Source organism: Streptomyces sp. NPDC055239 (assembly GCF_053606205.1).
Genome location: NZ_JBSGRD010000003.1, coordinates 688,660 through 745,051 on the forward strand (window position 1 = coordinate 688,660; position 56,392 = coordinate 745,051).

The following is a 56,392-nucleotide window of genomic DNA, read 5'->3' on the forward strand; positions in this document are numbered from 1 at the left end:
GCCTTCGCCGACCGCGAGGCCTGGTACGGCGATCCGGACCACGCGGATGTGCCGGTCGACGCCCTGCTGGACCCGGCGTACACCGCCGCGCGGCGGGCGCTGCTCGGCGCTCGGGCCTCGCGGGAACTGCGGCCGGGGCGGCCTGGCGGGCGCGAGCCGCTGCTGCCGCCGCTGCACGACGAGAGCGTCGCACCGGCGGACCCGGCCTGGCTGGGCGAGCTGGAACAGGGCATCCCGGCGATCATGAAACTGACCGCTGCGACCAGCGACACGTGCTGCGTCAGCGTCACCGACGCGGCGGGCAACATGGTGGTGGCGACGCCCAGCGGCGGCTGGCTGAAGAGCTCCCCGGTGGTGCCGGGTCTTGGCTTCCCACTGGGCACCCGCGGGCAGATGGCGACCCTCACCCCCGGCCACCCGAACACGCTGGCGCCGGGCAAGCGCCCGCGGACCACCCTCAGCCCGACCCTGGTCCTGCGGGACGGCCGGCCGTACCTGGCGTTCGGGACGCCCGGCGGCGACCAGCAGGACCAGTGGACGCTGAGCTTCTTCCTGCACCACACGGAGCACGGGATGGGCCCGCAGGCGGCGATCGAGGCGCGCACCTTCCACACCGACCACGTGCCCACGTCCTTCGCCCCTCGCCGGTTCCGCCCGGGGACCGTGGTCCTGGAGGGCGGCTGGCCGGCGGCGGAGGTCGAGGCGCTGCGGCGGCGGGGGCACCAGGTGGACCTGGTGGCCGACTACTCGCTCAGCAAGGTGTGCGCCACCGGGCTCACCGGCACCGGTCTTGTGCTGGGCGCGGCCAGTCCGCGCGGCGCGCAGGCGTACGCGGTCGCGGGGTAGCAGAGGAGGACATGGAATGGTTTCCCGAGGGAAATCACCCGTCCTATGCGGAAGGTGCTGACATGGCGGCTCGCCGGAAGAACCACGACGAGGACTTCATCGTGCTGGGCGAGGCCCGGCAGAACAATCTCAAGGGCGTCGACCTGCGCATCCCCAAAGGGAAGCTGACGGTCTTCACCGGGGTGTCCGGGTCGGGGAAGTCCTCGGTGGTCTTCGACACGCTGGCGATCGAGTCGCAGCGGCAGCTCAATGAGACCCTGCCGGCCTTCGTCCGCAACCGGATGCCGAAGTACGAACGGCCGAACGCGGGGGTGATGGAGAACCTCTCCACGGCGATCGTCGTCGACCAGCGGCAGGTCGGCGGCAACGCGCGTTCCACAGTCGGCACGATGACCGAGATCCTGCCCGCGCTGCGGGTGCTGTTCTCCCGCGCGGGCACGCCCAGCGCGGGCCCCTCGCACATGTACTCGCCCAACGACCCGCGCGGCATGTGCGAGGAGTGCCAGGGCCTCGGCACGACGGTCCGCCTGGAACTGGGCAAGCTGCTCGACGAGGACAAGAGCCTCAACGAAGGCGCCATCCGCTTCCCCTCGTTCGCGGTCGGCACCTTCCAGTGGCAGTTGTACGGCGAGTCCGGGCTCTTCGACCCCGACAGGCCGGTGCGCGGCTTCTCCGCGAAGGACCGCGAACTGCTGCTGCACGGGAAGGGGTTCACGGTCGACCGGGCGGGCCGCAACGGCGTTTACAAGAACGAGTACGAGGGCATCGTCGAGCGTTTCACCCGCCGGTACATCACCCCCGGCCTCGACAACGCGAAGAGCAAGGAGCGCGCGGAGATCGAGCGGGTGGTGACCCAGGGCCCCTGCGACGTCTGCCACGGCGGACGGCTGAACGAGGCCGCCCTCGCCTCACGCATCGACGGCGACAACATCGCGGACTTCTCGGCCATGGAGATCACCGACCTGATCGAGCGGCTCGCCCGGATCGACGCGCCCTCCGTCAAGCCGGCTGTGACGGGCGCGCGGGCCGCGCTGGAGCGCGTCCAGTCGGTCGGGCTCGGCTATCTGAGCCTCGGACGGCAGACCAGGACGCTGTCCGGCGGCGAGGCGCAACGGCTGAAGATGGTGCGCCACCTGGGCAGCAGCCTGACCGGGCTGACGTACATCTTCGACGAGCCCAGCGTCGGCCTGCACCCGCGGGACGTGCGGCGGCTGAACGACATCCTGCTCGCCCTGCGCGACAAGGGGAACACCGTGCTGGTCGTGGAGCACGACCGGGATGTCATCGCGATCGCCGACCACGTCGTCGACATGGGCCCGGGGGCCGGGCGCGACGGCGGCGAGGTGACGTTCGAGGGCACCCCGGCGGGGCTGCGCCGCTCCGGCACCGTCACCGGGAAACAGCTGCGGAGCGTGACCGGGCTCAAGGAGGCGGTCCGCTCCCCGACCGGCGAACTGACCGTCCGGGCGGCGAACCTGCACAATCTGCGAGACGTCACGGTCGGCTTCCCCACCGGGGTGCTCACCGCGGTGACCGGCGTGGCCGGTTCCGGCAAGAGCACTCTCGTATCGAAGGTGTTCCTCGCGCAGCACCCGGAAGCGGTGGTGATCGACCAGTCGTCGGTGGGCATCTCCACGCGGTCCAACCCGGCGACGTACACCGACATCATGGACAGCCTGCGCCAGCGGTTCGCGCGTGTCTCGGGCGAGAAGCCGGGGCTGTTCAGCTTCAACTCCGAGGGCGCCTGTCCGGAGTGCGGCGGCAAGGGAGTCATCGAAACCGACCTTGCCTTCATGGACCCGGTGACCACGGTGTGCGAACGCTGCGAGGGGCGCCGGTTCAATGACGAGGCCCTGCGCCACACCGTGCACGGCCGGACGGTCGTCGATGTCCTCGCCATGACCGCCGAGGAGGCGTCGGACTTCTTCGACGACGCGCCCGTACGGCGCAAGCTGGCTCTTCTCGCCGAGGTCGGACTCGGCTACCTCACCCTGGGCCAGCCGCTGTCCACGCTCTCCGGCGGCGAGCGGCAGCGGCTCAAGCTGGCGCACCGCCTGAAGGAGACCGGCACCGTCTACGTCTTCGACGAGCCGACCACGGGGCTGCACATGAGTGACACGCGCCGACTCCTGTGCCTGTTCGACCGGCTCGTGGACGGCGGCAACACGGTGCTGGTGATCGAGCACGACCTGGACGTCGTCAAGCACGCCGACTGGGTGGTGGATCTCGGCCCGGAGGCGGGCAGCCAGGGCGGCCGGGTGGTGTTCGAGGGCACGCCCGCCGAACTGGCCGGGTCGAAGGACTCGCACACGGGCCGCAGTCTCGCGGCCGACCTGCGGACCGCCCGCAGGCAACTCCCGTCCTGAGACGTCGTCCCGGGTGTCCCGGGACCGCGACGGAAAGTCGTTCGAGCACCGTGACAGAAATCGGATCGGAAGGAGTCGGGCATGCCCCTCATCCGGGTCACCCTGCTGGAGGGCCGGTCCCCGCAGGAGGTGGCCGCGCTCGGCGAGGCACTCACGGCCGCCGCGCACGAGGCGCTCGGCACACCGGCGGAGGCCGTCCGGGTGATCGTGGAGGAGGCGCCTGCGGACCACTGGTTCGTGGGGGGCCGGTCCATGGCCGAGCGGCGCGCCTCCCCCTCATGACGCTCCCCGCGGCCGCCGGGGCGGGCGGACCGCCGGTTCAGCGGACGGCGGTCCCGCGCGGGCTGCGGTCGGCGCGCGCAAAGCGCTCCCGGATCTGCTCGACGCGCTCCGGGGACCAGGAGGCCAGGTCGTCGCGGGTGAGGCGGCCGCTGCGGGTGATCAGGTGGGCGTTGAACGCCTCCGGTTCGAGGTCCGCGTACCGCTCCAGTTCCTCGAACCACTCCTGGCTCGTCCGCGCGGTGCGCTGCATGGCCTCGACCTCCGGCAGGCGCGCGGCCTGGTAGGCGGCGAGCGCCTCGGGAACCGACCCGTGGTCGTCCAGCGCCAGGGCGAGCGCCAGGCCGTCCTCCATGGCGAGCCGGGTGCCCGAGCCGACGGAGAAGTGGGTGGTGTGCGCACTGTCGCCGAGGAGAGCGACAGAGCCGTGGCTCCAGCGCCGGTTGTGGACGGAGACGAAGCGGCCCCAGCGCGACCGGTTGGTGCGCAGCCCGTGCCCGTCCAGGACGTCGGCGAAGAGGTCGGCGAGCCGGTCCGTGTCACTCCTCCCGGAGGTGTCCGGCACATCGGTGTCGCCTTCGGTGAACCCGGCGGCCTCCCACACCCGGTCGTCGACCTCGGCGATGAAGGTGCTGAGGCCGGGGGCGTAGGGGTAGGCGTGGGCGTGCAGCGTGCCGTGCTCCGTCTCGGCGACGGCGAAGGTCAGGGCGGTGAAGGGCCGTTCGGTGCCGAGCCACAGGTAGCGGGAGCCGCGTCGGGTGGTCTCGGTACCGAACTCCTCCCGACGGGCCTCGCGGGTCGCGGAGTTGACGCCGTCGGCCGCCACCACCAGGTCGTACGTCCGGGCCAGCACGTCCGCCTCGGGGGCGCGGGTGCCGTGGCGGACGGTGACGCCGAGGTCGGCGCAACGGTCGCGCAGCATGGCCAGCAGGGCGCGGCGGCCGATCGCCGAGAAGCGGTAGCCACCGTTGCGCGAGGTGCGGCCCCGGTGGTGGACGTCGATCCTCGACCAGTGGGCGCACTCGTCGCCGAGCGCGGCGAACAGCGCGGGGTCGGCCGCCTCGATACCGCCGAGCGCACCCTCCGAGAAGACGACGCCGAAGCCGAAGGTCTCGTCGGGGGCGTTCACCTCCCATACGTCGATCTCGCTTCGCGGCCGCAGCCGTTTGACGAGCGCAGCCGTGTAAAGGCCGCCGGGTCCGGCTCCGCTGATCGCGATTCGCATGACACCTCACGGGTACTCGGTCGGGTGGCGGGGGGTGTGCGCGAGGGACGGCAAGTGGCCCCTCCTACGGTCTACTTGTTGCCCGTAGGGCCGAAGTTATGAGCCGCACCGGAGAACCCAATGCCTCGGGCGGGCCGCCGCCGCGCGGCCGACCGGAAGGGAGTGCGGTCGATGAGGCCGACGACGGACGCGGACGTGCTGGAGCGGCTGTACGGGGCTGACGTGCCGCCCTTCGCGCTGCTCCACAGGCAGCGTCCCGGCCTGCGCGAACGGGCCCCGGTTGAGCTGCTGTTCGGGGACATGGAAACCGTCCGGTCGCTGGACGAAGCGGCCGCACCGAACGACGCGCCCGGTCCGGGGCTGCTGGCCCTGCTGCCCTTCCGGCACCTGGCTGAACACGGCCTGCCGTGCCACGACGACGGTACGCCGCTGCGGCTGCTGCGGGTACGCGAGCACCACCTCCTGCCCGAGGACGCGTTCACCGGCCGGCACCCCGCCGCGGCACCGCCGGTGGAGTGGCGGGACGCCGGGTTCACGACGAGCGAAGCTCAGTACGAGGACCTGGTGCGGGAGTTCGCCGACTCGGACGCGGCCCGCGGCGGGCTGAACGTCCTGCTGCGCCGGGACTGGTCCGCGCGACTGCCGGGATTCCGGCCCGCGGTGGCCGTGGAACTGTTCCGGCGGCTGCTGACCGCGGAGTCGGGCGCGTACTGGACCTTCGTCGTGCACACCGGGGGCCCCCGGCCGGTCACCCTGGTGGGCGCGACCCCGCAGGGGCATGTGGGCGTCGAGGGCTGCCGTGTGGTGATGAATCCGCTGTGCGGCACCTACCGGCGCCCGCCGGAAGGGCCGCGCGCCGAGGACCTGCTCGCCTTCCTCGCCGACCGCAAGGAGGCGGAGGAGCTGGCGACCACGGTGGACGCGGAGCTGGCGGTGCTGTGCCGGCTGGCCGGGCCCGGGGTGCGGGTGGAGGGGCCGTTCCTGCGCGGGATGGCGCATCTGCTGCACACACAGTGCCGGATCAGCGGACCCGCGGCGGCCGGGGCGCGGGAGACCCTCGCACGGGCCCTGTTCGCGTCGACGGTGGTGGGCAGCCCGTTCGCGGAGGCGTGCGAGACCATTCACGGCTACGAAACGACCGGACGCGGCTACTACGGCGGTCTCCTCGCGCTGATCGGCCGCGACGGGGCGGGGGCGGAGGAGCTGGACTCGGCGGCGGTGATCCGGACCCTGATCGTGGATCACCGGGGCGAGGCACGCCTGTCGGTGGGAGCGACCGTGGGCGGCCGGTCGTCGCCGGCGGCCGAGGCGGCCGAGACACGGACCAAGGCCCAGGCCGTGCTGACCGCCCTCAAGGCGCGACCGGCATCCGCCGAGCGGGCGCGCACACCGCCCTCCCCCGCCACACCGGGCCCTGATGACCTCCACAGCGCCGTACAGGAGGCGCTGGCCCGGCGGCACGCGGCGCTGTCGTCGTTCTGGACCAAGGGCACCGCCACACCGTCCACGGGCGGCCCGGCAGTGCTGGTACTCGACCCGGGCGGCGACGCCCGCGCCGAACTGGCCGCCCTGCTGCACCTGGTGACCGCCGTGCACGGCCCCGCCGAGGTGATCCGCCACGACGACCCCGGCGCGGCCGGCACCCTGGTCCGGCACCCGGGGCCCGTGCTGCTGGCGTCCGGTCCCGGCCGCCCCGACGACCCCGGCTGCGCGCGTATGGCGGCGCTGCGCCGGACAGCCGCACTCCTGGTCCGGGACCGGCCGCCCGGCGGGCCACCGGTGGCCGGGGTGGGCCTCGGCTTCCAGCTGCTGGCGCTGGCCACCCTGCCGGACGCCCGGGTCGTGGCCAGGTCCGGCGGCGCCGGACTGGCGCGGGAGATGGACTTATTCGGACGACCGGTCACCGCCGCCTTCCGCAACACCTGCACGATCGTCTCAGGACCGGACCGGCACGAGCTGATCTCGCTGCACGAACAGGCCGTACGGGGTGTGCAGTTCCGCCCGGAGTCGGTGCTGACCACCGATGGGGCCGGGGTGCTGCGCCGACTGCTCGGCTGACTCCCCCGGCCCCGCCGGCGCGGGCTCAGGACACGTCGGCCGCCGCGCCGAGTTCCACCAGAGTGCGGGCCGCGGACTCCAACGCGAAGGTCATCGAGCCGCCGTTGGGCTCGAACCCGGCGTGGTCACCGGCGAAGTGGACCCGTCCCTCGGGCCTGCGGATCACCGGCATCAGGGCGCTGTGCCCGCGCTCGGGCAGGAAGTACGCGCCCTCGGCGTAGGGGCGCTGGTCCCAGCAGACGGACGTGCCGGTCTCGAAGTGGTCGCGAGCGCCCGGCAGCATCCGCTCGACCTCGGTGAGGACGAAGCCGAGGCGCTCCTCCTCGGTCATGACCGACACCGCCCGGGCCCGCCATCCTGTCATCAGGCACTCCAGAATCTTGCGGGGTCCAGGGAGTTGGGGGGTGGCGTCGCGTATCCAGCGTATGGGCAGGTCGGTGGAGAAGCTGGCGTTGTGCTGCGGCCAGAACTGGCGGCGCATCTGGAGGTAGACGCGGACGATCGAGGCGTACTTCACCCGGCGCATCACGTCGTGCTTGGCGTCGGAGAGGCCCGCGTCGGTGAAATCGATGTGCCGGATCGTGCTGAACGGGACGGTGACGACGACGCGTTCGGCCTCCAGGGTCTCCAGGCGGCCGTTGGCGAGGACGGTGACCCGGGCCCGCTCCGCGTCCTGTTCGACGCGAACCACCGGACGGCGGTAGTGAATACGGCTCTTGAGCCGCTCGGCGAAGGCCTGCGGGAAGCGGTCGGTGCCGTCCTTCACCTTGGCCCAGCGGGGGTCGGCGTTGCCCAGCGAATGCGGGCTCGCCTCGTGGCGCAGCCAGGACAGCGCGGACGCCGCCTTCAGGTCGCCGCCGCGCATTTCCAGGAAGAGCGGCTCCATGAGGTCGATGGCCGCCTGGGAGGCGCCCCGGTCGGTGAGAACCTCGTGCACGGAGAGCTGGTCGTAGGGGCCGAGGCGCTGAGTGACCGCCCAGTCGGGGGCGCTCAGATCGGGCTGGAGGCTGTCGGCGACGGCGGAGACGTAGCGCTCGATCATGCCGTTGACGCCGAGGTCCTTCTCGTGCGGGTGCAGGTCGAGGCCGGCTCCGGCGACCGCGTCCGGGTCGGGGGTGAAGAAGCGGCCCCGGGCGAAGTAGGAGAACGTGGTGCCGAAGAGGTCGGCGGTGTCCGTCTCGACGCCGAGTTCGCGCAGGTAGTGCATGGCGTAGTGGCAGTGCGGGGTGAGCGTCATCGCGCCGGCCTCGGCGTGCAGGCCGTCGGCGAACGGCGCCCTCAGTGTGTACGCGCGCCCGCCGGGCCGGTCGGACGCCTCCAGGACCGTCACCTCGCAGTCCCGGGCGGCGAGTTCGTGGGCGACGGCCAGTCCGGCGAGCCCGGCGCCGACGACGATGACGGACCGCGGGGGCCGAAGCCCCGGTAGCCCGCTGTCGAAGGCACGGCGTACTTCGGTCTGGGTGGCTTCCCGCATGGAGTGCTCCGTTTCCGTGGTTCGGTGACTCGACGGCTCCGCGGCCGGGTTCTTCAACGGCTCCATGGCCGAACACCCGTACCCGTGGCGCTCTCCGCTCGTCTACCACCTGCCGCCGAAGCCATGTGCCGACCGCCCCGGTGGAGCTGTCGCTGTCCGCCGAGCGGCGCGCTGCACGGCCCGCTCGACCACGGCCGCCTGGACGTGAACCGGATACGCGACCTGCTGGTTTCAGTGCCGGTACGACGATCTGCCGCCGGCCCGTCACATCCCGACCAGTGGTCTCCCGCAGGGGCTTGCTGAACCTGGTCGACGTGGACGTCTCGATCAGCGGACACGGAAGCGGCACGGCGAACGCGGCAGACTTGTGTCTCACAGCTCACCCGCTGGTACTGGGGACCAACGCGGACCAACGCGGCACAGGTGCGCGGCGGAGATGAAGCCGCTGAGGTGTGGCAGGCCAGCGCCCGCCTGGTGCGATGGATGGGAGGGGGTACGGATACGCCTGGTCAATGGCGAAGGCGGCAGGTCCTGGTCCCCCATGTTCTGGCTGCCGAAGCCGATGAGCTACTCAGGTTGATGATGGAACGAGCCGCCGTTCTACCGGAAACCCGTCCCGTAGTCGGTGCGATTCGTGGCCAGTACTACGAGGCCATCGGCGATGTGGACGAGGTGTCGGCCGGGAGCGACTCTCTGGTAAGCCTCGCGAGCCTCGTCGACGCACGAGCTGCGGGGGTTGCTGCGCGATCAGCTGGGCGTGAGCGGAAACATCGGCTTACTCATCGTCGAGTTGCACATCGCGCTCGCCCGCCTGTTCATCGCGCAGGAGGACTTCACACGGGCCAAGGAGCAGCTAGGACGGTCCCCCTCTGGAACGCCCGGTGCCTGTGCGCCCAAGGTCGCTGCGCAGAGGGGAAGCCGGCCGGACACGAACATCGACTCTCAGCACATACGGAAAGCGACAAAGCAATCGGGCCCGAACTCTCTTGAGGCGCCTCCATCGAGCAAGCCCCATGGGGAGAATTGAGCCGCATGGGGAGCGCCTGGGGAGAACCGGCGACACAAGGCTGAATGAGCGTGAAAGAGTCAGAAAGACATTCCCCCAGTTCAGACCACCTCAGCAGCTCAAATTCCCTGGTCAACGGGGCGCGGTAGACGGCTTCAAGAAGATCTCCTCTTGGGCGGCCATTCTGTTTGCACCCACACTCGTTGGAACTATCTACGGCATGAATTTTGACCGCATTCCGGAGCTGGATTGGAGGTTCGGATACCCCTTCGCGGTTGGCCTCATGGGGATTGTTTGCGCCATTTTGTACGTGATTTTCAAGCGTCGGGACTGGCTCTAGTGGCGGGTAGTCGCCCCAACACTCGGCAGCCGAGGCCGTGCTCGTTCCTCAGTCAGTTCAGCCCTCTTGTCCGAACGCAAACTCGATCCAGTTGGAGAATTCGCAAGCCAGATGCCAGCGGTGCGCAACGAGCATGCGGGGTGCGATCGCGCGAGGGAATTCGACGCATACTCGGGCGCGGAAGCCGCCTGGCTCGTCGTTGAATTGGTGACGGACCCCGCCGATGGGCAGGCCCGCCTCAGTGAGGGCGACGCCTGCGGTTTGGACGGCGAATCCGGTGTCCCGTGGCGTGACCAGTGACGAGGTGTCTTCGTAGTCGACGAAGAACCGGTTGGCCATGGGGCTGCCCCCAGTGGTCTCGATGACCTCTTGCCGTCCGTGGAGGTCGGTCTGGATGAGGAAGTGGTCGGGATTGGCGGCGACCATGCTGCGCGTGTAGTCCTCGCGCTCAATGTCATCGAACCACTGCACGAACTCTGCAGCGCTGCCACCAGTAACGTGCAGGTCGCACATGCTCGTGGCTCGGCGTCCCCTGGACAGGCGAGCCGTGGCTCGGGTGACCGCGCGGGCGAGGCGGAGGTCGCGCGACAAGCGCCGCCGAATCTCCTCCGGGCTCATGGAAAGCTTGCCGTCGGCGAATGTCAGGCGCTGCTGTGTGAGCTCGCCGGTCGGGACGTCCAGTCCGATCTTGGCTGCGGCTCTGGGAAGGCGCTTCGCCTCCCAGTCGAGAACTGCGGCGCGGGTCACCTCCCTCCCGTTGAGCACCGCTCGAATCGAGATCCGGTCTTTTCCCATCGGTTTCCTTCGGATCGGGGGCTGTTGACGCCGTGGTCAGGTGCTCGGTTGGGCCGCGAGACCGGCCCGGGGTTCGGCGACCGGCTCCGGTGCGTGTCCACCGGTACGGGGCAGCAACAGGGTCACCACCGCCGCCAGAGCGAAGAAGGCGGCACACACCATGAGGCCACCACTGAACCCGATCGAGCCCGCGAGGCCGGCGAGGCCGAAGGGCGCGAACGCGGACACGCCACGGCCGACGTTGAAGCAGAATCCTGCGCCCGTGGCACGAGTCCGGGTGGGGAACAGTTCGCCGAGGTAGGACCCGAACAGACCGAAGAAGGCAGTGAAGGCGCCGAACAGTGGACCGAGCCACAGGAGGGGCGTCTGGTGGGTGGTGAGGGCATAGACGGGCATCGTGACGGCGACCCCCAGGAGGGTGAGAATGATCGTCCGGCGTCGGCCGATCCGGTCCGCGAGTATCCCGAAGCCGTTGTAGCCGAGGAACATGCCCAGGTTCAGGATCGTCACGAACAGGGACACCGAGCCTGAGGGCAGGTCGCGTTCGTCGGTGAGGTAGGTCGGCAGCCAGGTCGTCGCGCCCCAGTAGCCGGTCAGGGCGAGCGCTGCCATGAGCGTGCCCAGCAGGGTCGTGCGGCGCAGCGGGCCTGTCAACACGTCGCGTACCGAGACGAAGTCGGTGGTGTTCTCTGCCCTTTGGGCCGCCCAGCCGGCTGACTCCCGGAAGCAGACGAGGACGATGAGCACAGGGACGATCACGGCCGTGCCGGCGATGAGGAACATCAGCCGCCAGTTCGGGAGAAGGGGGCCGGAGATGACGGCGGCGAGTGCGCCTCCGGCCGGGAAGGCGCTGATCACGAACGCCGCGGCCCGGCCACGGCTCTTGGCGGGCCAGGTCTCGACCACGTAGGCGGACACGACGCTCCACACGGCGCCGAGTCCGATACCGGCGAGGAAACGCAGGATCAGGAAGACGGTGAAGTTCGGTACGACGATGAGGGCGGCCGTGAACAGGCCGAAGGTGACCAGTGATGCGATCAGTGCCTTCTTACGGCCGAAGTTGTCCGCCACGTACCCGCCCGCCACGCTGCTGACGCCGATGCCCAGGAGGGTGGCGGTGGCGAGGAGGCCCGCCTGGGTCACCGACAGACCCATGTCCTGCCGGATGTCGGGGAGGGCCAGGGACAGGAGGACGATCTCCAACGCGTCGAACAGGTAGGCCAGGAAACAGCCGCCGAGCACAATCCACCGAGTACGTCGCATCGTTACACCTCCGAGCGTGCTGCCGGTGAACGCGGGCAGCACTGATCAGCTTGTGGTCTGAGGGTGAGCAGTCCCTTGTGGGACGGATGGGGGGCCGAGGCCCGGCCGCAGCCGTGCAGAAGGCTTGCGGCCGGGGGCGGCCTGCAGTGCCGCGTCAAGCGGGAGCCGCCCACGCGGGGAGGCGCCGGAGGCGGTCAGCCGGCGTCGTCGGGAACGAGCACGAGGTCGAAGGTCATGCTCGTCCAGGCGCTCTGCGGTTGTGATCCGTCAGGCGCCGTTCCTGCGGTGTGGTGCTCGGCTTCCACGACAAGACTGTCCTTGACGCCGAACACGGCGTCGGAGCCGAGGTAGGGGTCGCCTGCCACGAAGATGTGGGTGATCAGGGTGCGGTGCCCCGGTGTGGTGGCCTTGAAGTGCAGGTGCGCCGGCCGCATCGGGCCGCGGCCGGCGGCGGTGAGCAGGTCGCCGACCGGGCCATCGTGCGGGATCGGATACGGCGTGGGCAGGACCGTCCAGAACCGATAGGTGCCGTCGGGCCCCGTTCGCAGCCAGCCGCGCCCCGCGGAACGGTCGCCGGGGTATTGGACGTCGTAGAAGCCGTCCTCGTCGGCTCCCCAGACATCCAGTCGCACGCCGCTGATCGGGCTGCCGTCCCCGGACCGCACCTGACCTGATACGTAGCACGGGGTGCCCGCCGCCCCGTGTGCGATGTCGCCGCCGAGCGGCACCTCGGGGGCGCCGTCGACGAAGAAGGGTCCGAACACCGTCGCCTCGGTCGCCCCGGGTGTTTTCGGCTCGTTGATGGCGACGGCCAGCATGGAAAGGCCGAGGACATCGGACAGCAGGATGAACTCCTGGCGGCGGTCGTCGGTGATGTGTCCGGCGCGGGTGAGGAAATCGATCGCCGTCTCCCACTCCCGTTCGGTGAGCCGGACGTCGCGGGCGAAGTAGTGCAGGTGGCGGACAAGGCTCTGCATGACCTCGCGAAGACGTGGGTCGGCGGTCTCGTCGAAGCTGGCGAGAACCTCGTCGGTGACCGCCTGTTCCCGGCCGTCGGCCCCGGAGTGCTCGATGGTCATGCGTTCCCCCTCGCGGGTTCGGTACCGGCCCATGCCGCGTGCACCAGCTCCCTGAGACCGTCAGCCGTGACAGCGCGCGGATTGTCGGCGGGCGCGAGCGCGAGAATGTCGTCGAGGACGGTGTCGATGTCGCCCTCCCCCAGGCCGAGTTCCCGCAGGCCGGTCGGCACGCCGAGCTTCGCGCCGAGCTCATGGAGCCCGCAGGCCGGGTCGGGCTTGCCGAGCGCGGCGGCGATGCGGGCGGCAGCCTCGGGCGCGTCCGCGGAGTTGAAGGCCAGCACGTGCGGGAGCACGATCGCGTGGGTCTGAGCGTGCGGCAGGTCGAACGCGCCGCCCAGGACGTGGCAGATCTTGTGGTGGAGGCCGGATCCAGCGACGGCGAACGCCGACCCGGCGAGATAGGCGCCCAGAAGCAGCTCGGTCCGGGCGTCGCCGTCGGTGGGGTCGGCGGCGACGGCAGGCAGGCCGACCGCGAGGTGCCGGATGCCGTCCTCGGCCACCGTGCTGGAGACCGGGTTGCGTCGAGGGGCCCAGAACGCCTCGACGCAGTGGGCCATGGCGTTGAGACCGCTGGCCACCGACAGGGCGGCAGGGAGCGTCAGGGTCAGGTCGGGGTCGTAGACGACGGTCCGCGGGAGGACCCGCGGGTCTGTGCCGGTCGTCTTGCGGGTCCCCTCCGTCAGGCCCCACACAGGTGTGACCTCGGAGCCCGCATAAGTGGTGGGCACGGCCACGATCGGCAGTCCGGTGGTCAGGGCGACCGCCTTGGCGGTGCCCGTCGTCGACCCGCCGCCCACGCACAGCACCAGGTCGGCACCAACCGCTGCTGCACGGGCGCGCTCGGCGACCTCGACGGGGACGTGCGGCCGGACTTCGGTGAACGTGGCCGCGACCCGGTCGGCGAACGGGGCACACAGTTCGCGCGCCAGACCGGTCTCGGATCCGGCGGCGATGAGCAGGATCCGCCTCGCCCCGAACGCGTCGATCTCGTCCAGGAGGGCGCGGCGCGCGACGCCGGGGCCGAACACCACGCGTCCGGGCAGTGCGTCGTAGGTGAATGTGCGCATCAGACCTCCTCGGACAGGACGGTGGGCTCAGGCAGGACGGTGGGCTGGTAGGCAAGGAGCAGCCAGCGGTCGCTCTCGCGCACCCACACGGCCAGACACCGGTTCGCCAGCGTCTTGCGCACCCCGCCCGCGGTGAGGTCGGCATGCATCTCCCCGACCACCACGGCGGTCTCCCCCGACACGATGATCCGGTCCACCGGGTGTTCAATGTGGTGGTACACGTAGTGACCCGACCCGAGTTTCTCCCGGTACGAGTCCAGAGTGTCCACCACCGCGTTCGAATGGGTGTAGGCGAGCTCGGGGTGGGCGAGCGCGGTGAAGGCTTCGATGTCGCCCGTGATCACCGCTTCGTAGCGGGCGTCCTCCAGGGTGCGGATCGTCGCCCTGACACCGGTGGCGGTGGGGATGCTGCTTGCAGTCATGGAACTCTTTCTTTCTTCTGTCAGGCTTCTGTCAGGCGCCGTGCGCATCGCGCGTCGGCGAGCCACCGCGCAGTCGCAGCGCGGTGAGTACCTGGGCCATGTCTTCCTGGCCGAGCCCGGCCGCCGTCGCGTCGTCCAGGACGGTGTAGGACGCCTCGCATGCCGGCAGGCTCAATTGACGCTTGCGGGCCAGGTCGAGGGCCAGCGCGAGATCTTTGCGGATCAGTGACACCGGGGCGGCGACGCCGGCGGATTCGGGCGTGAGGAACGCCTCTTCCTTGTAACCGACGTACGGTGCGCCGGCCGCGCTGTTGCGCAGCACGTCGTAGAAGGATGTGAGGTCGAGTCCGCCGGCCTCCGCGATGAGCAGTCCTTCAGCGACACCCTGGCTGAGCGCCGCGAGTACGGCGTTGACGGCGAGCTTCGCCGCCGAGCCCGCGCCGACGGGTCCGCAGTAGAACTGCGCCGATGTCATCGCCGCGAGGAGGGGGCGGACCCGCTCGAACTGTTTCAGGCTCCCGCCGACCATCGTGGTCAGCGCCGCATTCTCAGCCATGGACACGCTCCCCGACACCGGGGCGTCGATGATGTCCACCGTCGCGGATTGAGCCAACTCCCTTACCAGTTCGGGTCCGACGGTGCCCATCACCACGTGGAGGTGATCGGGTGTGACGTTCGCCAGACCGTTAACGACGAAGTCCCGGGTCGTCGCTCCGTCCGGCAGCATGCTGATCGTCAACGGGGCGTGGCCGAGCTCGGCCGAGGACTGCACGAGCGCGACGCCTTCCGGCGCCCGGTCAAGCCCCGGGTCGTGACCGAGGACCGTGTGCCCGGCGTGTGCCAGTCGAGTGGCCATCGGGCGGCCCATCCGCCCCAGACCGGCCATTCCGATCAGCATGCGTCTCTCCCGTACGTTGCGGTTCAGAGGGTGTTGCGGCTAGCACCGAACCTCCTGGCCAGTGATGAGGGGGCGGGGTGGTGCAGGCATCCCGCCCACCGAATGTTCATTCTCATTGAACACCCTGACGGGCGTGTGTCAATCTTTAACGCACACTTGCGGGCAGGCGAGGTTCCGGTGCGCTCTCGCTGCGACGGTTGAGGTAGCGCTGCCGCAGGCCGCCGTAGGTGGCGCAGACGAGCAGGAGCAGAGGCATCCAGTTGACCCAGGCGGCGTCGCTCTCGGTCACCTCTGTGTAGTGCGCGACGATCAGGGATCCGGCGGTCAGAAAGCCGAGCGTCGCGAGGACCGGAGCGATCCGTGTCGCGTAGAGCGAGCCGGTGATCTTGCCACGCACGGACGCGGCGACGACGCTGACCGACGAGCTTCCCATCTTGGTGATCATCGACAGCGAGTTGTAGCCCGCGATGGCCGGCAGCAGGCCGACCATGGGGTCCGCACCCGCCACCACGAAGGGGGTCAGGAACACGATGGTGAAAAGGAGTTGGCAGATGACCGCGTTGTGGGGCGTCTGTCGGCGTGCGTTCGTGCGGCCGAGGGCCGACCAGAGCAGGCCGGCCCGGGCGGACGAGAACATGTACCGGGTCGCGAGGTTGTGGAAGGCGATGGCGGCGCCGATGATGCTGACCGCGATCACGAACTTCAGTGGGGTGCTGGTCCAACTGCCCAGGTAGGAGCCGAACAGGGCGGGGATGATCTCGCCCGGGCCGGACTGTGCGACCTCCCGCGGGGCACTGTTCATCGCGGCGACGACTGCCCATGTGCCGACGATGAAGGCACCGGTGAGGAGGGACAGCGCCAGGTACGTGGCCCGGGGGACGGTGCGATGCGGGTCCCGTGTCTCCTCTCCGTAGGCGGCGGTGGTCTCGAAGCTGGCCAGGGACAGCAGGACGAACACGATCGACAGGCCGAACGCACCTCCGGTGAGCCCGGACGGGGCGAACACGTCAAGACGGAAACCCGAGGGACTGCGCACCAGTACGGCGACGATGAAGGCACCCAGCAGGAGAAACTGTGTGCCGCAGATGACGCTGGTGACCTTGCTCGCCACGTCCACGCCTAGGTAGCCGAGGACGCCGGTCAGGGCGACGACGACCAGTGCGTAGAACCACCAGGGCAGGTCCAGGCCGAGGGGTTCGAAGGCACTGTCGAGGAAGTAGCCGGCGACGCCGGAGAAGGCGACGACGGCGAGGTTGTACCCGAAGGTCGCGATGACGGCGATGGCCGATCCCGCCGTACGGCCGAGGCCGTGGGCCACGTAGGCCGAGTAGGCACCGGAGTCGACGACGTACCTGCCGAGCACGACATAACCGGCGGTGAAGAAGAGAAACACCAGCACCGTGAGCACGATGACGAGCACCGTGGCCGGGCCGACGCCCAGCACGAGGCTCATCGAAAGGTTGGACGACATCGTGGTGAGCGGTGATATCGCGGCGATGGCCATCATCGCCGCTCCGAAAGCGCCGATGGCACCCTTCTTGAGTACCCCCGCTCGCGGGGGTCTGACGTCGGGCTCGATCACCGTGCGGGGTGCTTGGCTGCTCGTCATCGCAAACTCCGTCGGTTGCTGGGCAGTTGGGTGGGCGTCGAGCCCCTGAGTGAGGCTGGTGAACCGGCGTCCGGTTCCCCGTCGCGCGGTCGGGAGGATCAGTGCCGCGCTGCGGCCGTGCCGTACACGTCGGCGATCCAGTCCGCGATGTAGCCGGTGGTGGGCGAAATGTTGTCCGCCGCGACGTGCTCGACGCCGCCGTCCTTCTCGGTCATGATCTTCAGCTCCCGCCGCGGGCTGTTGACCGCGGCGTCGTACTGCTTCTGCGCCATGTCGACGGGGATCTGGCGGTCGCCCGCTCCGTGCAGGACGAGGAACGGCACGCGGATGCGGTCGCTGACCTCCACCAGGCTCATGGTGTCGGCGAACTCCAGGAAGTCGTCGGCCGAGTCCTTGCCGAACACCCACAGCAGGTGCTCGACGAAGTGCGGCACCGACATCTCGGCGGCGTGCGAACTGTCCCGCTGCAGGCGCCGGCGCTGCAGTTCCGCCCACTCGTAGATGGCTCCCCAGGCGACGCACAGGCTGAAGCGCGGTTCGAAGGCGGCCGCGCGGGGTGCGTAGTAGCCGCCGAGGGACCAGGCCGCGACACCGATACGCTCCGGGTCACAGTCGGCGCGGGTCTCGAGATAGTCCACGCACGCCGTGCCGTAGCGCTCGCTCTCGGCGAATCCGGTCATGCGGCGCAGACGCAGGGATTCACCGGACCCCGGCTGGTCGATGATGAGGGACGAGACCCCGCGACGGGCGAGCTCCTGGGCGATGCCGGTCCCGTAGACCATCTCCTTGGTCGAGTCGAGCCCGTTGAAGAAGACGACAAAGGGGCTGGCGGAAGGACTTTTGCCTGCCGTCGGCGCCTTGATGAGCAGGCCCGGCAGGGAGCGATCTCCCTGATCGTCCTTGTAGGGCACCTCGACGAACTCGCAGTTCTCCTCGCCCAGGGTGACCGCCTTGCGGAAGCAGTCCAGGCCCGAGCTGTACGCCTGGGCGCGGGGTGCGTAGCCGTGCCTCTGCATGCGCTCGGCGGTCAGGAAGTACACCGCCGCACGTCGGTAGCGGGCAGCCGCCGAATAGCCGTGGCCTGCTGCCGCGTCGGCGTCCGCCAGACCGACCAGGCGCTGGGCCACGCCGCACCACGACGCGAAGAACTGCTCGGTCGACGCCTCGCCGGAGTCGGCCGTCAGCAGAGGCCGACATGCCTCGTCCACCTCGTCGATGACCGCCCCGGTGCTCAGGGCCAGGTTGAGGGACAGGTTCCATACGTAATTTCCGGGAAAGTACTCGAACATCCTGTACAGCCTTTCTGTATGTGGATCTGATGGGCCGATCGCCGGAGGCTACGGCTGGGAGGGGAGCCAACTCCCTTGGGTGATCCGGCGTTTCAGCTGCGCGCTGCCGGATCCACCAGGATCTTTCCGTCGACCGACCCGTTCGCCAGGCGCTCAAGGCCCGACCCCACGAGGTGGTCGAGGGGGATCACGTCGTCCAGGAGCAGTTCCCCCAGCGATCCGGCGGCAAGGATCTCCAGGGCCGGCCGCAGGTCTTCGTCGCAGACGTGAGCGACCGTGGACGTCACCGTGATCTCGCGAAGGGTCAGCGAGAACATGTCCACGCTCGGCTTCTGTTTGGGCAGACCGACAGCAAGGACGCGTCCGCCGGTGGTGACCATGGCGAGTGCGTTCTCGAACTGTCCGGGGGCCCCACTGGCCTCGATGACCACGTCGGCGCCAAGACCGTCCGTCGCCGCCAGGACGGCCGCGACGACATCGTCGCGTGCGGAGAGCGTCTGCGCCGCACCGAGCCCGCGGGCACGCTCCAGTTTCGGACCTGGCAGGTCGATCACCGTCACCTCCGCGGTGTACAGATGCTGCAGGCCCGCCAGGACGAACGTTCCGATCGCGCCCGCGCCGATCACCACGACCCTGTCACCGTCCCGCACCCCGGCCCGTCGGGCCGCGTGCAGCCCGACCGCCAACGGCTGTGCCATGCCGGCATGATCCAGGGGCATCCCCTCGGGGACCGGACGCAACATGCGGGCGGGGGCCGCGACGAACTCGGCGAGACCGCCATGGGCGTTGAGCCCCAGCGTGTAGTAGTGACGGCAGACATTGGTGCGCCCCCGCACGCAGCGGTCACACGTGCCGCACCAGACTCCGGCGCCGGCGGCAACGACCTGCCCTGTACGCAGCCCCAGATCGCCGCGGGCTTCCACAATCTCTCCCACGAACTCGTGGCCGGGGATCATGGGGCCGAGGTGGCCACTGGCACCATGGCGCTCCGCCAGCGGCACCATGACCGGCCCGCCCCGCCACTCCGTGACGTCGGTGCCGCAGAGTCCGTTGCGCCGCACAGCGATCAGGGCCTCACCATCACGCGGCACGGGCACCGGCACGTCCTCGATGCGGATGTCCCGCGCGCCGTGATAGACGGCGGCGCGCATGGTCTCAGTCATGCTGGGCTCCCAATTCCAAGTGCGCCTTGATGATTCGCCGGCTTCGGCTGTCCACGCGAGCAGCGCGATTCAAGGGGCAGTGGCGGCTGGACGAGACCGGCCAGGTATCACTGGCCGTCATTGCACACGGGCGATTTCGTTCGTCCACACTGAACGTGTGCGCCCATCGTGAACGCGCCAGATCCTGGTGTCAACAGGCCGTTTCGGCGAGATTTCGGCTGCTCGTCTTGGCGAAAGCCGCGATATGGTGCGCCGCTGTTCACTCTCACCGAACCGAGGTAGCGTTCAGTGACAGCTAACAACCGGCGGCAAGCCGGACCGGAGGACAGGGGCAGCACATGGAGGACCGCATCGGCCAGGCTCTTCGGGAGGCCAGGGTGGCCCAGGGCATCAGCCTGCGGTCCCTGGCCACGGAAACCGGCATCTCGGCCAGCCTGCTCTCGCAGGTGGAGACCGGGAAGTCCCAGCCTTCCGTGAGCACGCTGTACGCACTGGTCAACCGGCTACAGGTCTCGCTCGACGACCTGCTCGGAATCAAGGTGAACCGACCGTCCCGGCATCAGCCGCAGGACGGTGAGGCCACGCCCTCCGCTCATAGCCGCCCAGGGGTCGTGATCCAGCGAGGAACCGACAACCCGGCACTGGACATGGACAACGGCGTCCGCTGGGAGCGTCTGGCCTCGTCCGACAACGGCCTTGTGGACGCCTTGCTGGTGACCTACCAGGGCGGGGCGAGCAGCTCGGTCGAGGGGACGCTGATGCGCCACAGCGGCTTCGAGTACGCGTACCTGTTTGAGGGGTCACTGACGCTGGTGCTGGAGTTCGATCAGTACGAACTGCGGGCCGGTGACTCCTTCTGCTTCGACTCCACTCGCCCGCACATGTACGTCAACCGCGGCCGCGAGGCGGCTCGCGGCTTGTGGTATGTCGTCGGCCGCAACACCACCGAGCAGACGCGCGAGCGCCTCGCGGATCTGCTGGGCCGAGCAACTGGCGGCGGCAGCGCGGGACCGGCCAATGTCATCGACGTGTTCCGGGCCCTCGATGAGGAACGCGCCGCGTCCGACGGCTGACGTCAGATCCGGGCGGGCAGAAGCGGCAGCTCAAGACGGCCCGCGAGATCACCGACGGTGGGGCCGAAGGTCTCCCGAACCACCACTCCCTGCGGGGTGATGTCGAAGACGGCGAGGTCGGTGTAGACCCGGTCGACACAGCCCGGCCCGGTCAGCGGGTAAGTGCACCGCGATACGAGCTTGGGCGCACCGGTCTTGGTGAACAGCGTCATCATGACGAAGACCCTCTTGGCTCCGATCGCCAGGTCCATGGCTCCGCCGACGGCGGGGATGGCGTCGGGTGCCCCGGTGTGCCAGTTGGCGAGGTCACCGGCCGTGGAGACCTGGAACGCACCCAGGACGCAGATGTCCAGGTGCCCGCCGCGCATCATGGCGAAGGAGTCGGCATGGTGGAAGTACGCCGCTCCGGGCAGCTCGGTCACAGGGATCTTGCCGGCGTTGGTGAGATCGGGGTCGATCGCTTCACCCTGGGCGGCGGGGCCCATGTTGAGCATGCCGTTCTCGGTGTGGAGCACCACGCCGGATTCGGCGGGCAGGTGGTCGGCGACGAGGGTCGGCTGTCCGATGCCGAGATTCACGAAGGCGCCGTGGGGGATGTCCCGGGCGATGCGAGCGGCGATGTCGTGCTTGCCCAAGGGGCGGCGCTCGGCGTCCGCTGAGGAGCGGTCGGGGGTGGTCATGCGCTTGCCTCCTGCACCACGCGGTCTACGTAGATACTCGGCGTCACCACGGATTCCGGGTCGATCACTCCGGCGTCGACGACTTCTCGGACCTGCGCGATCACGGTGGTCGCGGCGGTGGCCATGACGGGTCCGAAGTTGCGGGCGGTCTTGCGGTAGACGAGGTTGCCCATGCGGTCGGCCCGCTGGGCGCCGATCAGCGCGACATCGCCCTTGATCGGGTACTCAAGGACGTAGGTGCGGCCGTCGATGACGCGAGTCTCCTTGCCCTCGGCCAGCAGAGTTCCGGCTCCGGTGGGGCAGAAGAACGCTCCGATCCCGGCTCCGGCCGCCCGCATCCTCTCGGCAAGATTGCCCTGCGGTACGACTTCCAGCTCGATCTCGCCGGACCGGTACAGCTCGTCGAAGACGTAGGAGTCGCTCTGCCGGGGGAAGGAGCAGACCACCTTGCGGACGCGCCCCTTCGCCAGCAGCGCGGCGAGGCCGGTGTCGCCGTTGCCGGCGTTGTTGGACACGACGGTCAGGTCCACGGCGCCCTGACGGATGAGCGCGTCGATCAGGTCGACGGGCATGCCGGCCATGCCGAAACCGCCGACGAGCACGGTGGAGCCGTCCTCGATGCCGGAGACGGCCTCGTCGGCGTGGGCACAGAGTTGGACGGTCATCGGCTCGTCTCCGTCACGTTCTCCAGGACCACGGCGAGCGCCTGGCCGACGCCGATGCAGATCGCGGCGACGCCCCACCGTTCACCGGACTCCTTCAGCCGGTGAACCAGGGTGCCGAGGAGCCGGCCGCCGGAGGCGCCCAGGGGATGGCCCAGCGCGATCGCGCCGCCCTTGGTGTTGACGATCGACGGATCGATCTTCCACGCGTCCACACAAACCAACGACTGCACGGCGAACGCCTCGTTGAGTTCGACCGCGGACACATCGGACCAGGTGATGCCCGCACTCTTCAGCGCCCGGTTCGCCGCCTCCACCGGGGCGAAACCGAACATCTGCGGATCCAGCGCGTACACCCCGCGCCCTGCGACACGGGCCAGCGGATCCGCCCCGATACGGGCCGCGGCGGCCTGCGACCCCAGGAGCACGGCCGAGGCGCCGTCGCTCAGCGGTGAGGCGTTGCCCGCCGTGACCGTACCGTCGGGGCGGAACGACGGCTTGAGCTCGGCGAGCTTGTCGACCGTGGAGCCCGGCCTGATGCCCTCGTCCCGGGCCAGCGTGTTCCCCTTGCCGTCCACCGCGACCGGCACCACCAACTGGTCGTAGAAGCCGGCCGTCCAGGCCGCGTCGGCCAGTTGGTGGGAGCGGACGGCGAACTCGTCCTGCCGCTCCCGCGGGACGGAGAACCGGTCGGCCAACTGCTCGTTGGCCTCTCCCAGGGAGACGGTCCACTCCTTCGGCATCCGCTCGTTGACGAGCCGCCATCCCAGCGTGGTGGAGACAGCGGTCACGTTCTTGGCGGGATAGGCCCGATCCGGCTTCGGCAACACCCACGGGGCCCGGCTCATCGACTCCACACCGCCGGTCAGCACGATGTCCGCATCACCGGTCTCGATGGCACGGGAGGCGATGATCGCCGCGTCGAGTGAGGACCCGCACAACCGGTTCACGGTCGTGGCGGGAACCGAGGTGGGCAGTCCGGCCAAGAGAACGGCCATCCGGCCGACGTTGCGGTTGTCCTCGCCTGCACCGTTGGCGTTCCCCCAGACGACATCCTCGATGTCGCCCGCATAGAGCGTGGGCACTTTGGCCAGCACTCCGCGCACGGCGAGCGCCGCGAGGTCGTCCGCCCGTATCCCGGCGAGGGAACCGGAGAACCGCCCGAAGGGTGTCCTTGCTGCTGCATACAAGTAACTGTCGGTCACGGCTTCACCGTACGAGCGAGGGCTTCATCACGTCCAAGACTCAGTTCTTCTGCATTGATAAGCCTGTTTTATAGAATGGGCGGCATGGAGCTCCGCCAGGTCCGCTACTTCCTCGCCCTCGCCGAGGAATGCCACTTCGGGCGCGCGGCAGCCCGCCTGCACATCGCGCAGCCCGCTCTCTCGCAGCAGATCAAGCAGCTGGAGCGCGAGCTGGGCACACCCCTTTTCCACCGGTCCACCCGGCACGTCGAACTCACCGAGGCAGGAAGGCATCTGACCGGTTACGCACGCACGCTGCTCACCGAGGCCGAACGCGCGCGGGTTCACATGACTGAGCTCGCCACCGGCCACGCGGGCCGCGTTTCCGTGGGCTTCATCGGCACCGCCACCTACGACGTGCTGCCGCGCGTCGCCCGCACCGTGCGGTCGCGACTGCCCCACATCACTCTGGACCTGCACGGCGAACTGCTCACTCCACAGCTCGCGGACGGCCTGCTCGACGGCACCTACGACCTCGCGGTCTTCCGTTCCAGAACCGCCACCCAAGATCTCGACATCACGCCGCTGCGCACCGAGCCCCTGGTGGCCGTGCTGCCGTCCCACCATCCACTGGCCGACAGCCGGCAGATCTCCCTGGATTCCCTGGCAGGCGAACCCTTCGTCATCCATCCCGCACAGGCGCGGTCCGCCATGTACGACCGCGTCCTTTCGGCCTGCCACCGGGCGGGCTTCCAGCCCTCGCCCCTGGTCGAGGTCGGTGAGACCGCCACCCTCGTCGTGCTCGTGGCCGCCGGCCACGGGGTGGCGCTCGTGCCGGAGTCGGTGCAGAGCCTTCGACTCGACGGCGTCACGTACGTGCCGCTCGCCGATACGGAAACCATCGACCTCGTTCTGGGCCGCCGGGCCCACCGCAACTCACCCTCGGCGCAGCAGGTGGCATCGATCATCGAGGAGTGCACGCACGCTTGAAGGGATGGGCCGAGCCGCCTGGCACAGCGGCGCCTACGGCGTGGCCGGAGTCCCGCTCGTCCACGCGGCGCGCAGCGCCTTCTTGTCCACCTTGCCGACCTTGGTCGTCGGCAGCCGGTCGAGGAGCACCGTCTTGCGGGGCGTGTAAAGCTCTCCCAACTCGGCCGTCACCGCCGCGCCGACCGCGTCCAGGTCCACGTCAGTGCCCTCGGCCGTGGCCAGGAAGATCTGTACGGCCTCCCCGAACTCCTCGTCCGGCACGCCGAGGGCCGCCGCGTTGCGCACTCCGGGCAGCGTGAGCAGGAAGTCCTCCAGGACCCTGGAGTAGACGTTGTCGCTGGTGCTGCCGGTGACGATGATGTCCTTGGCCCTGTCGACGAGATAGAGGTACCCCTCGGCGTCGAGGTAGCCCATGTCCCCGGTGCGCAACCAGCCGTCTTGCAGCGCCTGCGCCGTGCGCTCCGGGTCCTCGTAGTAGCCGAGCATCACCGTCTCGCCCCTGACACACACCTCACCGACCTGCCTGGCGGGAAGCGGCATCGTGCCGTCCTCACCTTGCTCGGCTTGCTCACCTTGCTCGCCTTGCTCACCACGGATCTCGATCCGAGTGTCGGAAATCGCGCGACCGCAGCTGCGCCAGAGCTCGGGCCGCCGGGCCCCCTTGGAGGCCAGTTCCTCCGCACCGAACACGGCGATACCGAGCGCCTCCGACTGCCCGTAGCCCTGACTGAGCACAGGACCGAAGACCTCGACCGCCTGCTGAAGCCGACTCGGCGACGAGGCCGCGCCGCCGACGGCGATCCGCCGCAGCGCGGGGAGAGCGCCCGACACGCACTCCGGGTGGTCGAGAAGCGCGTACAGCATCGGCGGCACGAACATGGTGGCCGTGATCCGCTCCTCGCGCAGCACCGTCAGCGCCGCACTCGCCTCGAACTCGGGCAGTACGACGAGAACGGATCCTGTCACCAGCGCCTGCACCGAGGTGAGGTGGCCGCTGCCGTGCGTGAGCAGCGTGGAGGCGAGCACCCTGTCCGTGCCGGGGTTCACGGTCGGGAAGACCGTGGCGCGGGAGTCCTGCGGGTCGTCCTTCACCAAGTCCATCAGCGCGTCGTAGAGCCGGTGGCTGTGTGCGGCGAGCTTGGGGCGGCCCAGGGTGCCGCCGGTGTAGAGAACGGTGACGGCCTCGTCCGCTCCCGGGGCGGGCACGCCCTCGGGGCGCGCCGCCGGGCATTCGGCCGCCAGGGCCAGCAGGTCCGTGCACGGCTGCTCACAGGGCCCGAGGCTGAGCAGCACGGGCGCGTGGACGCTGCGGCCGGCCGCGTCGGCGGCCCGCTCGGCGAAGAGCGGGTCGGTGACCACGGCGCGCGCCCGGGACTGCTCGACCAGCGCGGCGAGTTCGCCGGGTCCCGGCTCGGGCGGCAGGAACACGACGCGGCAGCCTATGAGATGGACCGCGAGCTGCACGAGGACGGAGTCCACACGGTTGGCCAGGAACAGCCCCACTCCGTCGCCGGGTTCGAGCCCCTGGCCGCGCAGCGCGTGCCCCAACCGGAAGAGCCGCTGCCGCGCCTCCCCCCGGGTCAGCCTCTGCGCACCCTGGACGAGCGCCTCGACGTCCTCGTCCTTGTGCCAGTGCTCCAGGATGCGGTCCACGTACGTCTGCGGCTCGGAGTGCGTACGCGGCTCGGAGTGCGTCTGCGGCTCGGATGCTTGCTGCGCATTTGTTTGCTGCGCGTTAATGATCATGGACACATGCAAACATGTCGCTCAGGAGCAGGAGCCTCACAGGGGGCAACTTCGGCCATCGGCTGCCGGAGTACTATGCCCCGCTTCGGGACGGGCGGTCGGCTCTCGTGACCCGCCCTACCGCCGGACCACGGAGCGGATCCAGGCGAGTTGCTGGGAGATCTCCCCGGCCCCGGCGGTCTTCTCCCGGTCGGAGGCGTCGAAGACGCCGAGGAGGGTCTCCTTCCCGCGTGGGGCGATGCTCATCACCGGGCCTCCGGAGTCGCCGCCCGCGGGGATCCCGGACACCTTCTTCATGCAGAAGTCCGAGCCGCCCGGTGCCGTGTAACCCTCGCATCGGGGGGCGTCGGGCCGTACGACCCGAAGGTGCGACTGCTTGAGCACCGGGGACTGACAGCTGTTCTCGTCGCCGGTGCAGGTGGCGCCCCACCCGTACTGCCGCACGTCCTGGCCCGGGTGGACAGGAGCCGTGGACAGGCGTGCCGGGCGGATCTTCATCTTCGGAACCTTGATGAGCAGCATGTCGGCCTTCGCGCTCCCCGCGCGCTTACCGGGCAACGGGTGGACCGTGGTGCCCTTGCGCATGTCGAGGTTGCCGACGCGGAACGAGATCCGCTTGGCGGCGACCGGCTGTCCTTGCTCGAAGAAACAGTGCGACGCGCTGAGGATCCACCGGCGGGTGACCGCCGTCCCGGTGCACGCCGGTTTGCCGTCGACGAGCATGCGCACCGCCCACGGGGCGTACGTGGCCTTCGCCCCGCCGATGACGGCGGAGGCGGGCGTGGGCGACATCACCACGCCTGTTCCCAGCAGCAGTAGGGCGGTCAGCAGAACTCGGAGTCGACGACGCACCATCCGGAACAGCTCCTCTCTTCGGGACACCTCACCGGGACACCGGCCGTACTGGTGGATAGATACCCGGCAGGACCAAATGGTTCCAAATGGCTGCGAACGACCTCACTGGTTCGGAGGCGTCGCGGGTAGTTCCACAGTGATGCGGAGCCCGCCGGCGGGGCGCGGGGTGAGAGTGAGTGTTCCGCCGTGTGCACGGGTGATGGTGTTGACGATCGCCAGGCCGAGGCCGACGCCCGCGCGGTCGGCGTGTACGCGTTCGGTGCCGCGCTGGAAAGGTTCGGTGAGTGTCGAGACCAGCTGCGGGGTGAGCTTCTCGCCGGTGTTTTCCACAGTGAGCATCACCGTCATGGGGCGGACGTCAGCGCGGACGCCGGTATGGACCCACACGCTGCCCCGTTCAGGCAGGTTGTGGGTGATCGCGTTGTGCACGAGGTTCGTGGTCAGCTGCAGCAGGAGCGCCTGCGATCCGATCGTCGGTGCGATGTCGCCGCTGGTCTCAACGGTGACGCCCTGGGCTTCCGCCAGGGGCAGGAGTGTCTCGGTGGCTTCTTCCGCCATGAGGGACAGGTCGACGTGTGCGCGTGTGAAGGACCGCTGGTCGGCACGGCTGAGCAGGAGCAGTGCCTCGGTGAGGTCGATGGCCCGGGTGTTGACGGCGTGGAGGCGGTCGACGAGTTCGCCGGTGTCGTGGTCCGGGTCGGCGCGGGCGACGTCGATGAGTGCCTTCGAGATCGCCAGCGGGGTACGCAGCTCGTGCGAGGCGTTGGCCGCGAATCTCTGCTGTTCCGCGAGCTGCGCTTCGAGCTGCGCGAGCATCATGTCGAAGGCGTCGGCAAGTTCGCGGAACTCGTCCTTGCGTCCCGGCAGCCGGATCCGGTGGGACAGTGATCCGGCCGTGGCCGCCCGGGTGGCGTATGTGATGCGGTCCATGGGCGCGAGCATGCGGCCGGCGAGGAGCCATCCTCCCAGGAGGCCGAAGACCAGGAGGAACACCATGACCGCGGCTGCCGTCGGCGCGAAACCGCGCACGAACTCGGTGCCCGGACTCTGTTGCCACGCCCCCTCTTCGTTGGTCCGCAACCATCCCTGGCGCAGCAGGAAGAACCCCGCGGCGCCGAGCAGCAGGACCCCCGCGAGCATGAGGAATCCGGCGTAGCTGAGGGTGAGCTTGAGGCGGACGCTCAGGCCGGGCCTCCTATCCACGGTCACCACTCCCGCGCCCGGTGCCGGGCTCCGTGTCGATGCGGTAGCCGACACCCGGCACGGTGGCGATCGTCCAGGGTTCGCCGAGCCGTTTGCGCAGGGCCGAGACGGTGATGCGCACCGCGTTGGTGAACGGGTCGGCGTTCGCGTCCCACGCGCGTTCCAGGAGTTCCTCGGCGCTGACGACACCGCCTTCGGCGGCGATGAGGACTTCGAGTACGGCGAACTGCTTCCTGGTCAGCGCGACATAGCGGCCGTCCCGGTAGACCTCGCGGCGGAACGGGTCGAGTCGCAGCCCCGCGATCTCTCGCACGGGCGGTCTGTGGTGGGCGCGTCTGCGGTCGAGTGCTCTGAGCCTGAGCGCGAGTTCTTGGAGTTCAAAGGGCTTCGTGAGGTAGTCGTCGGCGCCGAGTTCGAACCCGGATGCCTTGTCGTCGATACGGTCGGCCGCCGTGAGCATGAGGATCGGCATGCCGCTGCCGGAGTCGACGATGCGTCGGGCGATCTCGTCACCGGACGGTCCGGGGATGTCGCGGTCGAGGACGGCGATGTCGTAGGCGTTGACACTCAGCAGTTCCCAAGCGGTCTCGCCGTCACCTGCGATGTCGGCCGCGATCGCCTCCAGTCGTAGGCCGTCGCGAATGGCTTCTGCCAGGAAGGGCTCGTCCTCGACGATCAACACACGCATGCTCTCGATGCTACGAGCCACTACATATCGTCGGCGTATCGAAAATCCCATACGAGCCGGCAACACCGCGCTGCCTTGACTGGCTGCATGAATCACACCAACACCTTGTCATCAGCGCGAACAATGACTTCCCGGATTCAACGGCGTCTTGTCGTCGGCCTCATAGCCGCCACAGCAGCAGTCGCCGCGACCCTCGGCTATCAGGCGCAGAATTCCCCGTCCGCCTCGTCTTCCTCGGATTTCCCTGCCGCCTCACCCTCGAAAGGTCCTCCCGGTGAGGACGGTGGTGCGCTGGGCGAGGCCGACGGCGCCGTCCCCGACGGCACGACCGTCTTCGACGACGGTGTTCCGGCCGTGGCCAAGCTCGATCCGGAATTACTGGAGGCCCTCCGCCAGGCCGCAAAGAGTGCCGAGGGCGACGGAGTCTCCTTCTCCGTCAACAGCGGCTGGCGTTCCCCGGAATACCAGGACCATCTCCTGCGCAAGGCGGTCGCCAAGTACGGGTCCGAAGCCGAGGCCGCCCGCTGGGTGGCCACCGCCAAGACGTCTCCTCACGTGTCGGGGGACGCGGTCGACGTCGGACGCTCCAACGCGACGGGGTGGCTGTCGGAACACGGCCCCGAGTACGGGCTCTGCCAGATCTACCGGAACGAACCCTGGCACTACGAGCTGCGCCCCGAAGCGATCGCTGACGGCTGCCCGCAGATGTACGCCGACCCCACCCAGGACCCGAGGATGCAGAAGTGACCGGTACCGGTATTGAACGCAATGAGCGCAATGAGCCAGGCCAGACGATCGTGCAGGTCGACACGGCGAAGGCCGACACGGTGCAGGTCGACACGGTGCAGGTCGACACAGCGGAGGTCGGCACAGCGGACGTCGACACGGTGGAGCAGACCGGCATCCGCCGGGCGATCCGCGCCACCTCCCGGCCTGGCCCCTGGAAGCGGGGCCTGGTGCTCGCGGCGCTGGCGCTGCTGCTCGGCCTGCTCATGCTGCTGCACGCACAGTTCACGGACCGCGGGGGCCTCGGCAGCCTGGTGGAGACCTTCCTGCCGTGGTTCGGCCTGTTCATCCCGGTGCTCCTCGCCGGGGCACTGTGGCGCCGCTCAGCCTCCGCGGTTCTCGCGCTGCTGCTACCGGTCGTTGCGTGGCTGAGCCTCTTCGGCGGGCTGCTCGTCGACAAGTCCCACGCCTCGGGCAGCGATCTCACCGTGGCCGGTCACAACGTCGACGCCGACAACCCCGACCCAGTCGGCACCGCTCGCGAACTGGTCGCGTCCGGCGCGGACTTGCTGGCCCTGGAGGAGGTCACCCCGCAGGCGAAGCCGCTGTACGAGAAGGAACTGGCGAAGGCGTATCCGCACCACACGGTGCAGGGCACGGTCGGGCTGTGGAGCAAGCTGCCGCTGTCGGACACCCGCCCCGTCGACACCGGGCAGGACGTCGGGCCGCTGGGTGACACCAAGCCGACCGAGGCCAAGCTGGCCGCCAACAGAGCGCTGCGCACCACCGTGGCCACGGACCGGGGTCCCCTTGCGGTGTACGTGGCCCACCTGGGGTCCGTGCGAGTGCTTCCCAAGAGCGGCTTCGGGACGGACGACCGGGACCGCGGCGCGCAGGCGCTCACCAAGGCCGTCGCCGCCGAGCGCAACGAGCGGGTGGTACTGCTCGGTGACCTGAACGGCACCATGGGCGACCGCGCGTTCGCCGGCATCACCTCGCACCTGCGCTCGGCCCAGGAGTCGGCCGGGGACGGCTTCGGCTTCAGCTGGCCGGCGAAGTTCCCGGTGGCGCGGATCGACCAGATCCTGGTCCGGGGCGTGGAACCGGAGAGCTCGTGGGTCCTTCCGGCCACCGGCAGCGATCACCTGCCGGTGGCGGCCGGGATCAGCTGGTGAGGGTCGCGCCAAGCCTTCGATGATCCTTGCAGCGGCCCCCTCAGGCTCCGTTAGCCGAGCGAGTCGATCAAATGGTCGTCAAGGTCGGCGACGAAGGCCTCGCCGCGCCACCGGCGCAGTTCCCGCCGCGCCCAGCGCAGCCGGATTGCAGCGACACGGCCCCCAGTGTCAGATGCCATGTCGATGCACTCGTGCAGCAACTCGGCCGCTGCGCGCGGCTCATCGAGCTTGATGCGTGCGAGCGCCTGGTCGGTTGTCACGATGGACCGCTGTACGCGCTCGCGGGGCGACGCGAGTTCGTGCGCGGAATGGGCAAAGAAGTCGTGCGCCACAGTCGGGTCCCCGACGTACAGCTCGCATAGCCCCTCGAAGCCTCGAAGGTGCGCCGGCGAGAAGCCGCTCGACGACGGATCATCGTCCCGAAGACCGTCCATGTCGTACCACGCCAGGGACAAGGCTGCCTGCGCATGTCGCTCCGCACCCGCTCGTGCGGCGATCTCTGCCTGTAGAGAATGCGCGCGCGCCCGTACTGTGACGCTGGTGCCGGCCTGCGCGTCACGAACCGCGGCGTCGACAAGGGACCGTGCTGCGTTGATCCCTGGCGTTGAGTACAGGGTGACCAGGGCGTGACTCATGTGGACCGTGGCACGCCGCCACGGATCACCGATGAGGCCGGCCGTTTCGGTTGCTCGTGAGTACAGGGCCCGGGATGCGCCGTCGTCCCGGTTCTCGAAAGCCATACGACCGGCGAGGGTGTACGCCTGCGCGGCGACCGAGCGCAATTCCGGAAGCAATGGGTCGGGCACGGGCCCATCGAGGAGTCGACGGCAGCATTCGACCACAGGCGCGAGCAGCAATTGCAGCCGGACGAACGGGACACTTCCGACCTGTTCATTCGCTTCCTCGATGGCGCTCCGCATCCCGACGAGCAGTCCTTCGTCAGCGGTGGTGGGGTCGGTGAGCGCTTCGGTCATGGCACGCTGAGTTGTCGGCCCGAGCAGCGCGAGGAGGCCGCCGCCGACGTCAGTGGCGACACGTATGAGTAGTGATCGCAGTTCACACAGACGCCGTTCGCTCTCGCCCAAGTGCGCGAATGCGTCCAGTAGTTCGGCGAAGTCGGACCCGGGCCCGACGCTGTGCTGTCCGGCACTGCCGCGAACGTAGATGTGCGCGAGCAACAGTTGATACCGCTCACTCGGCAGGATCGGAGCGGCCGCGCATTCCCACCGGGCAACGGACCGCTGCACGCTGGCGAGACTCGCGTCGAGGGGATGCCCGAGTCGGGACGCCATGTCGGCGATCGCCCGCGCGGTGCCTGCGAGCGACCAACCGCGGGAAAGTCGTAGCCTCTTCAGTGCGGCAGCGCCGATGAGTCTGTCGTGCGCACTCATGTCCTCATGATGCCCGCCGATCAGGTCACACGGGCACGATCAGGCGAGGTTTCCCCTTCTGGGCACCATAGTTGAGTGTCTGCCAGGTGCCGGATGAACCTTCCGGCCCTTCCGCAGGGAAGCCGATCACCATCTCGGCGTGATCGACCATCCATCGGTTTCGCGCGTGGTAGGCCTCAGTGCGGAGCTCGTCGGCACGCAACTCGACGACCTCTGCGATCCGGCTGCGGCAACGGCTGATCGCCTGCCGCGCGTCGGCCGGCTGCTCCTCTACCTTTCCGGGCGCAACGACTGTGATCTTCGACTTCGAGTTACCGGCAAGCCACAGCAGAGACAAGCTGTCGATCCCGACTGCCCCGCCGATGTAGAAGTGCGCATCATCATCCGCGAACGGACCCAAGTAGGTGCCGAAAAGGTCGGTGTACCAGGCGGGTTCGCGATGCCCGGTTGACCGAGTTCCGGTAATCGCCACAGCTAGAGGCATTGATCAACTCCGTGTCATAGGTTGTCATATCCCGCGTTCCACGCCCGTGCGGTGGGATCAAGTCATGGACGTGAACACCTCGGTCATTCTGACCGGGCAACTCAAGGGCGGGGTCCGCACGAACGGCGCCGACACGCACAGGTAAGGCGGCCACCGTGCAACAACCCCGCGAGCGAGAATTCGCCCCACACCCATCATCGGTCGCCGAAGCTCGCACCTTCGTGACCGACGCCCTATCAGATTGGCAGCTCGACGGCCCCCTCGAGGACGTCCGCCTCTGCGTCTCCGAACTCGCCACGAACGCGATCAAGCACGGCGGCGCGCCGGAGCGTGACGCCGCGCCCCACTCCGACTTTCGCGTAAAGGTCGCACTCGACGACGCCCGAGTGCGCGTCGAAGTTCACGACCGGACACAGGGCCTTCCCGCAGCGCGGCACCCCGGTACAGACGAATCTGACGGCCGCGGGCTCCTGCTCGTCTCTGCGCTCGCCGACGACTGGGGAGTCGCCCGGAGACTCTGCACGGGCAAGGCCGTATGGGCCGAGTTCGCATTCGGCTCCACGTCGACACCGCCCCCGAAGTGACCCGTATATGTCCAGCCGAGGAGATCGAACGGTGAACCTGGCCCCCGTCTCGCCGAACACAGTGCTCGCCAACGCGCTTACCAGCGCTGAGGACGTTCTCACCCCCCGCATCCTTGCCACGACACCCGAACGCATCGTGTTTGTGGTGGGAACGCAGATCAACGGCGTTCCACACATCGGCACTTCGCTCGTGCAGTCCCTCACCTTCGCTGCCGCGGCTCGCGTGCGAGCTCGGTTCGGGTTCCCGGTCGAGGTTCAGCTCAGCGCCCTCGACAACGCGCCGCACGAGGTCGTCACAGACCTGGATTCCGGGCACCGATACCAACGTGCTTTCGCGCAAGCTTTCGGCGAGGACGTCCTCGCCGCACAGGTCGACGAGCTTTACCGGCCGCTCTTCGCGGCGCTGTCCGAGCGCCTGAGCGTGCCGTACTCAATTGAGACGTACTCGCGACAGCAGGCCGGCGAACACTTCCGGCGTACGTGGCTACGAGCACACTGGCGCATCGACGCCGCCCGCTGGTGGCTAGCTCCCTCGAGCGGCGTGCCACACGTGCGCGTGCCGTGTCCACACACCGGTTGCGGCTGGGCGGAGAAGTACGCCGAGCGAACACGCGTGTATCCAGTCGGAATGGAGCGTGCCGACGTGCGCGCGGTATGCCTCCATCACGGCGATTACGAGATCGCCGTCGAACCGACGGCCGGCGGATATCTCGACCTCGCCACGCTGTACCGGAACCTCGTCAAAGAACTGTCTGTCACCGGTTCCCACGGCCGCCTCTACGTCATGGTCAAGGGCGGCGACTGGGTGTTCGGCTCACAACTCGTCGACGGCGCCCTACAGGCTCTCGGGTTGCCCCGCGGACAACTGCCCGCCCGACTGTTCTGCCCGCAGGCAGTGACCGACACGGGCGCCAAACTGTCCAAGTCACTGATGCGCGAGGGGCGAGCGACCTTGCCCGACGGCGCCGCCCCATGGATGCTCGACACCCGGATGTGGTCGGGGTCGTTACCCGAATACGTGGAGCGGCTGCTCGTCATGGCCGAGGTTCTACTGTCGGATCCCCGGCACTTCTTCCGCTCGTACTCGGTCGGCGAACTCGGCCGCCTCATGACCGCACCAGCCGCTAGGAGCGTCCCCTCCCAATGACGGAAACCGCTGCTCGCGTTCACGAGCTCAACCTGTACCGCCGGTACTTCGACCTCGTCACCGCCGGACACAAGAACATCGAGGTACGGGTGCGCTACGAGCGCCTCGCAGACCTCGCGCCCGGTCATGTGATCCGCTTCAGGGCCAAGGGCACCGGTGAGACGTGCACAGTGCTCGTGAAACGAGTCGCCGATTACGCCGACTTCGAAGCGCTGCTCGACGGCGAGGGCCCCGAGAAGATCAACCCGACAGCGACGCGCGACGAGCAACTCGACAACATTCGGAGTATCTACTCGCCGGAGAAGGAAGCGCTCGGCACGCTCGCGATCGAGATCGAGCTGATCACCGAGTAGGCCCTCCGGGCGGGCAGCAGCCGCCTACGCCCAAAACGTGTCGACGACATCGTGGCGTCCTGGCACTGTGGCGCACCATGACCAACCTCGAGCTTCTGACCGACGCGGACGTGCGGCTCATGCAGGCTCTGGCGCAGCGCGTCACCGCCACTCGCCCGGATCTGGTGAACGGCGACGCGACGGTCGGTGAGCTGGCCTGGAACTGGGGCAAGGGGCACGTCGTCGGAGGCGCGAGTTGGCGGCGTCGGTTGTGGTTCCGTGGTGGGGAGCTCGTGGCGTGGGGCTGGGTCCATCTTCCTCGTCAGGTGCACCGTCGCGACGGGACCGTGAAGGACGTCACCGGCGCCTACCTGGCGTATCAGGTCCATCCCGGCCATGCCGCGCTGGTCGACGAGGTCATCGACTGGTACGACGGCATGGCGGCGGGCATCGAACGTACGGTGATGCCGAGCGCCGCCGATGAGTTCGCCCTGGAGCGATGGGCGGCGCACGGCTATGAGACCGATCCGGCATCGCTCGGCGACACCGCGTTCTGGACCCAGCTCAACGAGCGTGACCTCACCGATGTGGAACAGCCGGTCCTGCCGGACGGGTTCCGGTTCCGCAGCGCCGACGAGGCCGGGCCGGAGGCTTTGGTCCAGGCCCATCTGGACGCCTGGCTCTCCTCCACGTACACGGTCGAGGATTACGAGGGCGTACGGCGGACGGCGCCGTACCGCGGCGATCTGCACATCCTGGTCGAGGCGCCGGACGGAACGATGGCGTCCTCGGCCATCATGTGGCTCGACGAAGCGAACAGGACCGCCGAGTTCGAGCCGGTCGGGACGCATCGGGACTACCGGCGTCTGGGTCTTGCAAGGGCGATGCTTCTGCACGGGATGCTTCGGGTGCGGGCGGCCGGGGCCACCCATGTGACCGTCGCCTGCCTGGGGGCACCGGGGCACCCCCAGGCGCGCGGCCTGTACTACGGCGTCGGGTTCAAGGAGCTCACCCGGGACGCGCCGCTCATCAAGACCGAGGTCAAGACCGGGATCAAGGCCAGGACCGGGGCCTCTGGAGCTTGAGGTTGAGCGGGGCGGCCTCGTCCGCTATCGGCTATCTGATACCAGTTGTCAGCTATCGGCGCGACTCCCCCGTCTCCGTCACCACGCGGTCGTGCCGCAAGTCGTCGAAGAGCCGGGTCGACCTCTTCGCGTCCCACTTCAGTACGTTGCCCTTGGACGTGGGGACGCCGAAGCCGGACACGGGCACGTTGATCCGCTTGCCGTGTCCGCCCGAGACGCTCTGCACGGCGCGGAACATCTTGCTGAGATCGCGCAGGCTCATGTCCTTGTCGACGATGAGCGTGTCGAGCCCCGCCTCCATGGCCGGGCCGATCTCCGTCGGGTCGAAGAGGGTGCCGGGGCGGGCGGCCTGGTGGGCGAGGGTCGACAGGAACTTCTGCTGGTTCTTCGACCGGCCCAGATCGCCCTCCCTCTCCTGGTGCCGCTGACGGACGAAGGCGAGTGCCTGCTTGCCGCTCAGGGTGTGACAGCCCTTGCGCAGGTCGGCGCCCGACTTCTTGTCCTTGATGTCCCGGTCCAGGCACATCCGGACGCCGCCGATGGCATCGACGATGTTCACGAACCCTGCGAAGCCGATCTCCGCGTAGTGGTCGATGCGAAGACCGGTGTTCTGCTCGACGGTGTGCACGAGGAGTTCGGGGCCGCCGTAGGAGAACGCGGCGTTCAGTTTGTCTCCCTCGGGTCTCTTCGTCTTGCCCGTCGTCGTGTCGAGGCGGCCGGGCAGAGTGACCCAGGAGTCGCGCGGCAGGCTGACCATGCTGCTTCCGTTGGCTCCGGTGTGCAGCAGCATCATCGAGTCGGTACGCCGTCCGCCGCCCCCGCCGGCTCGCAGGTCCTTCACGGCGTCCTCCGAGAGCCCGTCGCGGCTGTCCGAGCCCACGATCAGGTAGTTGGTGCCCTCGCCGGTCGGCGGGCGGTCCCCGTACGCGCCGAGGTCGACGTCTCGGTCGAGCCTGGTCTCGGCCCAGCCGTAGGTGCCGCCCGCCGCGACGACCACGGAGGCCAGCAGGACGAGCACCACCCGCCGCAGCCGCTTACGTCTCTTCGGCTGCCGGGCGTGGGCGCGCCGGGGTCCGTAGTGGGAGCTCGGGCGGTCGGCGAACCGCTCGCGCGCGGTGGAGGAGCCGTCCGGGGCCGCGTACGGGTCCTCATCGGCCCGTTGGTCAAGCGCGTCTGCCATGGTCAACTCCCTTGGTCATTACCGGGTCCGACTCCTACGGTCCCTCGCCGGTTCCCTGCTCCCTCGTCGACCGGATCTCCGGACATCTCTCCGGACATCTCTCCGAGCGGCGCGTCGAGCAGATACGGGTCTGCTGTTCCGGTCCGGACCATGCTGTGCCACTTCAGGCGCGTGCCGAGCAGCGCCGTGGTCACGGAGTGGATGACCACGAGGTACATCAACTGCCGGTAGACGAACTGCTGGAGCGGCAGCACCCACAGCACGCGCAGCCGTTCGCGGTCGAGCCGCAGCGCGTACGCGGCGGTGACCAACTGGACGGAGAGGAAACCGAACCAGACGAGTCCGGCCTCCACGGGGTCCCGGAACAGCGCCCCGTACAGGGCGAACATGTCCACGACCGGAGCGCACAGCGGAAGGACGATCTGGAACAGCGTGACGTAGAGCAGCACGCGGCGGCCGAAGCGTCCGGCGGGGCCTACCTCCGTCACCGCGTGGCGGTGCTTCCACATCGACTGGAGGGTGCCGTAGCACCAGCGGTAGCGCTGCCGCCACAACTGCCGCAGCGTGCTGGGCACTTCGGTCCAGGCGACCGCGGACTCCGCGTAGACGACCCGCCATCCGGCCCGCCAGAGCGCCATCGTGAGGTCGGTATCCTCGGCCAGGGTCTCGTCGCTCACGCCACCGACGCCCATCAGCGCGTCCCTGCGGAAGGCGCCGATCGCCCCCGGCACCGTCGGCATGCACTCCAGGACCTCGAACATCCGGCGGTCGAGGTTGAAGCCGAGTACGTACTCCAAGTGCTGCCATTTGCCCAGCAGTCGGCGCCGGTTGCCGACCTTGGTGTTGCCGCTGACCGCGCCGACCGCCGGGTGGGCGAGCGGCTGGACGAGGCGGGCAAGCGCCTCGGGCTCGAAGATGGTGTCCGCGTCGACCATGACGACGATGTCGTACCGGGCGTATCCCAGACCGGTGTTGAGGGCGCTCGGCTTGCCGCCGTTGGGCTGCCGGATCACCGTCACCCGCGGATCGTCGATGCCCTCGGCGATGTCGGCGGTGGCGTCGGTCGAGCCGTCGTCGATCACGATGATCTGGAAGTGCGGGTGCGTGGAGGCGAGCAGCGAGTACACGGTGGAGGCGATACCGGCCTCCTCGTTGTACGCGGGCACCAGGACCGTCACCGGGTCCCGCACCTCACGAAGGCGTGGTGCCCCTGGCCGGTACCGGTGGAGCCTGCGCACATGCAGCCGGGCGAACACCATGAACAGGAGCATCCGCAGGACGCCGAGCACGCCCGTGAGGGTCAGCGTCCACACCATCACGGTGAGGAACGCCTTCCCGAGCCGCTGCGACCAGAGCAGGCCCACGCCCTTGACCTCCTGGCCGACCGGGGCCTGGGCGAGGAAGGAGGGACGGTCGAGGCCGCCGCTGACCGTGGTGAACCGTTTCACGCCGCTGTCCCGCAGCAGGTCCTCGGCCTCGCGGTAGCCGAGGTCCGTCTGACTGTGCTGCGAAACGAGGCCTCGCCACGGTTTGCGGTCCTTGTGGTCCGATGCGACCACCAGGTACCCCTGCCCCGCCGCGTCCTGCGCCGCCGTCCACTCGGCGCCGCAGAGCGTGTCGGCGGCCGTGGTGTGCGGCAGCCGCAGCAGAGTGGTGTTGATGCCTGCCGCGCCCGCGAGAGCGGACTGGGTGAGCGACAGTTCGAGGCGTGCGCGCAGCGGCGACGCCACACCGAGGTCGCCGCCGCTGTAGGTGTACGAGCCGACCTCGTGGCCCTCGCGAACGATCCGCCGCATCAGCTTCGGGTGCCGGGCCACGTCCTTCCCGTAGACGAAGAAGGTCGCGTGCGCGTGGTGCCTGCGCAGCAGGTCGAGCAGGCGCGGCGTCCACTCGGGGTCGGGCCCGCCGTCGAAGGTGAGCGCGACCGTCCGCGGGGGCATGGCCGCGGTAGCGGCCGCCCCCGTGGGGCCGAACCTCAGCAGCGGCTTCCCGTCGTCCGCCTGGCGCGGGATCGGCCGGGTGCAGAGCGGTTTGGTGCGCGCGGCGTCGACCTGGTGGGTCGTCCAGCCCTCGAAGAGGAGGGTGACGGCGACCACCAGGAGAACGAGCAGGAGCACGAGCCAGTGTCCGCGCGGCGGGCGACGGACGCCCTCAGCGCGCGTGCTCACTGCTTCGGGCCTCCGGCCGGCGGGTCGGATCTGCCGGCCGGAGGGTGTCCGGCGTCCGGGCCGGAGGTCGCCGTTCCGTTCATGCTCGGCGGCTGCGTGCCGACCGGCTGCCGGAGTCCGCTGATCAGCGCGCCGACGAACAGCAGATACCCGAGGCAGGCGACACCGACGACCACCGCCATGCCTTGCAGCGTCCGCCTGCGCCAGCCCGAATGGTCGATGAAGACGGGTATTTGAGGAGCGGCGGCCGGGGGGCGCCGTGCCACCGGGGGCATGCGGGGCGCCGCCGCCTGGTGCGGAACGCGCTGCGTCATGTCCCGGCTCGGGTGCTGCTGCTGCGTCATGTCCCGGCTCGGGTGCTGCTGCTGCGTCATGTCCCGGCTCGCGCGCTGCGCCCGTCCGGGCGCGCTCGGCGGGCACGGGGGTATGGACGACAATCGCCCGTCGTGCGGTGTGCTGGCTATGTGGGGGATGCCCTGCACTGGTGCTCCTGATCTGCGGCCGCGCACGCGCGACTCTTTGTATGGGGGGTACGGGCCCGGGGGCCCGCTGTACTGCGGGTGGGACGTACTGCCCGCGAGAGACGTCGGAGCCGCATCCCGGTGCCCTGCGCGTACGGAGATTTCCCGTACGCGCGCATGCGGTGCGCCCTTCCCGGGTGGGGCCGGGGAGGGCCGTGTACGCATGGGCCCTCACAAGGGCCGGGAGGCCAGGCTGCGGCCGTCAGTCATCACGCAGCCCCCGACCCTACTCGGGCGGACGGAGTCGGGCACCCCCGAACGGGCCGTGGCGCCGGTCACCCGGAAGGCGCGGCAACAGGCCGTTTACGGGGCAACAATTCAGCTGCCTTCAGCTGCGGAGCCGACAGGAGGCGACACCACCCGTTCACCTCGCGGCCCGCTGGGCGACGCCATACCTGTCAGGAACCCTTCACGGCAAGATCACAGAGTGCTCTCTGTCCTTACTGGCCCGTAACACTTCCCGCAACACTGCCCATGACAGATCCATGACAGACCCTTGCAGAGAGGATCCCCTCCATGGCCAAGTCCCGCAGAAATCGGCCCGCTTACGGCCGGCTCGCCCTCGTCGCCGCCGTCACCGTGCTTGCCGCGACCCTGCCCCTGAGCTCCGGCGCCCTCGCGGCCACGGCACTGCCCGCCGTCGAGCCGCGCGCCGAGACCCCCGCCCTGCACGACGACGAGGCGGGCGGCGACGCCGACGCCGATGATCCGGCGATCTGGCGCAACCCCGCAGAGCCGGACCGCAGTCTGGTCGTCGCGACCGCCAAGCAGGGCGGCCTTCGTGTGTACGACCTCCACGCGCGCGAGGTGCAGTCCGTTCCGGCGCCCGCCGCGCCGAAGCCCGATGACGCGCCCGGCCGTTTCAACAACGTCGACCTGGTGCACGGTCTGCGCCTGTCGTCGGGCCGCGCGGACCTGGCGGTGACCAGCGACCGCGGCAGCGACCGGCTGCGCTTCTACCGCATCGACCGGGACCGCGCGGGCGGCCCGCTCACCGATGTCACCGACCCGTCCGCGGCGCCCGTCTTCTCCTCCTCGCAGGATGAGATCAACGAACAGCGCACCGCGTACGGTCTCGCGACGTGGACGGACCGCGCGACGGGCCGGTCCTACGCCTTGGTCAGCCAGCGGGAGCGGACCCGCATCGCGCTGCTCGAACTGACGCCGAAGAGCGGCGGCACGGTCGGCTACCGCAAGGTCCGCACGCTCGACCTGCCCGCCGACTTCCCGTTGCCGAACGGCACTTCGTGGTCGCCGTGCGGTGAGCCGGGCGAGCAGCCGCAGGTGGAGGGGATGGTCGTGGATCCGGCCAACGGCACGCTGTACGCGGGCCAGGAGGACGTCGGCATCTGGCGGCTGCGCGCGGATCTGACCGGCAAGCCACAACTGGCCGACAAGGTGCGCGAGTTCGGCGTACCGGGGACGTACGACGAATCGTCCGAGGAGTGCGTCGCGGGCGCCGACCCCGGCTACGGCGGCAAGCACCTCACGGCCGACGTCGAGGGTCTGACGCTGCTGAACCAGGACGGCGGCGACGGCTATCTGCTGGCCTCCAGCCAGGGTGACAACACGTTCGCCGCCTACGACCGCGAGCTGTCCGAGCGCAATGAGTACGAGGGGGGCTTCCGCGTCACTGCCGCTTCCTCCGCGCTCGACGGCTCCGAGGAATGCGACGGCGCCGCGGTGCTCAATGAGCCGCTCGGCTCGAGGTACCCGCACGGACTGCTCGTCGTGCAGGACGGTCACGACGCGCCCGGTGACCCCGAAAGGCCTTCCACGAACTTCAAGTTCGTGGATCTGAGTGACGTGCTCGACGCGGTCGACGACTGACGGACGACCGACGGACGGGCAGGCAAGCAGGCAAGTGAGGAGGGTGGCGGCCCCACGGGGGTCGCCACCCTCCTCGCTTCTCTACGGATAACGCTTTCCTCAAGTTGAAATACCGACCAGTTAATTCGGATCCCACCATGGCCTGAATTCCCACCGCACAGAATGAGACGCTCCCTCCGCTCACCACGCCATACACTCGTCCGGCACATGACAATGGCACTAATCACCCGCCCTTGACTCGTTTCTTTCGCTACTCCCCCCTTACACCGCTGACCCGGGCCGGAATTGGCGCAGCTGACCCCTGTCCAAAAATGGAGGACCTCACCTGACATGTGAGGCGCGTGTGAAACCCGGTGAGGTCACGCAGAGTTGATGACCCATCAAGTCTGCGTCACCATTTTTGGACAGACCATTGGAAGGGGCACCCACTCGAAACATTTGGCTCTACGGTTCTCCACGTGGGGGGAACCACGAGGGGCATCACGAGGGGCACGAGGGGGGATTCGCCGATCAAGACGGTGCTGCGCGAATACCGGGGGGTGCGCGCAGCCCCGTAAACCAGCGTCTTTTTCTTTCGAGGGGATCCGTGCGGCGACGGCCGAACGCCCGCCGACGGAGCAGATGGCGCTGCCCGGTTCGACCAGCCGGCCCCGTTCCATCGGCAATGAAGTCCTTCTGCCGTAGGCAGGTTCAAAGACTCAGAAGCCTGCGCAGGTTGCGTCCGCCCCACACATTCACGTTGGGCAACACAGGGACTTCACGAAGGAGACCCCCGTGACGGAATCTCGGCCGAACGACCCCGCTTCCGCAGGGAGTGGGCTACTGCTAGAAGCGTTTGACGCCCAACTGTTCCGGGAAACTTCCGAAACCGCACTTTCGAAGCTGGAGAAACACCTTTCCGATCTCTCCATCAGGGGTCTCGAACTGACCGATCCCGCGACGTTGTCGGCGGCGGCGAAAGCCCTGATGACGACAGAACGCGAGAAGGTCGCGACGTTCGACGAGGAGAAGCTGGCAGGGATCATCGACCTGTACATCAGGACCGGCATCCAGGTGCACTCGCCCGGATACATGGGCCGTCAGTTCTCGGGCGTCGTGCCGCTCGCCGGCGTCATCGACTTCGTCAGCTCGGTGGTCAACCAGCCGGCCTCGTTCTACGAGGCCGCCCAGTTGCCCAACGCGGTGGAGCGGATCATGGCCGATGAACTCAACCGGTTCATCGGCTGGGATCCCGCCCGGTTCACCATGGTGACCACGTCGGGCGGTTCCCTGGCCAACCTCACCGCGCTCCTGGCGGCCCGCAACCAGAAGCTGCCCGGCTACTGGTCGGAGGGCGGATCCTCCTTGCGCGGCCAGCCACGACCAGCCATCGCGGTGGGCGCGGACGTGCACTACAGCGTCGCGCGGGCGGCCGGTGTGATGGGCATCGGCGAGGCACAGCTCGTGCGGCTCCCACTGAACAGCCGCGGTCAGATCAGTGCGGCGGACGCACGGCCCGCCCTCGATGCCGCCGAGCGGCAGAACCTGAAGGTGTTCTGCCTCGTCGCTTCGGCGGGCAGCACGTCGGTGGGCGCCTTCGACCCCCTCGACGAACTCGCGGAGCTGGCCGCGGAGAGGGAACTCTGGCTGCACGTCGACGGCGCCCACGGAGCGAGTCTCCTGGTCTCCGACACCCTCCGCGAAAAGCTGCGGGGAATCGACAAGGCGGATTCCCTGACCTGGGACGCGCACAAAATGATGTTCGTTCCCGCGCCCTGCACGATGCTTTTCTACCGGGACAAGGAAGCGAGCCTCACCGCTTTCCGGCAGAAGGCCAGTTACGTGTTCGACGAGGAGCCGGACATATACACGGCTTACGACAGCGGCGGCAAGAACTTCGAGTGCACGAAGCGGCCGATGATCATGACCCTTTGGTCGCTCTGGGCCATGTACGGACCTGCCTTGTTCGCGGAGAAGATCGAGTATCTCTGCCAATTGACGGAGGAAGCACACGGGATCGTCAAGGCCGAGCCCGACTTCGAGGCAGTACACCGCCCGGAAGCGAACATTCTCTGCTTCCGATATCACCCGGCCGGGGTCAGGAAAGAGGACATCCATCGCCTCCAGATCTCCATCCGGAACCGCGTGAAGCTCCAGGGAAACTTCTTCATCTCCAAAGTGAACGTCGATGGGGTGGCCGCACTGCGCGTGGTCATGATGAACCATCAGATCACCGGCGAACACTTCCGGATGCTGATCTCCGAAATCCGAAGGACAGGGCAGGACCTGCTCAGCAGCCAAGCGGGAGCAGAAACAGCTTAGAGGGGACGGATGTTGAGTACATCGCAAGTTCCACGAGCCACACACGTCACGTCGATCACACCGGCGCCCGGCGGCGCCCGCGAACTGGCCAATTGGCTCATCCCGGACTGGGAATTACTGCCGGAATCAGTTGAAGCCGTAACGGCACTGCCTTCGTTCGCCGGAAAGCTGCGTGAATGCGAACGGGTATGCCAGACACCGTACAGCGAGGTGTCGTACGAGGTTCAGGAAGCCCTCGTACTGCGCCGCCTCCAGCAAATGGTGAACACGGCGATGCTCAATCCCCTCTGGCGCGACCGGCTGCGCAACGCGGGAACCGTCCGCGCGCCAGAGACGTACGAGGCGTGGCAGCAGATCCCGCTGTCGGACAAGGACATCCAGCGTGACTTCTTCATGGAGTCACGCCCCGGCATGGTGGTGCCCCTGACCCGCGGCGAGTTCGAGATCGTGGCCAGCGGCGGCACCAGCGGCGGCCGTCCGCTCGAAGTCGTCTACTCCCTGCGGGAGTTGAAGGACACGTACGAGATCGCCGGCCGCTTCATGGGCACGTATCAGCTCGCCGGACATCTCATGAGCACCGACCCCAAGTGGCTGTTCACCACGCTGGCCGACTACCAGATGTGGAGCAGCGGCACGATGGTGGGCGGTGTGCTGCAGCACGTGCCCGGCGTCAACTACGTCGGCGCGGGGCCCGTCACTGCCCCCGTCCTTGAGCACATGTTCTCCTACAAGGGCCCCAAGGCCCTGATGGGGATCTCCGCGGGCATCGGGATCCTGAGCGAGCTCGGCGTGGGCATGCGCAAGGAGTCGAGGGAGAGCTTCCGCGTCGCCCTGTACGGCAGCGGGGTGCTCTCGCAGCGCAAGCGGGTCGAGCTTCAGGCGCTCTACCCGAACCTGGCGATCCTCAGCTACTTCGCCGCCACCCAGGCGGAGACCATCGGCCTCCAGCTGGATCCCGCGTCGCCCTACTTGTCCGCGGTGCCAGGACTGCACTTCATCGAGATCGTCGACGAGAACGGGCACTGGGTCCCCGAGGGCCAGGAGGGCGAGCTCGTCGTCACGCGCCTGCACGCCCACGAGGCCCCGCTCCTGCGGCTCAAGCTCGGCGACCGGATGATCCGGCGGCCCAGGACCGAGGGTCCCGGCCTCAAGACCCAGCGGTTCGAGTTCGCGGGCCGCACGGGCGACGTGCTCCACATCAACGACAGCCAGTACTCCGCCGCCCGTGCCTACGAAGCCCTGCGCGACGAGCTGAAGGCCGCCGAGGCGGTGGACCTGGACGCGGTGGCGCACGAGGTGCAGTTCGTGAACCACCGCGAGGGCAGGACCATCACACTGCTCGCCTCGGTCGACGACGTACTCGGCATGACGTACCGGACGGACACGGCTCTTGGTCCCTACGGCGTCCAGCAGATGTTCGTGAACGCCCTGCCGCGTTCCCTCTCGCTGTTCAACCACGGGGAGGCGAACCCCGCGTCGATCGAGAAGACCGGGTACAGCTTCCAGCTCAAGTTCGTGCCCAGGCTCTCGGCCGAGATCGAGCGGACGGCCGTCGGCAAGGTCCCGCTGGTGCGGGACCGGGGTTAGCGCCTACAGGAGGAGTGAGGATGAAGCCGCAAGTCAACATCATCGCGGTCGTCGACGTCATCGGAGCGCTCTCGGGCAGCACGCTGCTCAACGGCAATCTCTGCATGATGGACGACGGCGGGCACAACAGCGCCCATCAGGGCACGCCGGACCTGTGCACCGTGGTCAGGCCGGGACAGGTCGTCTCGTGGACCGCGCTCGCCGTGGATCTGCAGACCCCGGTCGAGATCAAGAACATCTCGTTCGTGCCCGCGGACCAGAGCAACGGCCGGAGCCAGGCGTCGGGCCAGGGCCAGAGCCAGAGCGCGAGCCAGATGCAGGGCCAGCCTTACGGCCAGACGCAGAGCCAGCCGCAGAGCCAGCAGCCCTACGGCCAGTCCCAAGGCCAGCCCCACGGCCAGGCGCAGGGCGCCCAGGGCGGCAACCACGCCGAGGGCGACAAGCTCGACCTCGACGTCTGGACGGGCGTGGTGCCCAACTGGCTGACGCCCGGCGTCGCCTACCAGTACCGCCTGGAACTCCAGATGTACGAGGGCGGGAACAGCGTCATGCACGTCGACACCCCCGCGTTGATGTGCCAGCAGTAGCAGCCGGAGCGCGACGGCAAGGGCCGGGAATCAAGTAGCGGCGACGAAGGCGGAAACATGCCCCAACAATTGGCGATCATCGTGCTCGTGGACGTCGGCAATGCGCTGGAGTCCGAGTCACTCGAAGGCAACACCTACCTGTTCGACAACATGAAGCTGCAGGGCTCCACCAATCAGGGGACCGGCGAGCTCGTCACCGCGATCAACGGCTCCTACTGGAGGGACGGATCGCAGGCCAGCGAGCAGGTGCTCAACTGGCTGCCGTACAGCCTGGGTTCCATCCCGCCGACCGTGCCACGCGGCTACGAGGTCGACCGGGCGCGGCAGACCGACGAGCAGGCCCTGGCCGATCTTCAGGACCTCGCGAACAAGTCATCGGTCGCGGGCACCGACCAGCAGGAGCAGCTGAACCAGGTCCGCAAGACCGTCGGTGCCCGCGTCAAGACCACGCGGCGCACCCGCGGCCGCCTGTCCGGGCAGAAGATCCTGGACGTCACCGGCAAGGTCCTCACCGAGGAGAACACGGCCGCGTACACCTACCCCGCCCCCGTGATCACCGACATCTACGGCGAGGCCGTCGACTCGAAGATCATGTATCCGGCGGAGTACGGCTCCCCTGACCTGGTCACGGACGGCTGGTACTGGTCCGCGACGGTCGACACCTCACGGCCCGGCACCTACTCGTACGTGATGCGCATCCAGCTGCACAAGCTGGTGGGACTCAACGGCGAAATGCGGTGGGAGGCCGTCGACCTGGTCTGTCCGTCGACCCTCAAGATCACTTCCGAGCCCCGGCGTAACGCCTTCACCAAGGCGGGCATGGGCATGCTGCCCATCCCTCCGGGGTCGGGTACGCGCCCCGGCACGTCCTGATCCCGCACGGACTTCAGCCAGAAGGAGGAGCAGATGACCACCACGCCGAGGAAGCGGGAGACCGGCACCGCGAAGCGGCCCATCTCCATCACCGCCGTAGTGGACTGTGTGGGTGCCCTCGCAGCAGGCAACATGCAGGGCCACCTGTACATGTACGACACCAACAGGTCCGCGGGATCCACCGGCTTCGGCACCGAGGAACTGCAGACGCGCGCGAAGAAGGGCGACCAGCTTCTCTGGAACGCGCTCGCGCTCGAGTGCGAGGCGTATGTCGCCATCGACGGTATCGAGATCGACAGCTCCATCTGCGTACCGGAGCGGAAGGTCTACCCCGGCACCGACGTCGCCTACTGGACCGGCACGGTGAAGAAGGACGCGCCCAACGTCACGTACCAGATCTCTTTCAAGCTGGGCACGAGGGACGAATCGATCGCCACCACCCTGTCGTCGTCCCTCATCGGCTAGGACCGGGCATGACGGCGTACGCGAAGGAGGAGTGTTGAGCAGCAGCGTGCAGGAGAAGTCGACCGGCGACGTGCAGCAGAAGCAGAACCCCGGGCAGCTGAACTCGGTCCAGCTGAACATCGTGACGCTCATCAACATGGAGCGCGCGGCGGAGACGGGTTCGCTGAGCGACTCGATGTACATGATGGACAACAGCATCGGCGGCAAGGGACAGGGCACGTCGTCCCTGGAGACGGTCTGCAAGCAGGGCCAGGTCCTGAACTGGATCGTGCGACCGCTCGACATGGAGAAGCGCCCGGACGGCACCTGGCCTCCCATGCCGAAGATCAACAACATCACCTTCCTCGACACCGAACTGGGTGACGAGGAGGACGTGGCCGAGCGGAAGATCTTCACCGAGCTGAAGATCTACGGGATGCCGGACCGCATGCGCTCCCCGTACACGCCGGTCTATTACTACTGGGCCGGCACGGTCCTGAGCACCGCCAAGCCGGGCGTGCACAGGTACCGCCTGGTGATGGAGCTCGAGCAGGACCGCAAGAAGGAGAAGCTGTACCTGAACACGGCCATCCACCCGTCGATCCGGATCCTCGGGGTCTGAGGGATCTGAGGGGTCTGACGGGCCGTGTGACCGCCAGGCCGGATATCGGTCTGGCGGTCATGTGGTGCCGGGCGTAGAGAGAAAGGTTCAACCCAGGGAGGCCAGGGAGGCCGACATGGACAGGACCATCGGCAAAGGCACGTTCCGGGACGCGTTCAAGAACCAGGTCGTCGCTCCCTCCGCGCTGCCGCAAGGCACGGGGCGGCGGCTCGCCGAGCGGGCCAACGCCGCGGCGGGGCCAGGTGATGCCGCGCTGCGGACGAAGGCAGAGTTCAGCACGTTGTACGACCTGCTGCTCGCCGAACAGGGAACCCCGCCGGGCAGCGCGGCGGCCGGGAGCCTCGTACTCCTCGACGCGGACGGGAAGCTCACCGCGATCGGGCAGATCGTCGACGAATATCTCAACTCCGCCCAGAACAAGGCCGAGTTCTTCGCCGGGGACATGTATCAGGTCAAGGTCACCGGCTGGCCGCCGGGCGTCCTGACGGCCGACGAGGTGATGCGGGCGCCGCAGGGCGCCCGGCTGACCCTGGCCAGGAGCGGCGCCTCTGACGACACGCTGCTCGCGACACCGTCGTTCTCGATGGTCAACAGCGGCAACCTGACGGCTCACGCGCCCAAGCGTTCCTGGAAGATCGACTTCGAGATCGGCGAGAGCGAGGACCGGCTCTTCGGCATGGAGCGGGTCAACCTCAAGGCGATGTACAACGACCCGTCGCAGATGCGCGAGGCCGTCGCCTGGCGGCTCCTGGAGCGCGCGGGCATCCCGGCGGCGCAGCACACGTACGCGACGTTCTCGATCAACGACCGCTACATGGGGCTCTTCTCGGTCATCGAGCAGGTCGACAAGAAGTTCCTGAAGGACCACTTCGGCAAGAACTCCGAGGGCAACCTCTACAAGGCGTACTGCGGCGACGTCGGCTGCGCGACCCTGGAGCACCGCTCCGGCACGGACGGCGGCGACAGCGGCCGCCAGTACTTCACCGCGGGCAGCATGGAGGACGACCGTACGTACCGCCTGAAGACGAACGAGGACGATCCTTCAGCCAGTACGTACGACGACCTCGCCACCCTCATCCGGACGGTCAACGGAGTCCAACTCACGGGCGGCGATGACAGGTTCGCCTCCGACGCGTTCCGCGACGCGGTGGAGCAGGTCCTCAACGTGCCCGCGTTCCTGCGCTGGGCGGGTGCCAACGTCCTCCTGGGCAGCTGGGACAACTACTTCGCGACACCGTCGAACTACTACCTCTACAACTCGGGGCGGCTCGGCGACCCGACGGGGTTCATGGCCCGCCCGTACTTCACGTTCATCCCGTGGGACTACGACAACAGCTCGGGCATCGACTTCTTCGCGACGCAGTGGCAGTACACGGACCTGCTCGACTGGCCCTCAATGAGCCGCAACTACTGCCGGATCACGCACGCGCCGCACGAGGTGTCACACCTGCCGCTCTTCACCAACCTGCTGCGGCACCACGACTTCTGCCAGTACTACCTCGACCACCTCGAGTACCTCCTGGACACGGAGTTCGGCCCCGAGCGGGTCGCCGCGCTGCTCGGCGCGGAGGGCTCCGGGAGGAGCGACGGCCTGTGGCAGCTCATCTCGTCCGCCGCGTACGGCGAGTCGACGAGCCCGAACGGACAGCCTTTCACCGGGCGGCAGTTCACCAATGACGAGGTGTACCGCGCCGCGTACCGCCAATGGGAGCTGAGCCGGGGCTCACAGTTCACGCTCGGGATCTTCCACTACACGCGCATGCGTTACGACCACGCACGTCAGCAGCTTGCCGAGCTGCGCAAGACCTATCCGAACGGCGCCAGCGGGGCGGCGTTCCCGGCCGCGATGGAGGTACTGCCCTCATGACTGCACCCAAGAAGTCGGCGAAAGCCAAGGTCGAGAAGGCGCGCGAGCTGCGCCTGGTCAAGGAAGCCAAGCTCAAGGAGCTGATCGGAGACGGCGCGGGCAAGCGCCTGGAGGCGAGCGGCGTCCTCTACCACGACGGCGCCTTCCTGGTCGTCTGCGACAACCTGCCCTCCCTCATCCGGGTCAGCAGCGAACTGTCGCCCAAGGCTCCGGAGAACGGCGTCCTCAGTCGTAAGAGCGCCGGCAACAAGACCAAGAAGAAGGGGCGTTCGGCGGCGAACAAGGGGTACGAGGATCTCGCCCACGACGAGCAGAACGACCGCTACTTCACGCTGAGCGAGGCCGAACGGGTCAAGCCCAAGAGCTATCGCGCCCGCGTCCATGAGTACGACGCGAAGCTGCGTCCCACCGGCTCCGCGCACCTCGACTTCGAGCTGACGGACGCCAACAAGGGCATGGAGGGCCTGGAGTGGGTCGACCGCTCGGGCACGGGCTATCTCCTCGCCCTGTGCGAGGGAAACCGGTGCCAGGGCGGCAAGAAGGGCAGGACGCCGGGCGGCGGGCGCATCCAGGTCTTCCGGCACGGCGGCAAGCGCTGGATCAACACGGGCACGATCCGGCTGCCCGCGTCGCTGCCCTTCGAGGACTACAGCAGCGTGTCCGTGCGCGACGACGGGCAGATCGCCGTCCTGTCGCAGGCGTCGTCCGCGCTGTGGGTGGGCCGTCTCTCCCCCAAGAAGTGGCAGGTGGTCGACGAGGGCACGGTGCACCGCCTGCCCACCGACAGCAAGGGCCGCAAGGTCTACGGCAACCCGGAAGGCGTGTCCTGGGTCTCGTCCGACCACGTGGTGATCGTGTCCGACCGGGCGAAGAAGGGCCCGGGCAGCGGGCGGTACCGCGCCAAGGACCAGTCGATCCACCTGTTCCTGATCCCGGGGAACAACAACCACTGAGCCGTGCGTCGGCGCTACTCGGCCGCCCACAGACCCCGTACGTGACCGAGGTGGCGGGTCATCACCGCGCGTACGGCGTCCTCGTCACGGGCGAGCAGTGCGTCGAGGATCTCCAGGTGCTCCTCGGCCGAGGCCTCCAGACGGCCCGCGTCGACCAGTGCCTGGAGTCCGTACAGGCGTGAGCGCTTGCGCAGGTCGCCGACCACATCGACCAGGTGGTCGTTGCCGAAGAGCGTGAGCAGACCGAGGTGGAAGCGGACGTCGGCCTCTACGTACGCGATGAGGTCGCCGTCCGCCGCCGCGGTGACGATCTCCTGAGCGACGGGGCGCAGTGCCTCGAGCGCGGCGGGGTCCGCCGATGTGGCGAGCTCCGCCGTGGTGGGGATCTCGATCAGCGCGCGGATGTGCTTGTACTCGTCGAGCTGCTTCTCGGAGACCGCGGTGACCCGGAAGCCTTTGTTCGGCACCGTGTCGACGAGCCCCTCCTTGGCGAGGTCGAGCATGGCCTCGCGCACGGGTGTGGCGGAGACGCCGAAGCGCACGGCGAGGGTGGGCGCCGAGTAGACCTCGCCCGCGCGCAGTTCGCCCGCGATGAGCGCGGCACGGAGCGCGTCCGCGACCCGCTCGCGGTAGCTGCTGCGCGTTCCGTCCAGGCGCGGCAGGACAGGAGGTGCGGCGGACGCGACGGACGGAGCGCGGTTGCGCTGAGCGGCCATGGGGCTCGGTTCTCCTTGGTGCAATGTCACGTGGCGTGAGTATTCCAGGCTCTAGAGGACGAACCCCGCCGGGAAAGGATCGTCCGGGTCCAGGAGGTACTGCGCGGTGCCGGTCACCCAGGCACGCCCGGTGAAGCTGGGCAGCACGGCGGGGATGCCCGCGACATCGGTGGTGCCGAGCAGCCGCCCGCTGAACTTCGTACCGATGAAGGACTCGTTGACGAACTCCGTGTCGAGCGGCAGCTCTCCGCGTGCGTGCAACTGTGCCATGCGCGCGCTCGTCCCCGTGCCGCACGGCGAGCGGTCGAACCAGCCGGGGCGGATGGCCATCGCGTGCCGGGAGTAGCGGGCGGTGGCCCCGGGGGCGTAGAGGTGGACGTGGTGGCAGCCGCGGATGGAGGGGTCCTGCGGGTGGACCGGCTCGTTTTCGGCGTTGATCGCCTCCATCAGCGAGAGGCCCGCGGCGAGGATCTCGTCCTTGCGGTCGCGCTCGAAGGGGAGGCCGAACTGGTCCAGGGGCAGGATCGCGTAGAAGTTGCCTCCGTAGGCCAGGTCGTAGGTCACCGAACGGCCGTCGGGCAGGGTGATCTTGCGGTCGAGGGCTACGGAGAAGGACGGCACGTTCCGCAGCGTCACCGCCTTCGCCGCGCCGTCCTCGACGGCGACTTCGGCGACGACCAGGCCGGCCGGGGTGTCCAGGCGGATCGTGGTGACCGGCTCGACGACCTCGACCATGCCGGTCTCCACGAGAACGGTGGCGACGCCGATGGTGCCGTGCCCGCACATCGGCAGATAGCCCGAGACCTCGATGTAGATCACGCCGTAGTCGCAGTCGGGCCGGGTGGGCGGCTGGAGGATCGCGCCGCTCATCGCCGCGTGGCCGCGCGGTTCGTTCATCAGGAGCTGCTTGATGTCGTCGCGGTGCTCGCGGAAGTGGAGCCTGCGCTCGTTCATCGTCGCGCCGGGGACGGTGCCGATACCGCCGGTGATCACCCGCGTCGGCATGCCTTCGGTGTGCGAGTCGACCGCGTGCAGGACGAGTTTGCTGCGCATGTGCGGTGCCTTTCGTACGGGTGCGGGGGCGGACCAGCGTGGGAACGGGCCAGGGGCTAGGCGAGTCCGGCGGCGACGGCGTGTTCGGAGGCGGTGCGCACCGCCTCCTCCTGCTCGGGCAGCAGCGGCACACGGGGCGGGCGGCAGGGGCCGCCGTGGCGTCCCGCGATGTCCATGGACAGCTTGATGGCCTGGACGAACTCGGGCTTGGAGTCCCAGCGGAGCAGCGGGTGCAGCTGTCGGTAGAGCTTGCCCGCCGTGCTCAGGTCGCCTGCCACGGCGGCGCGGTAGAGCTCGACGGACGCGGCGGGCAGCATGTTCGGGTACCCGGCGATCCAGCCCTTGGCGCCCGCGACGGCGAGTTCGAGCAGTACGTCGTCGGCGCCCACCAACAGGTCGAGTTCCGGGGCGAGTTCAGCGATGCGGTAGGCGCGGCGCACGTCTCCGGAGAATTCCTTGACGCCGTGCACGTATCCCTCGGCGTGCAGCTTCGCGAGGAGCTCCGGCACCAGGTCGACCTTGGTGTCGATGGGGTTGTTGTACGCCACGACCGGGAGGCCCGCCTCGGCGACCTCCGCGTAGTGCGCGAGCACCGAGCGCTCGTCGGCGCGGTAGGCGTTGGGCGGAAGGAGCATGACGGACGCGCAGCCCGCGTCCTTGGCCTGCTCGGCCCAGCGGCGGGCCTCGGCGGAGCCGTAGGCGGCGACACCGGGCATCACGCGCTGCCCGCCGACCGCTTCGACGGCGGTCTCCACGACCTTGGCGCGCTCCTCGGGGGTGAGCACCTGGTACTCGCCGAGCGATCCGTTGGGTACGACGCCGTCGCAGCCGCTCTCGACGAGCCAGGCGCAGTGCTCGGCGAACCGGGCGTAGTTGACGGAGAGGTCGTCGTTCAGCGGGAGCGCGGTGGCGACGAGGACGCCGTGCCAGGGGCGGGGGCGTTCGGCGGGCGCGTTCATGGGCGTGGTCCCTTCGTTGCGGTGCGGTGCGGTGCGGTGCAGAGAGGTTCGGTGGCTAGGAGGGGGCTGCTCGTCGTCGGCGCTGCGGGCGAGCGCCCCGAGCGGCACCGGCCGGGCGAACGGCCGCCGCGCGGACCGCTCCCCGCAGCCCGCGAGCCCGGCGACGGCCGCCGAGCACATCCGGCCCTGGCACCAGCCCATACCGGCCCGGGTCAGGAGTTTCACGGTCCGCGCGTCGGTGGCCCCCAACTCCTCGACGGCCTCGCGGACCGCCGACGCCGGGACCTCCTCACAGCGGCAGACCAGGGTGTCGTCGTGGAGTTGCTCGGCCCAGTGCGCGGGCGGCACGTACACGGCGCCGAGCACCTCGGCGAACTCCCTCATCCGCGTACGGGACTTGGCGGCGGGGGCCCATGTGCGGGGGTCGGGTGCACTCCCCCGGAGCCGTGCGGCGGCCGAGCGTCCGGCGATGTGCCCTTCGGCGAGCGAGAGGGCGGCGCCGCCGATGCCGGTGGTCTCGCCGGCGGCCCAGACGCCGGGGACGTCGGTGCGCTGCTCGGCGTCGACGGCGACGTTCAGGCCGTCGATGCGACAGCCGAGCCCTTCGGCGAGATCGGTGTGCGGCAGCATGCCGTGGCCGACGGCGAGGGTGTCGCAGGGGATGCGCCGCTCGGTGCCGGGCCTGACGCGCCCCGCCGTGTCGAGCGCGGCGATGGTCACCGCCTCGACCGCGTCCTTGCCGTGCGCCTCGACGACGGTGTGCCGCGATGCCACAGGGACGCGGTGGCGCAGCAGTCGGGCGGCGTACCCGGCTCCCTCGGCGAGCTTGTCCGGGTGAGCGGCGAGGGTGGCCGCGTGCCGTGCGAGGGCTTTCGGCTCTGCGGACTCGACCAGGGCGGCCACCTCGGCACCGGCCGCGGCGAGCCCGACGGCGACGGGCATGAGCAGCGGTCCGGTTCCGGCGACGACGGCGGTACGCCCCGGAAGTACGAGGCCTCCCTTGAGCATGGCCTGCGCGCCCCCGGCGGTGACCACACCGGGCAGGGTCCAGCCGGGGAAAGGCAGGATCTTCTCGTACCCCCCGGTCGCGAGGAGCACGGCGTCGGCGTGCACGGCCACGGACTCCTCCTGCTCGGGGCCGAGGAGCGCGTGCACGGTGAAGCCGCCGAGAGGCTCGTCCCGCCGCTCCACGAACCAGACATGACGCTCCGTCATATGCGTGATGCGGCCTGCCTTGATCTGTTCCGCGAGGCCGTCCCGCAGTCGCTCCCACGTCCGCCACTGGTGATGCAGTGCCTGCGGTCGGCGCGCGCCGAGTGCTCCGGCGGGCTGTCGGTAGAACTGGCCGCCCGCCCGCGCGGCGGAGTCGAGCAGCGTCACCCGCACGCCGTGCCGGGCCGCGGCAAGCGCCGCCGCGAGGCCTGCGGGGCCCGCGCCGACCACGGTCAGCGTGCGCGGATGCTCCGCACTCATCGCCGCTCCCCCGTCTCCCCGTCGCCATGACCGCTGCCGTCCTGCGTCCTGATCTCGTCCCCGGGCGCCGCCGGAATCAGGCAAGCCCGTTGATTCGCCCGGCCGTTGACCTCCACCAGGCAGTCGAAGCAGACGCCGATCCCGCAGAAGACTCCCCTCGGCTCGCCGTCCCGGCGCGTGGTGCGCCAGGCGGTGATGCCCGCCGACCAGAGCGCGGCGGCCACCGTCTGTCCGGGCAGGGCCGGGATCTCGCGGCCGTCGAACGTGACGGTGTGCGGCGGGGCCGGGCGGGCGCGGACCAGGTTCAGGGGGGTGCGTCTGCTCATGGCGACTCCTCGGGTGCGGTGTCGGCGAAACGGTCGGGGCGGAACGGGGCGAGGCCGAGATCCGGGTCCGTCCCGCTCAGCACCTGGGCGATCAAGTGGCCCGTCCCCGCGGCGAGGCCGATCCCCGCGCCCTCGTGCCCGCAGGCGTGGATGAGTCCGGGCACCCTGGCGTCGGGGCCGACGGCGGGGAGGTGGTCCGGCATGTAGGGGCGGAAGCCCACGTACGCGCGCATCGCGTGGACGCTCTCCAGGAACGGGAAGAGCCGGGTCGCCGCCGCCGCGAGGGCCCGCATCACCGGCAGGGAGAACGAGCGGTCGAAGCCGACCCGTTCGCGGCTGGCGCCGATCAGGATCGGCCCGGCGGCAGTGCCCTCGACCACCGGCGACGTCTGGAGGGCGGCGGATCCGCTGGCCACGTCGGCCACGTAGTCGGCGGCGTACACCTTGTGCCGGACCATGCGCGGCAGCGGCTCGGTGACCAGGACGAAGCCGCGCCGGGGCAGCACGGGCAGGCGCACTCCGGCGAGGGCGGCGACATCACCGCCCCAGGTGCCCGCCGCGTTCACGACGTACGGGGCGTGGATCTCGCCCTGGTCGGTACGGACGCCGCGCACCTCACCGCTCGCGGTCCGCAGTACGGCGGTCACGGTCCGGCCGGTGAGCAACCGCGCCCCCAACGACCGTGCGATGCACACCAGTTGGGCTGCGGCCAGGGACGGCATCACCTGGCAGTCCTGGGGATAGTAGATGCCGCCCGCCGTGCCGGGAGCGAGGTGCGGCTCGAGTTCGTACAGCTCGTCGGCCGCGACGGCTCGCGCGTCGACTCCGGCTTCGCGCTGCCCGGCGGCGAACTCCCCCAGCGCCGCGAGCCCTTCATCGGACGACGCCACGACGACGCCGCCCTTGGCCTCGAACTCGATGCCCGCGCCCACGCCCGGCTCGGCGGCGAGCTCCGTCCACAACCGGTTCGACAGGAGGGCGAGGTCGAGCTCGGGTCCTGGCTCCTTGTCGGAGACGAGGAGGTTCCCCTCGCCGGATCCGGTCGTGCCGCCGGACACAGGACCGCGGTCCACCAGGACGACGGACAGTCCGGCCCGCGCCGCGTACAGCGCACAGGCGGCGCCCACCATCCCGGCGCCGACTACCACAACATCGCAGGTCAGCCGCTTTGTCACGCCAGTACTATGTCACATGTTCCCTTATGGGCCAAGGGTCTCTAGGCTGGCGGAACCGCCACTGAGCACTCCGCCACGAGCCCCGGAACGGGGAAGAAAAGGTGACCCCCATGACCAGGCCCACCGAGTCCGCGAAGTCCGCCGCGCCCGCCAAGCCCGCCACGTCCAAGGCACGCAAGAACACCCTGTACCCCGAGGTCTCCGACGAGCTCTCCGCCCTGATGAGAACGGGCTGGGCCGACACCGAGCAGCGCGACCTGCGCCCGGCCGAACAGGCACCGCACGCGGCGCACCGCCGTGCCGCCCTGTCCGCGCTGTTCCCGGGCGAGCGCCTTGTGGTTCCCTCCGGGAAGCTCAAGACCCGCTCGAACGACGACCATTACCCCTTCCGCCCCTACTCCGCCTACGTCCACATGACCGGCGACCAGGCGAGGGACTGCGCACTGGTCCTCGAACCGCGCGCCGACGGCGAAGGCCACGACGCCCACCTCTACCAACTCCCCCGCGACAGCCGGGACAGCGACGAGTTCTGGACCGGCATGACGGCCGAACTGTGGATGGGCCGCAGGCGCA

The 56,392-nt window shown here is 69.1% G+C and carries 50 protein-coding genes and 2 pseudogenes (2 of these 52 running past the window's edge); 23 read left to right on the plus strand and 29 right to left on the minus strand.

Annotated elements, in window-relative coordinates; translation table 11 throughout:
* The 3 genes from ACWFRJ_RS13855 to ACWFRJ_RS13865 all read left to right on the plus strand — a co-directional run.
* Positions 1-846: the 3' end of a gamma-glutamyltransferase family protein gene (locus ACWFRJ_RS13855; RefSeq protein WP_453528740.1), read on the plus strand. 948 nt of this gene lie to the left of the window's left edge; 846 of the gene's 1,794 nt are visible here — the last part of the coding sequence; the start codon falls outside the window, past its left edge; its stop codon occupies positions 844-846.
* Positions 847-908: 62 nt separating this feature from the next.
* Positions 909-3,212, plus strand: a complete 2,304-nt coding sequence (locus tag ACWFRJ_RS13860) for an ATP-binding cassette domain-containing protein (RefSeq protein WP_453528743.1) — start codon at positions 909-911, stop codon at positions 3,210-3,212.
* A gap of 81 nt (positions 3,213-3,293) precedes the next feature.
* Entirely contained in the window at positions 3,294-3,494 is a 201-nt protein-coding gene (locus ACWFRJ_RS13865; protein WP_453528746.1) for a tautomerase family protein, read from the plus strand.
* A 37-nt stretch (positions 3,495-3,531) separates the two neighbouring features.
* Here the strand turns inward: ACWFRJ_RS13865 and ACWFRJ_RS13870 are convergent, their stop codons facing one another.
* Positions 3,532-4,716, minus strand: a complete 1,185-nt coding sequence (locus ACWFRJ_RS13870; protein WP_453528749.1) for an FAD-dependent monooxygenase — start codon at positions 4,714-4,716, stop codon at positions 3,532-3,534.
* A gap of 171 nt (positions 4,717-4,887) precedes the next feature.
* On the opposite strand from ACWFRJ_RS13870, the gene ACWFRJ_RS13875 reads away from it, so the two are divergent.
* Complete coding sequence (locus ACWFRJ_RS13875; protein WP_453528752.1) at positions 4,888-6,774, plus strand: chorismate-binding protein; 1,887 nt, start codon at positions 4,888-4,890, stop codon at positions 6,772-6,774.
* A gap of 25 nt (positions 6,775-6,799) precedes the next feature.
* Here the strand turns inward: ACWFRJ_RS13875 and ACWFRJ_RS13880 are convergent, their stop codons facing one another.
* Positions 6,800-8,248, minus strand: coding sequence for a flavin monoamine oxidase family protein (locus ACWFRJ_RS13880; RefSeq protein ID WP_453528755.1), 1,449 nt, complete (start codon positions 8,246-8,248; stop codon positions 6,800-6,802).
* A gap of 1,163 nt (positions 8,249-9,411) precedes the next feature.
* Between ACWFRJ_RS13880 and ACWFRJ_RS13885 the strand changes: the two are divergent.
* Positions 9,412-9,594: pseudogene (locus ACWFRJ_RS13885) on the plus strand (CorA family divalent cation transporter); the annotation flags it as partial.
* A gap of 57 nt (positions 9,595-9,651) precedes the next feature.
* Here ACWFRJ_RS13885 and ACWFRJ_RS13890 read toward each other — a convergent pair.
* The 9 genes from ACWFRJ_RS13890 to ACWFRJ_RS13930 form a co-directional block, all read right to left on the minus strand.
* Positions 9,652-10,389, minus strand: a complete 738-nt coding sequence (locus tag ACWFRJ_RS13890; protein ID WP_453528758.1) for a hypothetical protein — start codon at positions 10,387-10,389, stop codon at positions 9,652-9,654.
* 36 nt (positions 10,390-10,425) lie between these two features.
* Positions 10,426-11,652, minus strand: coding sequence for an MFS transporter (locus tag ACWFRJ_RS13895; protein WP_453528760.1), 1,227 nt, complete (start codon positions 11,650-11,652; stop codon positions 10,426-10,428).
* Between the two features lie 194 nt (positions 11,653-11,846).
* Entirely contained in the window at positions 11,847-12,731 is an 885-nt protein-coding gene (locus ACWFRJ_RS13900) for an intradiol ring-cleavage dioxygenase (RefSeq protein WP_453528763.1), read from the minus strand.
* Complete coding sequence (locus ACWFRJ_RS13905; RefSeq protein ID WP_453528766.1) at positions 12,728-13,798, minus strand: maleylacetate reductase; 1,071 nt, start codon at positions 13,796-13,798, stop codon at positions 12,728-12,730. The genes ACWFRJ_RS13900 and ACWFRJ_RS13905 overlap by 4 nt, the downstream gene beginning before the upstream one ends.
* Positions 13,798-14,220 (minus strand): nuclear transport factor 2 family protein, encoded by a 423-nt coding sequence (locus ACWFRJ_RS13910; RefSeq protein WP_453528768.1) that lies wholly within the window; start codon positions 14,218-14,220, stop codon positions 13,798-13,800. The genes ACWFRJ_RS13905 and ACWFRJ_RS13910 overlap by 1 nt, the downstream gene beginning before the upstream one ends.
* A 31-nt stretch (positions 14,221-14,251) precedes the next feature.
* Positions 14,252-15,118, minus strand: coding sequence for an NAD(P)-dependent oxidoreductase (locus tag ACWFRJ_RS13915; RefSeq protein ID WP_453528771.1), 867 nt, complete (start codon positions 15,116-15,118; stop codon positions 14,252-14,254).
* A gap of 145 nt (positions 15,119-15,263) precedes the next feature.
* Positions 15,264-16,727, minus strand: a complete 1,464-nt coding sequence (locus tag ACWFRJ_RS13920; protein ID WP_453528774.1) for an APC family permease — start codon at positions 16,725-16,727, stop codon at positions 15,264-15,266.
* A 98-nt stretch (positions 16,728-16,825) separates the two neighbouring features.
* Entirely contained in the window at positions 16,826-18,016 is a 1,191-nt protein-coding gene (locus ACWFRJ_RS13925) for an alpha/beta hydrolase family protein (protein ID WP_453528777.1), read from the minus strand.
* Positions 18,017-18,108: 92 nt separating this feature from the next.
* On the minus strand, positions 18,109-19,179 hold the full coding sequence (locus ACWFRJ_RS13930; RefSeq protein ID WP_453528780.1) for a zinc-dependent alcohol dehydrogenase: 1,071 nt from the start codon (positions 19,177-19,179) through the stop codon (positions 18,109-18,111).
* A 338-nt stretch (positions 19,180-19,517) separates the two neighbouring features.
* Here ACWFRJ_RS13930 and ACWFRJ_RS13935 point away from each other — a divergent pair, with 338 nt between their 5' ends.
* Positions 19,518-20,252, plus strand: a complete 735-nt coding sequence (locus ACWFRJ_RS13935; RefSeq protein ID WP_453528783.1) for a helix-turn-helix domain-containing protein — start codon at positions 19,518-19,520, stop codon at positions 20,250-20,252.
* A gap of 2 nt (positions 20,253-20,254) precedes the next feature.
* On the opposite strand, the gene ACWFRJ_RS13940 is transcribed toward ACWFRJ_RS13935, so the two are convergent.
* Genes ACWFRJ_RS13940 through ACWFRJ_RS13950 form a run of 3 tightly spaced genes read right to left on the minus strand, consistent with a single transcriptional unit; the run spans position 20,255 to position 22,799 of the window.
* Entirely contained in the window at positions 20,255-20,932 is a 678-nt protein-coding gene (locus tag ACWFRJ_RS13940; RefSeq protein WP_453528786.1) for a 3-oxoacid CoA-transferase subunit B, read from the minus strand.
* Entirely contained in the window at positions 20,929-21,597 is a 669-nt protein-coding gene (locus tag ACWFRJ_RS13945; RefSeq protein ID WP_453528788.1) for a 3-oxoacid CoA-transferase subunit A, read from the minus strand. The genes ACWFRJ_RS13940 and ACWFRJ_RS13945 overlap by 4 nt, the downstream gene beginning before the upstream one ends.
* Positions 21,594-22,799: a thiolase family protein gene (locus tag ACWFRJ_RS13950; protein WP_453528791.1), complete on the minus strand. Its 1,206-nt coding sequence runs from the start codon at positions 22,797-22,799 to the stop codon at positions 21,594-21,596. The genes ACWFRJ_RS13945 and ACWFRJ_RS13950 overlap by 4 nt, the downstream gene beginning before the upstream one ends.
* An 84-nt stretch (positions 22,800-22,883) precedes the next feature.
* Between ACWFRJ_RS13950 and ACWFRJ_RS13955 the strand changes: the two genes are divergently transcribed.
* Positions 22,884-23,768 carry a LysR family transcriptional regulator gene (locus ACWFRJ_RS13955; protein ID WP_453528794.1) on the plus strand — a complete coding sequence of 295 codons (885 nt, stop codon included), beginning with the start codon at positions 22,884-22,886 and terminating at the stop codon, positions 23,766-23,768.
* Between the two features lie 33 nt (positions 23,769-23,801).
* Here the strand turns inward: ACWFRJ_RS13955 and ACWFRJ_RS13960 are convergent, their stop codons facing one another.
* The 4 genes from ACWFRJ_RS13960 to ACWFRJ_RS13975 form a co-directional block, all read right to left on the minus strand.
* The gene (locus tag ACWFRJ_RS13960) at positions 23,802-25,514 is read right to left on the minus strand and encodes a class I adenylate-forming enzyme family protein (protein WP_453528797.1); all 1,713 of its coding nucleotides are present in this window, start codon (positions 25,512-25,514) and stop codon (positions 23,802-23,804) included.
* Positions 25,515-25,631: 117 nt separating this feature from the next.
* A complete protein-coding gene (locus ACWFRJ_RS13965; protein ID WP_453528800.1) occupies positions 25,632-26,369 on the minus strand; it encodes a S1 family peptidase in 738 nt (245 codons plus the stop codon).
* A gap of 102 nt (positions 26,370-26,471) precedes the next feature.
* A complete protein-coding gene (locus tag ACWFRJ_RS13970; protein WP_453528803.1) occupies positions 26,472-27,572 on the minus strand; it encodes a sensor histidine kinase in 1,101 nt (366 codons plus the stop codon).
* Positions 27,565-28,260 carry a response regulator transcription factor gene (locus ACWFRJ_RS13975; protein WP_453528806.1) on the minus strand — a complete coding sequence of 232 codons (696 nt, stop codon included), beginning with the start codon at positions 28,258-28,260 and terminating at the stop codon, positions 27,565-27,567. The genes ACWFRJ_RS13970 and ACWFRJ_RS13975 overlap by 8 nt, the downstream gene beginning before the upstream one ends.
* Before the next feature lie 123 nt (positions 28,261-28,383).
* On the opposite strand from ACWFRJ_RS13975, the gene ACWFRJ_RS13980 reads away from it, so the two are divergent.
* Together ACWFRJ_RS13980 and ACWFRJ_RS13985 are read left to right on the plus strand one after the other, a co-directional pair.
* Positions 28,384-29,007, plus strand: a complete 624-nt coding sequence (locus ACWFRJ_RS13980; RefSeq protein ID WP_453528809.1) for a M15 family metallopeptidase — start codon at positions 28,384-28,386, stop codon at positions 29,005-29,007.
* 167 nt (positions 29,008-29,174) lie between these two features.
* A complete protein-coding gene (locus ACWFRJ_RS13985) occupies positions 29,175-30,161 on the plus strand; it encodes an endonuclease/exonuclease/phosphatase family protein (RefSeq protein ID WP_453529656.1) in 987 nt (328 codons plus the stop codon).
* Between the two features lie 50 nt (positions 30,162-30,211).
* On the opposite strand, the gene ACWFRJ_RS13990 is transcribed toward ACWFRJ_RS13985, so the two are convergent.
* Complete coding sequence (locus ACWFRJ_RS13990; RefSeq protein ID WP_453528812.1) at positions 30,212-31,552, minus strand: hypothetical protein; 1,341 nt, start codon at positions 31,550-31,552, stop codon at positions 30,212-30,214.
* Positions 31,553-31,577: 25 nt separating this feature from the next.
* Entirely contained in the window at positions 31,578-32,036 is a 459-nt protein-coding gene (locus ACWFRJ_RS13995; RefSeq protein ID WP_453528815.1) for a hypothetical protein, read from the minus strand.
* Between the two features lie 155 nt (positions 32,037-32,191).
* On the opposite strand from ACWFRJ_RS13995, the gene ACWFRJ_RS14000 reads away from it, so the two are divergent.
* The 4 genes from ACWFRJ_RS14000 to ACWFRJ_RS14015 all read left to right on the plus strand — a co-directional run bounded on the left by ACWFRJ_RS14000 (position 32,192) and on the right by ACWFRJ_RS14015 (position 35,184).
* Complete coding sequence (locus ACWFRJ_RS14000; protein WP_453528818.1) at positions 32,192-32,620, plus strand: ATP-binding protein; 429 nt, start codon at positions 32,192-32,194, stop codon at positions 32,618-32,620.
* Positions 32,621-32,651: 31 nt separating this feature from the next.
* Entirely contained in the window at positions 32,652-33,767 is a 1,116-nt protein-coding gene (locus ACWFRJ_RS14005) for a hypothetical protein (RefSeq protein WP_453528821.1), read from the plus strand.
* Positions 33,764-34,120 carry an ASCH domain-containing protein gene (locus ACWFRJ_RS14010; protein WP_453528824.1) on the plus strand — a complete coding sequence of 119 codons (357 nt, stop codon included), beginning with the start codon at positions 33,764-33,766 and terminating at the stop codon, positions 34,118-34,120. Before ACWFRJ_RS14005 ends, ACWFRJ_RS14010 begins: the two co-directional genes overlap by 4 nt.
* Before the next feature lie 77 nt (positions 34,121-34,197).
* Positions 34,198-35,184 carry a GNAT family N-acetyltransferase gene (locus tag ACWFRJ_RS14015; RefSeq protein WP_453528827.1) on the plus strand — a complete coding sequence of 329 codons (987 nt, stop codon included), beginning with the start codon at positions 34,198-34,200 and terminating at the stop codon, positions 35,182-35,184.
* A gap of 52 nt (positions 35,185-35,236) precedes the next feature.
* Here the strand turns inward: ACWFRJ_RS14015 and ACWFRJ_RS14020 are convergent, their stop codons facing one another.
* From ACWFRJ_RS14020 to ACWFRJ_RS14030, 3 genes are read right to left on the minus strand one after another with little or no spacing between them, the layout of a single operon-like run.
* Entirely contained in the window at positions 35,237-36,364 is a 1,128-nt protein-coding gene (locus tag ACWFRJ_RS14020) for an LCP family protein (RefSeq protein WP_453528830.1), read from the minus strand.
* A 2-nt stretch (positions 36,365-36,366) separates the two neighbouring features.
* Positions 36,367-38,532, minus strand: a complete 2,166-nt coding sequence (locus ACWFRJ_RS14025; protein ID WP_453528833.1) for a bifunctional polysaccharide deacetylase/glycosyltransferase family 2 protein — start codon at positions 38,530-38,532, stop codon at positions 36,367-36,369.
* Positions 38,529-38,906 carry a hypothetical protein gene (locus tag ACWFRJ_RS14030; RefSeq protein ID WP_453528836.1) on the minus strand — a complete coding sequence of 126 codons (378 nt, stop codon included), beginning with the start codon at positions 38,904-38,906 and terminating at the stop codon, positions 38,529-38,531. Before ACWFRJ_RS14030 ends, ACWFRJ_RS14025 begins: the two co-directional genes overlap by 4 nt.
* Positions 38,907-39,569: 663 nt before the next feature.
* Between ACWFRJ_RS14030 and ACWFRJ_RS14035 the strand changes: the two genes are divergently transcribed.
* The 9 genes from ACWFRJ_RS14035 (at position 39,570) to ACWFRJ_RS14075 (ending at position 50,117) form a co-directional block, all read left to right on the plus strand.
* Entirely contained in the window at positions 39,570-40,883 is a 1,314-nt protein-coding gene (locus ACWFRJ_RS14035; protein ID WP_453528839.1) for a phytase, read from the plus strand.
* Between the two features lie 966 nt (positions 40,884-41,849).
* The gene (locus ACWFRJ_RS14040) at positions 41,850-43,184 is read left to right on the plus strand and encodes a pyridoxal phosphate-dependent decarboxylase family protein (RefSeq protein WP_453528842.1); all 1,335 of its coding nucleotides are present in this window, start codon (positions 41,850-41,852) and stop codon (positions 43,182-43,184) included.
* Between the two features lie 210 nt (positions 43,185-43,394).
* Positions 43,395-44,771: a hypothetical protein gene (locus tag ACWFRJ_RS14045; protein WP_453528844.1), complete on the plus strand. Its 1,377-nt coding sequence runs from the start codon at positions 43,395-43,397 to the stop codon at positions 44,769-44,771.
* Between the two features lie 20 nt (positions 44,772-44,791).
* Positions 44,792-45,358, plus strand: a complete 567-nt coding sequence (locus ACWFRJ_RS14050) for a hypothetical protein (protein ID WP_453528847.1) — start codon at positions 44,792-44,794, stop codon at positions 45,356-45,358.
* A gap of 57 nt (positions 45,359-45,415) precedes the next feature.
* Complete coding sequence (locus tag ACWFRJ_RS14055) at positions 45,416-46,231, plus strand: hypothetical protein (RefSeq protein ID WP_453528850.1); 816 nt, start codon at positions 45,416-45,418, stop codon at positions 46,229-46,231.
* Between the two features lie 33 nt (positions 46,232-46,264).
* Entirely contained in the window at positions 46,265-46,696 is a 432-nt protein-coding gene (locus ACWFRJ_RS14060; RefSeq protein ID WP_453528853.1) for a hypothetical protein, read from the plus strand.
* A gap of 34 nt (positions 46,697-46,730) precedes the next feature.
* On the plus strand, positions 46,731-47,297 hold the full coding sequence (locus ACWFRJ_RS14065) for a hypothetical protein (protein ID WP_453528856.1): 567 nt from the start codon (positions 46,731-46,733) through the stop codon (positions 47,295-47,297).
* Positions 47,298-47,412: 115 nt separating this feature from the next.
* Complete coding sequence (locus ACWFRJ_RS14070) at positions 47,413-49,164, plus strand: CotH kinase family protein (RefSeq protein ID WP_453528859.1); 1,752 nt, start codon at positions 47,413-47,415, stop codon at positions 49,162-49,164.
* Entirely contained in the window at positions 49,161-50,117 is a 957-nt protein-coding gene (locus ACWFRJ_RS14075; RefSeq protein ID WP_453528861.1) for a hypothetical protein, read from the plus strand. Before ACWFRJ_RS14070 ends, ACWFRJ_RS14075 begins: the two co-directional genes overlap by 4 nt.
* A gap of 14 nt (positions 50,118-50,131) precedes the next feature.
* Here the strand turns inward: ACWFRJ_RS14075 and ACWFRJ_RS14080 are convergent, their stop codons facing one another.
* From ACWFRJ_RS14080 to ACWFRJ_RS14105, 6 genes and pseudogenes are all read right to left on the minus strand, one after another.
* Positions 50,132-50,833 (minus strand): GntR family transcriptional regulator, encoded by a 702-nt coding sequence (locus ACWFRJ_RS14080; protein ID WP_453528864.1) that lies wholly within the window; start codon positions 50,831-50,833, stop codon positions 50,132-50,134.
* Positions 50,834-50,884: 51 nt separating this feature from the next.
* Positions 50,885-51,886 carry a proline racemase family protein gene (locus tag ACWFRJ_RS14085; RefSeq protein WP_453528867.1) on the minus strand — a complete coding sequence of 334 codons (1,002 nt, stop codon included), beginning with the start codon at positions 51,884-51,886 and terminating at the stop codon, positions 50,885-50,887.
* A gap of 56 nt (positions 51,887-51,942) precedes the next feature.
* Positions 51,943-52,845, minus strand: a complete 903-nt coding sequence (locus tag ACWFRJ_RS14090; protein WP_453529659.1) for a dihydrodipicolinate synthase family protein — start codon at positions 52,843-52,845, stop codon at positions 51,943-51,945.
* A 69-nt stretch (positions 52,846-52,914) separates the two neighbouring features.
* Positions 52,915-54,318 (minus strand): annotated as a pseudogene (locus tag ACWFRJ_RS14095) (FAD-dependent oxidoreductase); the annotation flags it as partial.
* Positions 54,315-54,644, minus strand: a complete 330-nt coding sequence (locus ACWFRJ_RS14100; RefSeq protein WP_453528869.1) for a (2Fe-2S)-binding protein — start codon at positions 54,642-54,644, stop codon at positions 54,315-54,317. The pseudogene ACWFRJ_RS14095 and the gene ACWFRJ_RS14100, both read right to left, overlap by 4 nt.
* Positions 54,641-55,819 (minus strand): NAD(P)/FAD-dependent oxidoreductase, encoded by a 1,179-nt coding sequence (locus ACWFRJ_RS14105; protein WP_453528872.1) that lies wholly within the window; start codon positions 55,817-55,819, stop codon positions 54,641-54,643. Before ACWFRJ_RS14105 ends, ACWFRJ_RS14100 begins: the two co-directional genes overlap by 4 nt.
* 110 nt (positions 55,820-55,929) lie before the next feature.
* Here ACWFRJ_RS14105 and ACWFRJ_RS14110 point away from each other — a divergent pair, with 110 nt between their 5' ends.
* Positions 55,930-56,392 carry the beginning of an aminopeptidase P family protein gene (locus ACWFRJ_RS14110; RefSeq protein WP_453528875.1) on the plus strand. It continues 1,010 nt past the right edge of the window, so the window shows 463 of its 1,473 coding nt (coding positions 1-463); it begins with the start codon at positions 55,930-55,932; its stop codon lies beyond the right edge, outside the window.

What these genes read in the sequence shown, in the direction of transcription:
- ACWFRJ_RS13860 (WP_453528743.1), top strand. Translation starts at nt 909, where the DNA reads ATGGCGGCTCGCCGGAAGAACCACGACGAGGACTTCATCGTGCTGGGC.
- ACWFRJ_RS13865 (WP_453528746.1), top strand. Translation starts at nt 3,294, where the DNA reads ATGCCCCTCATCCGGGTCACCCTGCTGGAGGGCCGGTCCCCGCAGGAG.
- ACWFRJ_RS13870 (WP_453528749.1), bottom strand. Translation starts at nt 4,716, where the DNA reads ATGCGAATCGCGATCAGCGGAGCCGGACCCGGCGGCCTTTACACGGCT.
- ACWFRJ_RS13875 (WP_453528752.1), top strand. Translation starts at nt 4,888, where the DNA reads ATGAGGCCGACGACGGACGCGGACGTGCTGGAGCGGCTGTACGGGGCT.
- ACWFRJ_RS13880 (WP_453528755.1), bottom strand. Translation starts at nt 8,248, where the DNA reads ATGCGGGAAGCCACCCAGACCGAAGTACGCCGTGCCTTCGACAGCGGG.
- ACWFRJ_RS13890 (WP_453528758.1), bottom strand. Translation starts at nt 10,389, where the DNA reads ATGGGAAAAGACCGGATCTCGATTCGAGCGGTGCTCAACGGGAGGGAG.
- ACWFRJ_RS13895 (WP_453528760.1), bottom strand. Translation starts at nt 11,652, where the DNA reads ATGCGACGTACTCGGTGGATTGTGCTCGGCGGCTGTTTCCTGGCCTAC.
- ACWFRJ_RS13900 (WP_453528763.1), bottom strand. Translation starts at nt 12,731, where the DNA reads ATGACCATCGAGCACTCCGGGGCCGACGGCCGGGAACAGGCGGTCACC.
- ACWFRJ_RS13905 (WP_453528766.1), bottom strand. Translation starts at nt 13,798, where the DNA reads ATGCGCACATTCACCTACGACGCACTGCCCGGACGCGTGGTGTTCGGC.
- ACWFRJ_RS13910 (WP_453528768.1), bottom strand. Translation starts at nt 14,220, where the DNA reads ATGACTGCAAGCAGCATCCCCACCGCCACCGGTGTCAGGGCGACGATC.
- ACWFRJ_RS13915 (WP_453528771.1), bottom strand. Translation starts at nt 15,118, where the DNA reads ATGCTGATCGGAATGGCCGGTCTGGGGCGGATGGGCCGCCCGATGGCC.
- ACWFRJ_RS13920 (WP_453528774.1), bottom strand. Translation starts at nt 16,727, where the DNA reads ATGACGAGCAGCCAAGCACCCCGCACGGTGATCGAGCCCGACGTCAGA.
- ACWFRJ_RS13925 (WP_453528777.1), bottom strand. Translation starts at nt 18,016, where the DNA reads ATGTTCGAGTACTTTCCCGGAAATTACGTATGGAACCTGTCCCTCAAC.
- ACWFRJ_RS13930 (WP_453528780.1), bottom strand. Translation starts at nt 19,179, where the DNA reads ATGACTGAGACCATGCGCGCCGCCGTCTATCACGGCGCGCGGGACATC.
- ACWFRJ_RS13935 (WP_453528783.1), top strand. Translation starts at nt 19,518, where the DNA reads ATGGAGGACCGCATCGGCCAGGCTCTTCGGGAGGCCAGGGTGGCCCAG.
- ACWFRJ_RS13940 (WP_453528786.1), bottom strand. Translation starts at nt 20,932, where the DNA reads ATGACCACCCCCGACCGCTCCTCAGCGGACGCCGAGCGCCGCCCCTTG.
- ACWFRJ_RS13945 (WP_453528788.1), bottom strand. Translation starts at nt 21,597, where the DNA reads ATGACCGTCCAACTCTGTGCCCACGCCGACGAGGCCGTCTCCGGCATC.
- ACWFRJ_RS13955 (WP_453528794.1), top strand. Translation starts at nt 22,884, where the DNA reads ATGGAGCTCCGCCAGGTCCGCTACTTCCTCGCCCTCGCCGAGGAATGC.
- ACWFRJ_RS13960 (WP_453528797.1), bottom strand. Translation starts at nt 25,514, where the DNA reads ATGATCATTAACGCGCAGCAAACAAATGCGCAGCAAGCATCCGAGCCG.
- ACWFRJ_RS13965 (WP_453528800.1), bottom strand. Translation starts at nt 26,369, where the DNA reads ATGGTGCGTCGTCGACTCCGAGTTCTGCTGACCGCCCTACTGCTGCTG.
- ACWFRJ_RS13975 (WP_453528806.1), bottom strand. Translation starts at nt 28,260, where the DNA reads ATGCGTGTGTTGATCGTCGAGGACGAGCCCTTCCTGGCAGAAGCCATT.
- ACWFRJ_RS13980 (WP_453528809.1), top strand. Translation starts at nt 28,384, where the DNA reads ATGACTTCCCGGATTCAACGGCGTCTTGTCGTCGGCCTCATAGCCGCC.
- ACWFRJ_RS13990 (WP_453528812.1), bottom strand. Translation starts at nt 31,552, where the DNA reads ATGAGTGCGCACGACAGACTCATCGGCGCTGCCGCACTGAAGAGGCTA.
- ACWFRJ_RS13995 (WP_453528815.1), bottom strand. Translation starts at nt 32,036, where the DNA reads ATGCCTCTAGCTGTGGCGATTACCGGAACTCGGTCAACCGGGCATCGC.
- ACWFRJ_RS14010 (WP_453528824.1), top strand. Translation starts at nt 33,764, where the DNA reads ATGACGGAAACCGCTGCTCGCGTTCACGAGCTCAACCTGTACCGCCGG.
- ACWFRJ_RS14015 (WP_453528827.1), top strand. Translation starts at nt 34,198, where the DNA reads ATGACCAACCTCGAGCTTCTGACCGACGCGGACGTGCGGCTCATGCAG.
- ACWFRJ_RS14020 (WP_453528830.1), bottom strand. Translation starts at nt 36,364, where the DNA reads ATGGCAGACGCGCTTGACCAACGGGCCGATGAGGACCCGTACGCGGCC.
- ACWFRJ_RS14030 (WP_453528836.1), bottom strand. Translation starts at nt 38,906, where the DNA reads ATGACGCAGCAGCAGCACCCGAGCCGGGACATGACGCAGCAGCAGCAC.
- ACWFRJ_RS14035 (WP_453528839.1), top strand. Translation starts at nt 39,570, where the DNA reads ATGGCCAAGTCCCGCAGAAATCGGCCCGCTTACGGCCGGCTCGCCCTC.
- ACWFRJ_RS14040 (WP_453528842.1), top strand. Translation starts at nt 41,850, where the DNA reads ATGACGACAGAACGCGAGAAGGTCGCGACGTTCGACGAGGAGAAGCTG.
- ACWFRJ_RS14050 (WP_453528847.1), top strand. Translation starts at nt 44,792, where the DNA reads ATGAAGCCGCAAGTCAACATCATCGCGGTCGTCGACGTCATCGGAGCG.
- ACWFRJ_RS14055 (WP_453528850.1), top strand. Translation starts at nt 45,416, where the DNA reads ATGCCCCAACAATTGGCGATCATCGTGCTCGTGGACGTCGGCAATGCG.
- ACWFRJ_RS14060 (WP_453528853.1), top strand. Translation starts at nt 46,265, where the DNA reads ATGACCACCACGCCGAGGAAGCGGGAGACCGGCACCGCGAAGCGGCCC.
- ACWFRJ_RS14070 (WP_453528859.1), top strand. Translation starts at nt 47,413, where the DNA reads ATGGACAGGACCATCGGCAAAGGCACGTTCCGGGACGCGTTCAAGAAC.
- ACWFRJ_RS14075 (WP_453528861.1), top strand. Translation starts at nt 49,161, where the DNA reads ATGACTGCACCCAAGAAGTCGGCGAAAGCCAAGGTCGAGAAGGCGCGC.
- ACWFRJ_RS14080 (WP_453528864.1), bottom strand. Translation starts at nt 50,833, where the DNA reads ATGGCCGCTCAGCGCAACCGCGCTCCGTCCGTCGCGTCCGCCGCACCT.
- ACWFRJ_RS14085 (WP_453528867.1), bottom strand. Translation starts at nt 51,886, where the DNA reads ATGCGCAGCAAACTCGTCCTGCACGCGGTCGACTCGCACACCGAAGGC.
- ACWFRJ_RS14090 (WP_453529659.1), bottom strand. Translation starts at nt 52,845, where the DNA reads ATGAACGCGCCCGCCGAACGCCCCCGCCCCTGGCACGGCGTCCTCGTC.
- ACWFRJ_RS14100 (WP_453528869.1), bottom strand. Translation starts at nt 54,644, where the DNA reads ATGAGCAGACGCACCCCCCTGAACCTGGTCCGCGCCCGCCCGGCCCCG.